Raw genomic sequence first — 56,960 nt, forward strand, 5'->3', positions numbered from 1 at the left:
AGCGCAAGTTTGTTCGACCCTGACTTGTTTTGGGGGCCGGATGGCGCAACATCAGAAGCAGATGGCTCACTTGCAGAGGACGGGCCTTCTGTGAGAGCCAGCTCGAATTCCTCAAAGAAATCATTGGCGAATTTTTTGACGAAACTGTCGATAACCCGACTGCCCAATTGGGCAATCTTACCCCCGATTTTCGCTTCGAACTGATAGTCAACCCGGGTCTTGCCGTCTTCTTCGGTCAGGGTGGCGCTAGCGTCCCCTGTGGCCATACCGGCGACTCCTTTGCCGCTGCCGCTGGCACGGTAGATTTCCGGACGAATGGCTTCAACTATGTCGATATCGGCGGCGAACTTTGCGCGTACGGGACCGACCTTGGCAGCGATTACCGCAGACAATGAACCGTCTTCGTTTTTGACAATCGACTCGCAGCCAGGAATACTGCGCTGCAGAATATCAGTATTCAAGAAGGCGTCAAAGACGGTTTCACGGGGAAGCGCAAGAAGGCGCGAGTCAGAGGATTTCATTTGAGAACTCCTGTCAGATTAAGAGCGTGGTCTAGCGAGCGCATCGAGGATCACTAGAGGAGAGAAGGGCTGCTGGTTCGCCTGGGTGCCGAGGGGGCGCAGCGCATCATTCACCGCGCACCAGACAGCGCCTACCGCACCGATGGTGCCTGCTTCGCCGACGCCCTTAGCTCCAAGCTTTCCAAGTGCTGTCGGGGTTTCGACATGGCCGACGTGGATGTCCGGCATTTCGCTGGCCATCGGCACCAGATAGTCGGCCATGGTCGCATTCAGCATCTGGCCTTCATCGTCGTAATGGCATTGTTCATACAAGGCGGCGCCAAAGCCCTGTACGATGCCGCCGCGCAATTGCTCATCAACCAGCAGCGGGTTGACGGCACGGCCGCAATCATCAACCACCCAGTGTTCCAGCAGTTCAATCATGCCGGTGTCAGGATCCAGCTTGAGCAGGGTGCCCATCACACCGTTGGCAACGCTGTAGGGGGTCTGGTTGCGTGGCGGCACGTTGCTTTTTGTGACGTTGAGCTGCGGCTGAAATTCCGGCGGCAGGCGGTCTTGCCGGAAATGGCCTTCGTTGCCTATATCGGCGAGTGAAAGCGAGAAGTTGCCCGACCGGGCCTGAACCATGCCATCTTTGAGAAGTAGGTCTTCTGCGGGCACATCCCCCATAACGCTGGCAATCTCAAGAATGTTCTGCCGCAGTGCGCTGGCGGCATCCAGGGCCGCTTCGCCGGCCATCGCCAGCCCGCGTGACGCCCAGGAACCACCTCCATAAGGGCTGGTGGAGCTGTCGCCGTGCAGCACGCGCAAGTCGTCAGTGGTCACACCAAGAGTTTCGGCCACAATCTGGCCAATCGCAAATGTCGTGCCCTGGCCCTGCTCCGTGGCGCTGGTCAGAACCTTTATCTTTCCGCTTGGCTCCAGCCGGACGGTGCAGCCTTCCTGCACAGACACCCGGGCATCTGTCGGCCCGTAATACATCGCGCCATAGGCGGTCTGTTCAATAAAGGTTGAAATTCCGATGCCGAGATACGTGCCTTTGTCGCGCAAACGTGCTTGTTTGGCTCTGAGACCCTCGTAGTCCATCATTTCAGTCAGCTTGTCGAGGCAGGCAAGCAGCGACAGCCGCTCAAAGTTCACGCCGCTGGCAGATGTATGGGGATACATCTCGTCAGCAATGTAGTTTTGCTTGCGGAAATCCACCGGGTCGCGGTTCAGCGCAGCGGCGGCATGGTCGATCATTTGCTCACCGACAGCACAGGCCAGCGGCAATCCAACGCCGCGATACATGCCGACCATGGTTTTGTTCTGAAAGGCGATGCGGGTGCGGCCGTAATAGTTCTGAAACTGATAACACGCCCCGGCGCTGACGATAGTCTGCAGCCCTTCCACATTGGAGAAACGGCGGTAGTGGCTGTAAGGCCCGACGGCAGAGAGATCGTCGACCTCAAACGCCAGAATGGTTCCATCGTCCTTCAGCGCCATTCGGGCGTTTACGATATGATCACGCGCGTGGGTGTCGGACACAAAGGATTCCAGCCGGTCCGCGCAGAATTTAACAGCCCGTCCCATCAGGACACTGATCGCGACAGTGGCCACTTCATCCCCGTAAACATGCAGTTTGACGCCAAAGGCACCGCCCACATCGGGACAAATCACCCGGATATTCTGCTCGGGGACCGGCAAGTGAACTGCATAAACGTCCTGCATCTGAAACGGTGACTGATGCGATTGAAAGACATCCAGCTGCTCTGTCTGCGGCTCAAAATTAGCGATAACCGTGCGCGGTTCCAGCGTGACGCCGGTCTGACGGTTAAAACGGAACTGGTTTTCGACCACGTGATCGGCTTGTGCAAAAGCATCCTCGGGGTCGCCCGAGCGGATCACTTGCTCGTCCACCAGATTGGTGCCCAAACTCTCGTGCATAATCTCGGCGCCGTCAGCAAGTGCTGCTTCCGGATCTGTGAGCGGGGTCAGGGGAGTCCAGTCGATCTCGACGAGTTCTGCGGCGTCTTCTGCCTGGGCGCGGGTCTCGGCGACGATTGCAACGACCGGCTCACCCTGCCAGGTGACGCGTTCCACCGCCATTGGGTACTGCGGCGCGGATTTGAGATTGGGGCGGTGTGCGGCATCGCCAACCCAGGGCGTGCAGATTTTTGCAAGATCCGCGCCGGTGAACACGGCCTCAACCCCGGGGCTGGTGGCAGCTTCTCCGGTCTGAATGGCATCTATCGTTGCATGCGCATAGGGCGAACGCAGGTAGGTTACATGCAGCATCCGCGGCAGCTTGATGTCGTCAGTATAGCGGCCTCTGCCGGAGAGAAGGCGCTTGAGATCACTTCGCGGCATGGGCGATCCGATTGGCGTGCCGACGGTCATGAAGAGGCTCCTTGCAGGCGGGCGTTGTTGACTGCTTCAACGGCGTCGATGATGGCGTGGTAGCCGGTGCAGCGGCAGAAATTTCCCGACATGTGCTCGCGGATCTCTTCGCGCGTCTGGGGTTTTCCTGCGGCAACCAATTCGGCCGCGGTTAGCAGCATCCCCGAAGAGCAGAATGCGCATTGAGCAGCGTTCCGCTTGATGAACTCGGCCTGAAGATCGGCGAGGTCCCCACGATCCGATGCGCCCTCGATTGTTTCGACGCTTTGTCCATCCGCCTGCGCGGCGAGGGTCAGACAGCCACGGACAACCTGGCCATTCAAACGCACGGAACAGGCTCCGCATACGCCATGCTCACAACCGACATGCGAACCAGTCAGTTCGCAATCCTCACGCAAAAAATCGGTCAGGTGCTTGCGTGCATTGACGCTGCGCGTGACGGTTTTGCCGTTCAATTCTAATGTAACCGTGGTCATTTTTGTTCCTTTCCACAGCTTACGTTGCGGCCAATTGCGCATTCAGGTCGGCAAGAGCGCGGCGTAGCAGGACGCCGCAGAGATGCAACTTGATTTCGGGGGTGGCTTCCAGATTTCCCGAAGGTTCCAGATCGTCGTTGAGAGCCGCGACACCCGCGTCGATTCGGCTCGGATCCTGAGACAGCAATTCGCTTGCCTTCCGGGCTATGACCGGCGCTTCGCCAACGCCGAAATAGGTTAACGATATGTCAGTCAGGCGCGGCGTGCGGTTCAGCAGTCCCTTTTTGATCCGTGCCGTGGCGGCCAGACCTGCGATTGCAAAATCTCCTTTCCGGCGGGAAATCTCTGCAAAACTGCTAAGATCGGTTTTGGGGTTTTGAACCGGAATGGATACTTTGGTCAGCACTTCATTTTCTTGCCGGGCTGTCTCAAACAGGCCAAGGAAGAATTCCCGCGCCTTGACTGTCCTGCTGCCAGCTTTGCTTTGCAGCGTAAAGGTCGCATCCAGTGCTGTGGTAATGGCGGGAAGTTCAGCCGACGGGTCAGCCAAGGACAGGCTGCCTCCGATTGTGCCGCGGTTGCGTACCGCAGCATGTGCTATGTAGGGCATGGTTTTGCTGAGCAGCGGGATATGTTCGGCAACGAGCGGCGAGTTCAGTACCTCTACATGCCGGGTCAGCGCGTTGATTTCTAACGACTTCCCTTGCCGCTCAATGCCGGACAGCTCGGTCAAGCCATTGATATCTAAAAGTTTGTCCGGACTTGATAACCGCAAACTCAACGACGCAAGAAGGCTTTGTCCGCCGGCCAGAATCCTCGCGTCATCACCATGGGCTTCCAGTAGATCCAGAAGGTGGTCCAGCGATGTAGCCTTCACATATTCAAAGTTCGGAAATTTCATCTTTACCCATTTTCTGCACGAAATCATGCCCGAAGTTGCGCCAATCAGTAGACGGAAAATATATTCACTTGTCAATAATCGATTTTATTGAAAAGATACAACAAACATCTCGGAGCAAAAAATGACCCTTGATTCAGTCCCTATCGTCGACATCATCGAAAAATCTCAGGGCATGCTTGCTCTGCAGTTGTTCATCATTCGCTCCAGGCCGTCCGGGCCGCTGCAGGATGTCTTGGACAATGTTCCGGATCACCTCGAATATCAGGTCGATATCGAAAAACGGGGCATTCTTTTTGCAGCCGGGCCGGTCTGGGAGGCCGGCAGCAGTGAATGGCGGGGCGAAGGCGTTGTCGTCGTCAGAGCGGCGGATATTGCCGAAGCTGAGCAGATTGCTGGCCTCGACCCCATGCATGCCCGTGGCGCGCGCGCCTTTTCCGTTGAGTCCTGGCTGGTCAATGAGGGCGGGTTCTCAGTGAGAGTCAGTTTTTCTGACTCAAGGGCGATTTTTCAATAATAATCGATTTTTGTTGAAATATCGATTAGCGACTGCTATTGGTCTGTTAACGACTCGGTTAGGGAGAATGTGAATGTCTTTTAATGTTGGAGGGGTCCAGCTGGACCGACCCTTTAAGATCAGGCGTCTCGGGCACTTTGGTTTCAATGTCGAAGACTTGGAAACCGCTCGCGAATTCTATTGCGATCTGTTGGGGATGAAGATTTCGGATCCCATCGATTTCGCGCCGAACTATCCGGATGTCGACTTTGAGGGTGCCGGTGAAACCGTCGGATATTTCCTGCGTCATGGGGCAGATCACCACTCATTTGCGATTTTTCCCAAAGGCACCTTGAACAGGATGATGAATGACGAAGTTCCCGAAGATATGACGGTGAACCAAGTCAGCTGGCATGTCGGCACGATGGAGGAAGTCTTTATCGGGAACGACTGGCTGGCCGAGCAGGGTTTCGCAATTCCGCGTATTGGGCGTGACTCGCCCGGATCGAACTGGCACACATACCCGGCGGGCCCTGAAGGGTTTCTGAACGAGCTTTACGCCGGGATGGAGCAGATCGGCTGGGATGGCCGGTCAAAGCCTGCGGACATGTCGCACAAATTCGAAGTGCCGCCAGAGCTGCCTTACAAGTCAGAATACACAGAGGTCATCGAGGATGAAGCCAAGGGGGCTACTTCTGTAGAAGGTTGGCGCCACGAGGAAAAGCTGCCCTTTAAGTTCGATGTCGAGGGATTGCTGCTGCCGCAGCCTTTCAAGATCATCAAGGTCGGCCCGGCGCGCCTGTTCATGGATGACATCGAAACAGCTGTGAAGTTCTACAGTGACACGCTAGGTCTGCATCTGACCGAAACAGTGACCTATCAGGGCCATAACTGCTATTTCTTCCGGGCCAATACAGAGCATCACTCGCTTGCCCTCTATCCGACCGCATTGCGTGAGGTTCTGGGTGTCACTGATAAGAAGTGCATGTCTTTCGGATTTCAGCTGGGCAGCTACAAGCAGTTGCGCAACGCGGTCTCGTTCATGTCCGAGAATGGATATGAGCCCGTCAAGATTCCCGCAGAGCTGATGCCTGGCATGGACTATACTGCCTATTTCCGTGATCCGGATGGGCACTTGATCCAACTATACGCCTATATGGCGCAGGTGAGTGCTGATGGGGGGCTGAGCGCAGGCAAATCCCGCACTGTTCAGACGCCTTGGCCGGAGACAATTGAGGCGCTGCCTGATGAATACCACGGCGAAGTTTTCCTCGGTCCGTTGGCTTAAGGAAAGGCCTGCATCGCAGGCCATCACTTCGAAACTTTACTAAAACTTTACTCCAGGGGACAGATATGTCGTTCAGGATACTGAATTATTGTGCTAATCCTAGTGATGTGGCGAAGCCGGGTCTGCTTATCAATGGCCGCATCTATGACTTGGCGAAGATTGCAGGCGGAGAGAGTGGACTCGATGTGTCCTCGACCTTCGCGCTGTTTCAGGACTGGAGCAAGTCTCAGTCCGCATTAACGAAAATTGCCGCGTCTGTGTCCGAAGCAGATGGGCTTGCGCTGGACGATGTGACACTGCGCGCACCGCTCCTTTACCCCGGTGCTATCTTTTGCACGGCCGCCAACTACAGCGACCACGTCGAAGAAATGAACCACGGTTACAAGTTCAACCGGGAGGGCTTCCGCCCGTATTTCTTCCTCAAGGCGCCGCCCAGCAGGGCTATTGCCCACCCGGATGAGAAAATCCCTGTTCCTTCCCATACCGAAAAACTTGATTGGGAAGCCGAACTCGCATTTGTCATTGGCAAGCGCGCCAAGGATGTCAGTGCCGACGACGCCATGAACTACGTTGCGGGCTTCACAATCATCAACGACCTGTCGGCGCGGGATCACCTGTTCCGGGACGACTGGAAGCAGTTCAAGACTGACTGGTTCGGACAGAAGTGTTTTGACAAGTCAGTGCCCATGGGCCCCTGGATCACTCCCGCCAGTGAAGTTCCTGACCTCAGCGATCTGCGGATTCAGCTGTGGCTCAACGGTGAGCTGCGCCAGGACACAGGTACCCGGTTCATGATCTTCAATGTGGCCGAGCAGATCGAAGCCCTGTCGCGTCAGGTGACACTTGAACCCGGCGATATCGTGGCAACCGGCACCGGCGCAGGCGTCGGCGGCAAGCTCGACGGCCGCGACCAGGAATTCCTGCAGCCCGGCGATCACCTGAAAATCGAAATCGAGGGCCTTGGGGTTCTGGAAAACAGCTTCGTCTGAGGCGTCCTGCCAGCTTGTGCAAAGGAAAAAATTAAGATGACCAAAGCGATCGTAATCAACGAAACCGGCGGGCCTGAGGTGATGACCTGGACCGACGTCACTGTCGGAGATCCCGGCGAAGGCCAGGCGCGGGTGCGCAACACAGCTATCGGCCTGAACTTTATCGACGTCTATTTCCGGCAAGGCATCTTCCCGCTGCCCTCAATGCCCGGCATTCTGGGTGCCGAGGCGGCTGGTGTCGTCGAGGCGGTCGGCGAAGGGGTCGACTATCTCAATGTTGGTGACCGCGTGGTTTATTCCGCAGGCTTTGGCTCCTATTCCGAAGAGCGCCTGATTGCCGCGGACCGGCTGATCCGCATTCCAGACGGGATCGACGACGTTCAGGCGGCCGGCAGCTTTTCCAAAGGCACAACCGCTGAGTTTCTGCTGCTGCGGGCCTGGCCGCATAACGTAGAAAAAGGCGGAAAGATTCTGGTGCAGGCGGCCGCGGGCGGTGTTGGCTCGATCCTATGCCAATGGGCAACCCATCTGGGTGCCGAGGTCATTGGTACAGTAGGTTCCGCTGCCAAGGCTGAAATCGCCAAGGCGAACGGCTGCTCCCATGTGATTAACTATTCGGAAGAAAACTTTGTCGAGCGGGTGAAAGAAATCACCGATGGCGCCGGCGTGCCAGTGGTGTTCGATGCGGTTGGCAAGGACACCTTCGAGGGCTCGCTCGACTGTCTGTCGCCACGCGGTTTCCTGATCAATTTCGGAACCGCTTCCGGCCCGCCTCCGATGGTGGATCCGACTCAGCTGATGCTGAAAGGCTCGCTTTATGTGACCCGTGCCAGCCTGCTGCACTACAATGCCGCGCGGTCTGACCTGCAAGCCAGTGCGGATGCGCTGTTCGATGTGATGCTGTCGGGTGGTGTGAAAGTGGATGTGGCCAATACCTATGCCCTGAAAGATGCGGCGCAGGCTCATAAAGATCTGGCGACCCGCAAGCTGACGGGTTCGACCGTCCTGCTGCCGTGACAATCAGATAATCAATAGACTGGATACAGATATGAACAAAGCAATCGTACTGCATGAGCTGGGTGGTCCCGAAGTTCTGAAATGGGAAAACTACCCGTTGACAGCCCCTGGTGACGACGAAGCCGTGGTTCGGCACACCGCAATCGGGTTGAACTTCATCGACACCTATCATCGCAAAGGTGAGTTTCCGCTTCCGGCTTTCCCAGCCGTAGTTGGAATAGAAGGTGCGGGGATTGTTGAAGAAGTTGGCAAGAACGTTACCGAAGTAAAACCTGGCGACCGCGTTGCCTATACCGCCGGAATTGGTTCCTATGCGGAAAAGCGTATCGTCAAATCTGACCGCCTGGTCCATATCCCGGACGGTATTTCCGACATTGACGCTGCCGGAATTATCTCAAAGGGCATGACCGCAGAAGCCATGCTGCGCCGTTGCTACCGGGTCAAGGAAGGCGACACAGTTCTAATCCACGCGGCCGCTGGCGGTATGGGCCTGATCATGTCTGAATGGTGCAAACATCTGGGTGCCACTGTCATCGGGACCATGAGCACCCCGGAAAAGGCGGAACTCGCCCGGGCGCATGGGTGTGATCATACGATTCTGTATTCTAGCGAAAACTTTGTCGAGCGCGTGCGCGAAATCACGAATGGCGAACTGTGCGACGTTGTATTTGACTCCGTCGGTGCGACGACATTCCTGCCGTCGGTGTCCTGCGTCAAACGCCGCGGCACGCTGGTCAACTTCGGCACGTCTTCCGGTCCGGTGCCGGATTTGGACATGGGCCTCGCCTACAAGGCCGGTTCGATTTACGTCACCCGTGCCAGCGTAATCGACTATACAGTCACGCGTGAAGAAGTCGTCGAAAGTTCCACCGCATTGTGGGACGTTATAATGGCAGGCGGCGTGAAGGTGAATGTGAACCAGACTTACGCTCTGAAAGACGCCGCCCAGGCGCATGCCGATCTTGAAGACCGTAAAACAACAGGTTCAACCGTTCTTATTCCATAAGCGCTGATCAGCCTGAGTAGCCGGGCGGCACGCCGCAGATGTTGGGCAAACCGACATCTGCGGTACTCCCGGGAGGGGACGGCCCGGCTGCTCCGAAAGAACGAAATCAGGGAGGAGATATCATGAAACAATTCAAAACGCGCAGCCTTCTGGCATCCGCAGTGGCCGGGCTATCAATTCTGGCCGGAGGATCAGCCAGTGCTGAGACGATCAGCCTTTCCTTGGCTGCAGGTCAGTCGAACAGATTGATCCCCGTGAAGTTGATGCAGGAATTTTTTGCACCGGAAGTTGACAAGCGGATTGAAGAGGCCGGTCTGGATATTCAGATCGAGTGGACCCATGCTTATGCCGGTGCTCTCTGTGCGCCAGCAAAATGTATCTTTGCCGTCGATGATGGCATTGTTGATATTGCCTATATCCCGACGCTCTTTCACCCGGACAAGCTGCCGCTGGATCAAGTCAGCTTTATGACTCCTTTCCTGACCAACGACATTCAAACCGTTGTTGATACAGTCTCTGAGCTGCACGAAAGCATTCCGGAAATGTCGGCGCAGTGGGACAAATACAATCAGGTCCGGCTGACCGGTCTTGGCATTGACACCTATCAACTGCTGTCAACAACGCCGGTTGAGTCGATTGATGACGCTCAGGGCCGCAAATTCGGGACGGCTGGCGCAGCCCTAAGCTGGATGCGCGGTACGGGTGCTGTTCCGGTTCAGTCCAACATGATGGACTACTACAACAACACAAAGTCCGGGGTCTATGAAGGCTTCATTGTGTTTCCAAGCGCCTATATTCCGTTCAAATACACTGAAGTTGCACCTTACGTGAATGAGCTGGATTTCGGTGCCCAAAGCTCCAGCGCCCTGACCATCAACAAAGACGTGTTTGAGGGCTTACCGGAAGAGCTCCAGGTAATTTTGAAAGAAGTTGCTGACGAATATGGTCGAAAATCCAACGCAGCGACTCAAGAATGGTCGACCAAAAGTCTGACCATTCTGGGCGGCAACGAAGACGTAACCATCGTTTCGATCTCGCCCGAGGAGAAAGCACGTTGGGCTGAGGCGATGCCGAACATTGCAAAGGAATGGGCGGAACAGGCGGAATCTCAGGGCTATCCCGGCAACGAAGTGCTGACAGCGTTCATGGACGCAATCCGTGCCAAAGGTATTGAGCCAGTCCGAAACTGGGACCAAGAATAATACCTTTCTAAAGTAAAACTATGCGCGGAGGAGCGACCAATGACAAAAAGCTTATTTGAGAAATTCACGTTGCTCCTCAACGCTCTGGGTGCGATTGGGATATTGTTGATGGTGCTGTTCATCAATCTGGACGTCTTCTCTCGGACATTCTTCAATGCACCACTTGCGGGAGTAACCGAATTTATTGGCTTGGCAATTGTAGCAATTGTCTGGTTGCAGGCGGCGAATACACTTCGCACGGATCGATTTATCAAGTCTGATGTGTTCAGTTCCATGTTAGAAAAGCGCCTTCCTAGGTTCTCTCTTATTGTGAAGGCAGCGTTTAATTTGGTGGGAGGTGCGATCTGCCTGACTATTTTGAATTTCAGCATCGAACCCGCAATTAAAGCCTTTGAGAGAGGATATTACAAAGGCACATTTGGAGTATTCACGATCCCCGTTTGGCCGGTGAAAATTATCATCATTATCGGTTGCGTGACCTTGGCTGTCCAATTTCTGCTGCTTGCTTGGCATGACATTCGCGCTGCCTTCAATCCTTCAAAATCTACGGTGCAACAATGAGCAACTTCGAGATAGGTGTATACTCAATCGTAGCGGTACTGGTGATTATCCAGACGGGTATGCATATCGCCATTGCTATGATGTTGGTGTCTTTCATTGGGGTCTGGGCAATCAAAGGGAGCGCGGTCGCCGGAAAACTGCTTGCTCTGTCTGCAGCCGAGAAAATCGCGTCTTACGCCTTTGGCGTCATTCCGCTGTTCGTTATGATGGGCCTTCTGGTCGCGGCAGGGGACATCGGGAAAGACACATTCTCTGCTGCCAGCCGCCTGTTGCACAGGCTGAAGGGCGGCCTAGCAATGTCAACGGTGGGGGCTAACGCTGTTTTCGCCGCAGTGACTGGATCGTCTATTGCGTCGGCCTCGGTCTTTACCAAAGTTGCCGTGCCGGAAATGGTGCGCCATAATTATCAGCCGCGTTTTGCAGTAGGTGTCGTTGCCGGTTCTTCGGTGCTGGGTATGCTGATCCCGCCATCCATGTTGATGATCATCTACGGAATCGTAACCGAAACTTCGATTGGCGATCTGTTTATTGCGGGCATCATTCCCGGGCTTCTGCTGGCACTCTCATTCATCCTATTGATCCTGTTCATGGCGATACGCTCGCCGGAAAAAGTCTGGACTGAGGATTATGCCGCCATCAAAGATGATGTGCATGAAGATGAAAGCATGTTCCTGGTTTGGATGAAGCTTCTCCCTATTGGTTTGCTTATGGCGATGGTCGTCGGCGGGATCTATGGCGGTTTCTTCACACCAACGGAAGCCGGCGGGGTCGGTACGTTTGGCGCGCTGATCATTGGGGTTGTGCGGCGCAAGCTCAATTTCCAAAAGTTGTGGGGCGTTGCGATCGAAACCGGCTATGTCACAGCCTCTATCTGTTTTCTTTTGATCGCCGCCCAGCTTTATGCCTCGATGCTGGCAATGTCCGGCGTGCCCAGTCAGACGGCGGCTCTGATCGCTGAAGCAGATTTCAGCTATGTCACCATCATCCTTGGCTACGTCCTGTTGGTGCTCATTCTCGGAACTTTTCTGGAATCTGTTTCGATCATGCTCATCCTGCTGCCGTTTGTTGTTCCGCTGCTGGCTGTTTTTGGCTCCGATCTTATCTGGTTTGGCATCGTCACCGTGCTGGCTTGCGAAGTGGGCTTGCTCACTCCGCCCCTGGGATTGGCCTGCTTTGTCATCAAGGCCAATTTACAGGACAGCCGTATTCAACTCATCGATGTCTTTGCCGGCGCGATCCCGTTCATGCTGGTGATGCTTCTGGTCCTCGCCCTGATCGTTGCTGTTCCAGAGCTTTCCCTGATGCTGCTGTGAAACTGCAGTCCAAATCATAGCTGACACTAAGGAGATAATAATGCCTGACTTCCAGGACATCCTTTACGAAATCGACAATCAGGTCGCAACAATCACAATCAATCGTCCAAAAGTATTGAATGCGTGGACACAGGTCACTATGGACGAGATTGTCGAGGCCATTGGTCTCGCCGGAAAAGACAAAACCGTCGGTGTTATTGTCCTTACCGGTGTCGGCGAAAGAGCATTCTGCGTCGGCGGCGATGTGAACTGGGAAGCCAAAGGCGGTCTTGAGCCGGGCGAGTACCGGTTCGAAATGGCCCATGCGATCATTGATTGCCCGAAGCCTGTGATTGCAAGAGTTAACGGCTATGCGATCGGCGGCGGCAATCATCTGGCCTACTTCTGTGATCTGACGATTGCGGCGGATCACGCGATCTTCGGCCAGAACGGGCCCCGCGTCGGATCTCCGGCGGCTGGCTATATGGTGTCGCATTCTGCAAACATTCTCGGGCACAAGCGGGCGCGGGAACTTTGGCTCCTGTGCCGGAAATACTCTGCGGCAGATATGCTCGACTGGGGTTTGGTCAATGCGGTTGTGCCGATGGCTGATCTCGACGCCGAAGTGCGCAAATGGGCAGACGAAATGCTGTCGCTGAGCCCGACATGCCTGAAGGTTATCAAAGGGTCCATGCGTCAGCATATGGCTGATATTCTGGATCAGGAAATGCTGCCTGTCGTAGAGCAGATCGCACCTGGATACTTTGAAACCGGAGAGCAGAAAGAAGGCTCTTCTGCGTTCCTCGAAAAGCGAAAGCCCGATTTCAGCCCCTGGCGCTGACACCAAGCCGCATTTCAAATTTTCAGGAGGTTGTCATGAACAAACCCCTCTGGTCACCGACCACAGAGCAAATCGAAAACGCCCAGATCACCAAATTCACTGCCCATGCCAACAAGGAATGGGGACGTGATATGGACAGCTATCGTGACCTGCACGACTGGAGCGTCAAACACAGCGAAGAGTTCTGGGCGTCGCTTTGGACTTTTGACGGTGTGGTCGGGGATTTGGGGCCCAAGCCCTGGCTGGTCGATGGCGACAAAATGCCCGGTGCCAAGTTCTTTCCCGGTGCCACACTGAACTATGCGGAATGCTTGCTGAAACGGCGCGATGACGCGCCTGCGGTGATCTTCCGGGGCGAAAACGGCAAAAATGGCGAGATCAGCTTTGCCGAGCTCTATGATCAGGTCTCCCGCGTTGCACAGGCGCTGAAAGATTGCGGTGTCGGCAGCGGCGACAGGGTTTCCGGCTACTTGCCCAATATCCTTGAAACCGTCATCGCGATGATTGCCACCACCAGCCTGGGCGCGATCTGGTCGTCTACATCTTCGGATTTTGGGGTTCAGGGTGTGATCGACCGGTTTGCACAGGTCGAACCGAAGGTTCTGTTTTTTGCGGATGGCTACCATTACAACGGCAAGGCCCATTCGGTGATGGACAAGATGCCTGGCATTCTTGAAGCTTTGCCATCGGTCGAAAAGATCGTGATGGTCCGCTATATGTCAGACGACACCTCTGCCGAAGGTCTGGGGCGCGGTGCCGAGGATTGGGACAGTTTCCTCAGTGCCTACGAACCGCAGCCGATCGAGTTCGAGCGGTTCCCCTTCGATCATCCACTGTTCATCCTGTTCTCTTCCGGCACAACCGGAAAGCCAAAATGCATCATGCATGGGGCAGGGGGCACACTGCTGACCCATATCCGCGAGCATGTCCTGCACGGCGACGGCAAACCGCTGGACCGGGTCTTTGGCTTTACGACCTGCGGCTGGATGATGTGGAATTGGCTGATCTCGGCGCTGGCCAGTGAGATTACCGTGATCCTGTATGACGGATCGCCGTTCTATCCCAAAAAAGATGTCATGTTCGACATGGTCGACGACACCAAGATGACCGTGTGGCAAGTGGGCGCCAAGTTTCTTGATGCCTGCCGCAAGGAAGGTCTGCGGCCTGTGGACACCCATTCGCTGGCCAGCCTTGAAGGTATCAATGCGACCGGCTCTGTGCTGGTGGCGGAATGCTACGACTATATCTATGAGAGCATCAAGCCGACGGTACGCTTGTCTTCGGTGTCGGGCGGAACGGATATCTGCGGTTGCTTTGTCATGGGCAGCCCGACCTTGCCGATCTACCGTGGCGAGATCCCGTGCAAAGCGCTTGGCATGAATGCCGACGTCTTTGACGACAACGGCAAACCGGTTGTGAATGAGCGCGGCGAGCTTGTGTGCACCAATTCCTTCCCGTCGATGCCGGTCGGGTTCTGGGGCGATGATGGCACAAAGTACAAAAGTGCCTATTTTGACCGCTTTGAAAATATCTGGTGCCATGGGGATTTTGCGGAGATCAAACCCCATGATCTGGCAGATGGTATGGTCATACATGGCCGCTCGGACACGATTCTGAATCCCGGCGGCGTGCGTATCGGGACCGCCGAAATCTATCGTGAAACGGATCGGATCGCGGAAATTGTCGAGGCCTGCGTGATCGCGCAAACCTGGGATGATGACGTGCGGATTGTCCTGTTTGTCATTCTAAAAGACGGAACAGCTCTGGACGAAGATCTGACGAAGAAAATCAAGGCGTCGATCCGCAAGAACTCGACGCCCCGGCACGTGCCGGCCAAGATTATCCAAGTGACTGACATCCCTCGCACAACGACTGGAAAAATCGTTGAAGTTGCGGTGCGTGACACGGTGCATGGCACCGGTGTTAAGAACAAGGATTCGCTGGCCAATCCGGAATCGCTGGAGCAGTTTGCAAACCTAGCTGAGCTGGCGGACTGAGAAATGGCGCTTTCTGCAGAACAAACTCTCCAAGCCGCCGCTGCTCTGGCGGCGGCTTGGAACAACCGGCAATCATTGCCGACGCTGCCGGAGTCACTTCGTCCGCGCACGCTTGACGACGCCTACGCAATACAGAACGCGCTGATCCGCAAGATCGGCGCGCCGCTTTCCGGTTGGAAACTTGGGGTCACCAGCGCGGCGGCGATGGAAAGATGCGGGTTGAGTGCGCCCATTCTGGGGTGCCTTTGGGATGAGACCACTCAATCCGAAGACACTGCGTTTTCGTACAGCAGCTTTCTCACACCGATGGTCGAGGTCGAAGTAGGCCTGAGACTGGCACGGGATCTGCCTCCGAAAGAGGACGGGCAGCCCTGGACACAAGACGAGGTTCAGGCGGCTGTTTCTTCGGCTCATCTCTGTATCGAATTGGCAGATTGCCGGTATACAGACCCCGGCAGCCGAAGCTGGCCGGAACTTATTGCCGACAATTCCATGACCGGAGGCTTGGCAGTCGGAACCAAGCCGATCACGCTGGCAGACACGCCCCCGGGCAAAGTCGAAGTGTATCACAATGACATCCTGATCGCCGAGGCGGATCACTCTGAATGGCCGTTTTCCCCTGTCGGTGCACTGACCCATCTGGTCAATTCGGCGGATGTCATTCGCGATTACCCTCGCAAGGGGCAGATTGTTGCGACAGGATCGCTGATCGTGCCCGCCGCTTTGCCGTCAACCGGACGGCTCACCGTACAATGCAGCAACTTAGGTCGCGTTTCGGCAGACGTGCTTTGAAAGCGCTCCGCAGAATACCGCTTATCACGGGAATGGAACACAAATGAAGATAGGCACGCCAAAAGAAACATTTGCGGGCGAGAACCGGGTCGGTATGACGCCGGACTCTGCCAAGCAGCTGCAGAAACTCGGTTACGATTGCGCGATCGAAGCCGGGGCCGGTGCGGCTGCAGGTTTTTCCGACGCAGTCTATGAGGCAGCGGGCGTCGAGATCATCAAGACACCGGCGGCGTTGTGGAAAGCATCCGATATCATCGCCAAGGTGCGCCAGCCGGACGCGACCGAGCTGAAGCGGCTGACCAAGGGCAAGACGCTGATTTCCTTCTTCAACCCGGCTGGGAACGAAGAGGGCATGGAGCTGGCCAAATCCAAGGGCGCCAATGTGATCGCCATGGAAATGGTGCCGCGGATCAGCCGCGCGCAGAAGATGGATGCGCTGTCGTCAATGGCCAATATCGCGGGCTACCGTGCGGTCATTGAAGCGGGCAACAACTTCGGCCGCTTCTTTACCGGCCAGATTACGGCTGCGGGCAAGGTGCCCCCGGCCAAGGTCCTGGTGGTTGGCGCCGGTGTGGCGGGGCTTGCCGCCATCGGCACCTCGACTTCGCTTGGCGCAATCACCCTGGCCTTTGACGTGCGCCCGGAAGTCGCCGAGCAGGTCGAGAGCATGGGCGCCGAATTTGTCTACCTCGATTTCGAGGAAGCCCAGCAGGACGGCGCTGCCACCGGCGGCTATGCCTCGGTCTCCTCGCCGGAATTCCGCGAAGCACAGCTGGCCAAGTTCCGTGAGCTGGCACCGGAGGTGGACATCGTCATTACCACCGCGCTGATCCCCAACCGCGAGGCGCCGGAGCTGTGGACCGAGGATATGGTCGCGGCGATGAAGCCCGGCTCGGTCATTGTCGATCTGGCGGCGGAAAAGGGCGGCAACTGCAAGTTGACGGTGGCAGACGAGAAGATCGTGACGGACAATGGCGTCACCATCATCGGCTACACCGATTTCCCCAGCCGGATGGCGACGCAGGCCTCGACGCTCTATGCCACCAACATCCGCCATATGATGACAGACCTGACACCGGAAAAGGACGGTCAGGTCAATCACGACATGGAGGACGACGTGATCCGCGGCGCCACCGTGGCCTTTGCGGGCGAGATCACCTTCCCGCCGCCACCGCCCAAGGTGCAGGCAATTGCGGCCAAGCCCAAGGAAGTTGTGCCGGAGCTGACGCCGGAAGAAAAACGCGCGCAGGAGGTTGCGGCCTTCAAGGCTCAGACCAAAAGCCAGGTGACGCTGCTGGCAGGCGGCGGTGCGCTCTTGCTGCTGGTCGGCCTCTTTGCGCCGGTCAGCTTCATGCAGCATTTCATCGTCTTTGCGCTGGCCTGCTTTGTCGGTTTCCAGGTGATCTGGGGCGTTGCGCATTCCTTGCACACGCCGCTGATGGCGGTGACCAACGCGATCTCCTCGATCATTATCCTCGGCGCCCTGATGCAGATCGGATCCGGCAGCTGGCTGGTGATCCTGCTGGCGGCGCTTTCGGTCTTCATGGCCGGGATCAACATCTTCGGCGGCTTCCTCGTCACCCGGCGCATGCTTGCCATGTTCCAGAAATCTTAAGGAGAGGCCGGACTTATGGAATACGGTTTCACCACCGCCGCCTATGTTGTTGCGGCTGTTCTCTTCATCCTGTCCTTGGGCGGCCTCTCCAACCAGGAAAGCGCCAAACGCGCGGTCTGGTACGGCATTGCCGGCATGGGGCTGGCGGTTTTTGCCACAATTATCGGCCCCGGCTCCGGCCTGTGGCTGTTGTCGCTCTTGCTGATTGCCGGCGGCGGCCTCATCGGCACCTATGTCGCCAAGAAGGTCCAGATGACCGAGATGCCGCAGCTGGTTGCGGCGATGCACTCGCTGGTCGGCCTGGCCGCGGTGTTTGTCGGCTTTATCGCCCATTTCGAGATCTGCAATGTGGCAGCAGCCACCAGCACCGATGACTTGGGAACTTTTGCCAAGCTGATTGCCAAGAAAACCCCGGCCGAGATCGCCTTTTTGCGGGTTGAGCTGTTCCTGGGCATCTTCATCGGCGCGATCACCTTCACCGGCTCGGTTGTTGCCTTTGGCAAGCTGGCGGGCAAGCTCACCTCGGCGGCCACCAAACTGCCGGGCGGCCATATGCTGAATGCCGGCGCTGCAGGCCTCTCCTTCCTCAGCCTGATCTGGTACTTCAATTCGGGCGGTTTCCTGCCGCTGTTCCTGATGACCCTGGCGGCGCTGTTCATCGGCTATCACCTGATCATGGGCATCGGCGGCGCCGACATGCCGGTGGTGGTCTCGATGCTGAACAGCTACTCGGGCTGGGCGGCGGCGGCGATCGGCTTCTCGCTGGGCAATGACCTCTTGATCGTGGTCGGCGCGCTGGTGGGCTCTTCGGGTGCGATCCTCAGCTACATCATGTGCAAGGCGATGAACCGCTCGTTTGTCAGTGTGATCCTGGGCGGCTTCGGCGGCACCGCGGGCCCGGCGATGGAGATCGACGGCGAGCAGATCGCCATCGACGCCGACGGCGTGGCGGCAGCGCTGGACGAGGCCGACTCTGTGGTGATCATCCCGGGCTACGGCATGGCCGTGGCGCAGGCGCAGCAGAATGTGGCCGAACTGACCCGCCGTCTGCGCGCCAAGGGCAAGACCGTCCGTTTTGCGATCCACCCGGTCGCAGGCCGCCTTCCGGGCCACATGAACGTGCTGCTGGCCGAGGCCAAAGTTCCTTACGACATCGTTCTGGAAATGGACGAGATCAACGAGGACTTCCCGGAAACGGATGTGGCCATCGTCATCGGCTCCAACGACATCGTGAACCCGGCGGCGCAGGAGGATCCCAATTCGCCGATCGCCGGCATGCCGGTGCTGGAGTGCTGGAAGGCGAAACAGGTCTTTGTCTCCAAACGCGGCCAGGGCACTGGGTACTCCGGCATCGAGAACCCGCTGTTCTTCAAGGACAACACCCGCATGTTCTATGGCGACGCAAAAGCAAGCCTGGATAATTTGCTGACCATGATTGGATGAAATGATGCAGACCCAGCCTCCGAAGACAGCACCCGCAATACGGACCATTGCCATGCCTGCGGACACAAATTCAGCCGGCGATATATTCGGCGGCTGGCTGATGTCTCAGATGGATCTCGCCGCGGGCAGCAAGGCTGCGTTTACTGCAAAAGGCCGCTGCGCAACTGTCGCAGTCGACGCAATGCAGTTTTTGCAGCCTGTAAAGGTTGGAGACGAAGTCTCATTGTTCACGGAACTGCTTAAGATTGGAACGTCTTCGATGATAATCCGGGTTGAAGCATGGCGCCGCCGGACACACACCGAGACATCGGCCAAGGTCACAAGCGCGGACTTTACGTTTGTAGCCCTTGATACTGATGGCAAGCCGCGGAAAATTGGCAATGAAGCTGCACCGGACCGAAATGAATGAGCTCCAAAAAGGTAACTTGAGCTCTCCAAGCAATACCGGTTTCGACGTAAGGCTGTGGAGACGGCGGTCTGATCGTAGTTTCGATCCGAAGCATAGCGGCAAATGGATCGGAGGGCGCTCATCCCACTATGTCTCTGCGGGTCCATGAAAGATTTTCGGCGACATGTTTAACTTGTTGTATAAACGCACGCTGCTTCAACGTCGCTCCCCGACGACTAGGATAAATCGCTGATAGCCCGACATTGGATGCATCCCACTCTGGCAGAACATCTACTAACTGACGGGATGCACATTCGGAGTGAACCGCATAGGTCGGAAGCATCGCGATACCCCCACCTGCGACTGCCAAGTTTCGAAGTGTCAGAAAATCATTTGCTATGACGCTGACTGGTGCTGTGACTTCAACCCGCTCTTCGTTCCGGGTTAGCTTCCATCGTGAAGTTCCAAATCCGCTCTGCATGATAAGGCGACGATGGTGGCCTAGATCTTTGGGAACTCTCGGCGAACCTAATTGCCGCAAGTAGCTAGGGCTTGCAAAGAGACCAAACGGAAATGTTCCGATGGTTTGGGACATCAGCGCTGAATCCTGATTCTCACCAATTCGGAAAGCTAAATCAATTCCATTCTCTATGAGGTTGGATCGCTCGTTTGATAGTTCTAAGTGTACTTGCACTTTGGGGTACTCTTGGACATAGGCTGCAATTGCCGGTGCTATGATTTCCTGTCCTACTAGAACCGAAGCCGAGACATGCAATTCACCAGTCGGTTCGGCAAAACTAGCTTCAACGACAGCATCAGCGGCATTCGCTTCTTCAACCATCAACCGGCAATAATCAGCGTAGCGGACTCCGATGGGCGTAAGCCGGCTGCTGCGTGTGTTGCGTTCGATCAACTTCACCCCCAGCCTGTCCTCTAAACGTGCCAACCTTCTGCTTACATTGGATTTTGGCAGCATCAGCTTTTTGGCTGCCTGCGTTATACTGCTCGTGTCTGCAATCGCAGCAAATGTTGCAAGATCATTCAAATCCCGGTGTTCCATTTTTAGAACTCTCTTTTGCATTTTCCGTGTATTGATCCATCCACAGGATGGTCGCATATTGCTCCTCAAGCAAGGCGAAAAACTTGAAAAGGACACGATATGACGCAGCATGATCTGGAAGTTCTTCATCGCGACGAACTGACTGAAGGCGGCTTCGCGGGTTTGAAAGAACATCGCTTGGTAACAGGGAAAAAGCTGTGGGGCGACAAAGCAAACCCCGAGGCTTGGGACGGCATCGGCAACTTCGTCTATCTGGCAGATGCGCGTTTCAGCCCCAAAGGTGAAACAACGATGCACCCCCACAAAGAGATAGATGTTATCTCGGTCATGGTGGAAGGCCGCATCGCACATCAGGGCTCTTTGGAGCATGGCGGATCCCTCGACACAAATGAGGCGCAGGTACAGCGGGCCGGCGGCGAAGGGTTCCGGCACAATGAGGTGAACCCGGACGATACAAAGAATCAGATGCTTCAGCTTTGGGTTATGCCCGAGGTGAAGGGTGAGCCTGCCGGCTATAAGAAATTCAGCCCGAAATGGGGTGAAACTGCCCGCATTTACGGCGGCGTGGCCGGTGAGACCCAGTCTTTCGAGGCAAACACCACGATTGACCTCGCCATGCTCACCGCTGGCCAAAGCGTTGACCTGAAGGCCCCCTATCTCGCGTATGTCGCAAAGGGAGACGGCCAGTTTGACGAATCCAATCTAACAGGCGGCGATTTGTTCCGCGGTGCTAACGGAACGTTCAAAGCCACCACAGATGTGCAGCTCGTACTCATTGGCACACTTGCATAGCAAGCTGCCACTACAGATGACGTTCCTTGCAAGTCCAACACTTAGGATTCTCCGCTATGACTGATATCAAAACGCCGATAAGGCTAGGCAATCTCGATCTGAAAAACCGTCTTGCCATGGCTCCAATGACCCGCAGCCGGGCTCAGCCGGATGGAAAACCCGGTCCGTTGGCCGCAACTTACTATGCGCAACGCGCCGGTATGGGTCTGATAATCTCAGAAGGCACTCAACCGTCCGACGAAGGCCAGGGCTATATCTTTACCCCCGGCATCTATACTGACGCCCATGTGCAGGAATGGCAGAAAGTCACGCAGGCTGTGCATGACAAAGGTTCGCACATCTTTATCCAGCTGATGCATGTCGGTCGTACATCGCACCCTGACAATACGCCAGGCAACGCGCAGGCCGTGGCTCCCTCGGCAATCGTGCCGGGCGACCAGATGTTTACACTCGATGGCATGAAGCCGGTTCCTGAGCCGCGTGCACTGACTGCAGAGGACATCACCCGTACCGTGGACGATTTCCGCAAAGCAGCCCGATGTGCGATTGACGCAGGAGCGGATGGCGTCGAGATCCATGGTGCCAACGGCTATCTGCTTCAGCAGTTCTTTGCGCCCAATGCCAACGTGCGTACGGATGCCTATGGCGGCGGTATTGAGAACCGTGCCCGCTTTGCCATCGAAGTGGCCCGTGCGGTTTCTGAAGAGATCGGCGCCGAGCGCACCGGTATCCGCCTGTCACCCGGAACAACCCTCGGCGGGCTGGAAGAAGGCCCGGAAGGCCCGGACCTGTACCGCTATCTGATGCGCGAGCTAAACGACTTGGGGCTGGCCTATGTCCACCTGATGCACATCGGAAACGAGGATCTGCTGGCTGATATCCGCAAGGCTTGGGGGCAGGCGCTAATCGTAAACCGCCCCGGCCGTGCACTGGAAAAAGTCGGTTCGGATATCGCATCAGGCGTGGCGGATCTGGAATCCTATGGCCAGTATGTCTTGACCACACCAGATTTTGTCGAACGCCTGAGCTCTGGTGAACCAATGAATTCGCCTGATAAATCCAGCTATTATGGCGGCGGTTCCGAAGGTTACACTGACTACCCCACGCTGAAAGAGCGCGCACCTGCATAGTTTGATCGGCTAAATCTTTTAGCCGGTCGGGGTGGGCGGCGCTGAACAGGGCGGCCGGCACCCCCGAACACCAACAACAATACGGTGATGAAGCGACGTCTCTCACCGCAACGAATGTACAATCATGTACTTATCGGCACGCTTGCGTAGCCACCACAACCTTGAAGGAAGGAAAAACCATGTCCAACAAGTTTTCTGAATTTCTGACACCCGATAACGCTGTTTTGGCAATGATCGACCACCAGACCGGCCTGCTGGCCAGCGTCCGTGACATTCAGCCCGAAACTCTGCGCAAGAACATCAACGGCCTGACCAACATGGCCAAAACCGCAGGCATCCCTTCGGTTGTGACCGCGTCTCTGGCCGAAGGCCCCAATGGTCCGATTCTGTCGGATATCACCAACGTGCTTGGCGGCGAAGTCATCAACCGTGCGGGCGAAATCAACGCATGGAAATCGCCGGAATTCAAAGCCGCGATTGAAGCGACCGGCCGCAAGAAAATCATCATGGCGGGTATCGTCACTGACGTATGTCTGCTGTTCCCTGCGCTGTCCGCAGTGGCAGAAGGCTATGACGTTTATGCTGTTGTTGACGCCTCGGGTACCTGGGACGACGCAACCCGCGACGCATCCATGCTGCGCATGAGCCAGGCTGGCGTGAAAGTTACCACTTGGGGTTCAGTCCTGGCAGAAGTTATGGACGACTGGCGTAACCCGCTGGGCTACCCGCTCGGCGGCGTTCTGGGCGGTCACACTGCCTATGGCCTGGTATACGAAAGCTATCTTGCTCAGCAGGCCCAAAAAGAAACTGCAGAATAAGAGACATACCCCGGTGGCAAGGCCACCGGGGTACCACGCCTGGGTAGAGATTTCTTGGGTTTTCGTTTTAGGCGCTTCGTCCAAAATAGTCTGACGGAGTCCAATCTATGACATGGCTTAGCAGCCAAACAAGGTGGAGACGTTTGATGGCACATAAAAGATACAGCCCAGAAAATGCAGCGTTGTTACTGATCGACCATCAGATTGGCACGGCAGGATGGATGCACTCCGGATCCGTGAAGGAAATGAAGCGCAATACTCTGGCTCTTGCAAAAGCGGCCGCAGCTCTTGGTATGCCTGTAATTCTGACAAGCAGTCTGGAGAACGAGGCTCAAGGCCCCTTATTCCCCGAACTGGAAACTATACTCCCCGAAGCTTACGCCAACAGAATCAGACGATTAGGCACCGTAGATTCCATGGCAGATCCGAATTTCCACAATGCAGTCAAAGCAACTGGCCGCAAGAATCTGATTATGGCCGGGTTGTTGACGGAAGTCTGTGTTCTTTATCCTGCGTTAAGCGCTGTTGAAGAAGGATACGACGTGCAGGTTATTGCAGATGCGTCTGGCTCTGGAACGAAAGCAGGTGATGATTTCGCATTGGCGAGAGTACGCCAAGCTGGCGGTTATGTAGCAGGAACTATTCAAATACTGGCTGAATTGGTCGAAGATTGGACAACAGGCGCAGGTCCGATTGTTCAGGCCGTTTCGGCTGATCTCTACGCCGCAGCAGCAGCTGCTGACACAGAAAACCAAGGGTAAGCCAATTAGGGCGCAAAACACCAGGAAGATGAATTTTGCGCCCTTTGGCTAATCTTTCCATCCGAACAGCGGTGCTGTGTAAGTTGGCGATCTAATACGCAGTGAAATGTTATTTTTTTCAAGCGCTTGATGATGTGTAAACTACGATTGCAGCCACACAAGAACTTAAGGGATACACGAAAATGGCAGGCCGACTGATTGAGGGAAAATGGACTCGCGAAGGTGATATCCTCGCCTCTGAAGATGGGCATTACCGCCGTCAGGAAACTGATTTCCGGAATTGGATCTCGCCAGAGCCCGGTGCAAAGTTTGCACCTGAAGTTGGCAGATACCACCTTTACGTTTGCTACGCGTGCCCCTGGGCCCACCGGACATTGATCATGCGCAGCCTGAAGGGGCTGGAGGATGCAATTTCGGTCTCTGCAGTGGCTCCGATCGTCAATCAGGACGGGTGGGAATTCACCGATGCCGAAGGCGGCTTCCCGGATCACCTGTTGGGCAAGAATTTCCTCCACGAGATCTACACATTGGCGCAACCCGATTACACGGGGCGGGTCAGTGTACCGGTGCTGTGGGACAAAAAGCTGAACACTATCGTCAGCAATGAATCCGCCGAGATCGCAAGAATGCTGAATTCCGCCTTTGTCGGCGTTGCGGGCAATGATCTTGATTTTGCGCCTGAGGCCCTGCTGGCTGAAATCGACGAGGTGAACGACCTCGTTTACAGCAAGATCAATAACGGCGTCTACCGATGCGGATTTGCCGGGACACAGACCGCTTATGAAGAGGCTGTATCAGACCTGTTCTCGGCGCTGGACACTGTCGAAGCACGGTTGGAGAAAGACGGCTATTTGGTTGGCGGGCAGCTGACCGAGGCCGATTGGCGCTTGTTCACAACGCTCATCCGGTTTGACCAAGTCTATGTTGCCCTGTTCAAATGCAATACCCGCCGGATTGCCGACTATCCCAATCTTTCCGCTTTCCGCAAGAAACTCTATGAATATGCGAATGTTGCTGAAACAGTAAAATTCGACCAAATCAAAACTCACTACTGGGCGAGCCTGCGCGGTGTAAATCCAAGCGGTATTGTTCCAGCCGGACCTGAGGTCATATTATGAACACACCGGTGACTATAGCCGTAACCGACCACGTCCCGCACGATGTGAGCACTGTCTACGAAGCCCGCGCGCGGGAACTTCATGAGATGCTGAATGACTGCCCCGGCTTTTTGTCAACAGACACAGTAAGACACAAGCGAGAGCATCAGATTGAATACACCATAATTCTGCGTTTTTCAGACCAAGAGTCAGCGCAGAATTGGGAGATCCGCCCCGACATCGCCGCAAAGCTGAAGGAAATTACGGATTTGACAGGGGGCGCGGCGCAGATCGTGGAATCTGCGGGCCTGGGTCTCTGGGTCGACCACGTTCCAGGTGCCGCGCCGTCTCTCCCGCCCTTCTGGAAACGCGTGATACTAAGCGTGCTCGGTGTTTACCCAACGCTTCTGATCTTGATACCTCTGTCACGCCCGCTGGTGTCAGGAATGCCCCAACCTCTCCAAACTCTCGCAGTTGTGGTGGTGTTGGCTGCGCTCCTGACATGGCCAATCATGCCATTTCTCGGAAAAATTTTCCGGCCTTGGCTGGCCAAAAAGTAACTTTTGGAGACTGCAGTTATGCTCCTGGACTATGATCTTCCGAAACATCACGTCAACACGCGAAAAGCGCTTCCGAAGTCCATAAAAGAGACTTTGCTGGAAAGCACGCGGTCTGAATGGAAAAAACACCCCCGTTTTGGCGGCAAGGCTAATTTTTTCATGAACATCCATCGCGATCTTCTGAATGGCTCGGCGAAGATGTCACTGGCAATCGAAGAGCTTTTGGATGTGCCCCAAAGTGAAGTCAAAGGCGCCGTCAAAAGCATGAACCTACTGCCGTTCAGTAGGAACTTGATCGGGTTTGCACACCACCACCACGAAATCGAAGATCACGGCTATTTTCCACAGTTTGCTTTGCTGTATCCTGAACTGGACCGCGGCCTGTCCCTTTTGGACGGTGATCACAAAGTGTTGGATGCTGCGCTGGATGAGACCCAGATTGCACTGGACAACCTCAAAGGCGGGCAGGTCAACCGTGATCACCTGGCAAAGCTCCACGCCGGCGGCAAGGCTCTTGAGAAAATCCTCAATCGTCATATCTGGGATGAGGAAGAAGTAATCATTCCGATATTTTTGCGCCATGGCTGATAGTTGGTGACTGGCGCCGAGGCCGCGTCATGCTAACAAGATCTGCTGGCAGACCCGCCAACACCACTGAGAGTATCGACCCGGCATTGATGATGTGACCGCCCCCCGACGGCATCACTGTGCCAAGGTGGGTCTGCAACGATCCACAAAGGAGAGCGGTCATGTCAGAGATTAACACGGTCGGGCTCGATCTGGCGAAGAATGTGTTTCACGTCCACGGGGCAGATGCAGCGGGGCAGCCTGTTCTGCGCAAGAAGCTGCGGAGGGGTCAGGTGCTGGCCTTCTTCAGCGGGTTGCAGCCTTGTGTTGTCGCGATGGAAGCCTGTGGCGGCGCTCATTTCCGGGGCCGTGAGATCAGCAAGTTGGGTAATCCCCCCGATCTTAAGGGGATGCGGAAGTAGAATTTTCTCGGCAGGATGAACGAGGAGATTCCGATGAAGAAGATACGTTTCACTGAGGCCCAGATCATGGGTATTCTGCGGCAGATGGAGAACAGCGTGCCCGTATCCGAGCTGTGCCGCGAGCACGGTATGAGCAGTGCCACGGTCTACAAGTGGCGGGCCAAGTGGTCTTCCCCCACTGAAGTGGTCCTCCGTTATGTTTAGTAAAACGGAGGAAACGCATGGCCAACAAGCGACCAAAGCCAGAAGAGATTGTCACGAAGTTGCGGCAGGTTGAGATACTGACCGCGCAAGGAATGCCGCGTCTGGATGCGATCCGGCAGATTGGCGTGACTGAACAGACCTATTACCGCTGGAAGAAGAAGTACGGTGGAATGGGCACTGACCAATTGAGGGAACTGAAGCGGCTTCAGAAAGAGAACGAGCGGCTTCGCAAAGCTGTTTCTGATCTGACGCTGGACAAGCTGATCTTGGCGGAAGCCGCGAAGGGAAACTTCTGAGCCCCGCTCGTCGCCGTGCTTGCATTGATCGCGTTTGTGGTGAGTTGAATGTCTCGGAACGCCGCGCGTGCCGCGTTCTGAGACAACACCGATCCACGCAGCGTAGGGTGCCAGTTCGTCGCCTGGATGAAGAACGATTGGTTGCCGACATGATCGTGCTTGCCCGCCAGTATGGCCGCTACGGCTATCGGCGGATCGCAGCGCTGCTGAGAGATGCAGGCTGGCATGTGAATGACAAGCGGGTCGAAAGGCTGTGGCGGCGAGAGGGGCTGAAAGTGCCCATGAAACAACCAAAGAAGGGGCGGCTCTGGCTGAATGACGGATCGTGCGTTCGGCTACGGCCAGAATACCGTGATCATGTTTGGTCTTACGACTTCGTGCATTGCCGGACTGATGACGGAAGGGCGTTCCGCACGCTCAACATCATCGACGAATACAGCCGAGAATGTTTGGCAATCCGCGTGGATCGCAAGCTGAACTCCGGCAACGTCATCGATGCGCTGAGCGACCTGTTCATCCTGCGCGGCGTGCCTTCGTTTATTCGGTCTGACAATGGCCCGGAGTTCGTTGCGCAGGCCGTGCAGGACTGGATCAAAGCGGTCGGTGCAAGGACGGCTTACATTGAACCCGGCTCACCCTGGGAGAACGGATACTGTGAAAGCTTCAACGCCCGGTTCAGGGATGAGTTCTTGAATGGCGAAATCTTCTACAGCCTGCGAGAAGCTCAAATCCTGATCGAAGAATGGAGGAAACACTACAACACGAAACGCCCACATAGTGCTCTGGGCTACCGCCCTCCGGCCCCGGAAACCATCGTCCAGATGGACCAAAGACCGGTCATGCACTAACAATCAAATTGGACCACTCAAGTGGGGCTGATCAAGGCGGTGTCCAGACATTGGATTCAGTTCTTGTGAACCCAGCCGCTCTTGCGCGCGGGCTGGCGCAAACATTGCCCGGTGAAACTGTGACGGTATTCGAAAACACACCGGTTCTGAGAGCAGATTTTGGACAACAGGTCACTCTCAACACCGTCAGCGGACGCGTAATTGCGGACAATATCATACTGGCGACCAATGTCTTCACCAGCAGTTTTGGTTTCCTGAAGTCGCGGTTGTTGCCATTCTTTCTGACGGCTTCGCTGACCCGTCCGCTTTCCGACGACGAATTCAGCTTGATTGGGCGGGCCAAAGACTGGGGGCTCATTTCCGGCCATCGCATGGGCGCGACGGTTCGGTTGACGGATGACCGAAGGATATTCATTCGCAACACAGCGGATTGCCGTTTTACACCGCACCAGAAAGCCGGCGAACTCGACCATTTCCGCAGGATACATGAAGACGGAATAGCGCGCAGATTTCCGATGCTGCCAGGTCTCAAGATTGAGCACACCTGGGGTGGTTTTGTCTGTATGACACGAAACCGAACGACAGCGTTCGGTCAATTGTCCCGAAACGTTTTCACGTCAACGGCTTACAATGGAAGCGGTGTCAGCAAGGCATCCCTGTTCGGCAAATTGCTTGCAGATAAGATCGCAGGAGCTGGGTCAAGTGAACTGACTGCGGCAGAGGAGATGGCACCACCCAAATGGATGCCACCCAGACCGATCCTGGACTTGGGAGTTCAAGCGGCCGTGTTATCAACCAGGCGGCATTTGGGAAAAGATGGCTAGCAACTGTATTCCTCAAATGGGTTGAGATGCACATTTCTGTTGGACTTTGTAGAGTGTATTGACAATTGTCACAAGCTTGCGGACGACGGTAGTAATGATGACTTTGTGCAGTTTTCCTGCCTTCCGCAGCCGGTCTGAGAAGGGTTTGAGGACCGGATTGCGATGCGCCACGACGAGTGCAGCTTGGAATATCACGAGCCGCAGCATTCACGAGAGTGTCCGATCTTCTTCTGTGGTTGCCGCCCGTCATGCAAGTGATCAGCCCCACCTGAGTGGTCCGGTTTGATTGTTAGTGATGGCGTGGATGCCCCCGCCTAACGGCATCGCAGTGTGCCAAGGTGATGTTCTGCAGAGTGAAGAGCGAAGACCATCAGGCGCGTGCGATGCTCTTCCGGACACGGCAAATGCTGGTTGGCCAGCGCACGCAGGTTATCAATGCATTGCGCGGGCACCTGGCCGAATTCGGTGTGATCGCGCCAATGGGGCGTGTGCATCTCAAGGCTCTGGCTGAAGCGCTGGCCTGCGATGACGTCGGCATGCCAGAAATGGTACGTGAATTGGGGCATCAATATCTCGAACAGGTGGCCACTCTGGACACCCATATTGCCAGGCTCGAGGAAAAAACGCGGGCAGCTTCGAAGTCATCGAAGACATTGAGGCGTCTGCAGACCGCACCAGGTGTTGGGCCGGTAACGGCGCTGGCGATTGAGGCCTTCGCTCCTGACATGTCAGGCTTTAGATGCGGGCGTGACTTCTCCGCGTGGGTTGGCCTCGTGCCGCGGCATCATTCCTCTGGCGGCAAATCACGGCTGGGGCGAACATCAAAGATGGGTCAGCGCGACATTCGGAAGCTATTGATTATTGGGGCAATGGCGGTGGTTCGCGCGGCCTTGCGGCACGGCGCGGCAAAGGATTCTTGGCTTGCTGGAATGCTGGAGCGCAAACCTCGAATGCTGGTTGCTATTGCTCTGGCCAACAAGATGGCCCGGTCAATTTGGGCAATGTTTACGAAAGATGAAGATTACCGGAATCCGGCCGTGGCAGCATAAACAGCGTAAACAGCTAACCTGTGCTGAAGCTGACCGAAGGGGCGGAGGTTGGTCGATCTCGCGCGGGCCGATGGGAAGTGGAGTATTCCGCAAAACCCGAGCCATACATTGAAGACGACCAGCACCGAAAACCATGATGAGGCACAACACGCGTGACCTCGGAGAGAACCATGACCCTGGACGGACGGCTCGCTTTCCCGATTGACAATGCCGCAATCAGAGAACTGGTGCCGATTATCTCACAACATACACAGAACACTTTGCGTGGCTTGCAACATATCCCGCGTTGGATGCGAAGAAATGCTCCATGAACCCGGGGATGTGGGACGCCATAACGATCACATCGGCCCCCATGCCGCTGGCAGCATTGATGAGCACCTCCCCAAGGTCAGCTGCCACGTCAACGTCGACCAGTGATTTGGAGCCAACCGAAATTCCAATCCGGTCCGCAATCTCGTTTGAAAATGCCGCTAGCTTCTCTTCGAATTCCTTGGGGTTGTGCGCGGCTTCCGACGGACCTGACCCGGTGACGCCAACCAGAGTGAGCTTCGCGCTGTGTACCTTTGCCAGATTCGCCGCTTCAGACACCGCAGCCTTGAGAGCATCTTTGTGTGCAAGGTCTACAGGCACCAGTATAGACTCTACCATTTTGGCCTCCATTTTTGGATATGGCATCATGACCGTTCCTGAGGGAAACGGCATTGATCTGCCGCAACGGCCCATAAGCGGCGCTCAGTAAGAAGTGCTGGTATGGGACTCAGCCCCGACGCATTCTTCAGCGAGCACAGGCTGGCCGTTTGAGTCAGTTACTGCAGTTGCTGCTCAACCTGGGAATCGCTAACACATGCGCTGGCCGGTAGAGCATGGGTCTTGCCTGCGGGCGCGGTCAGGTCCGCGAGGAAAAGCCCGATCATCTCCTTTGAAGGTCAGGGGGCCAGTTTTCCGAAGCCCGCACTGCTGTGTAAAACGCACCCTGTCATTTGAATGTACTTTCAAAGCTCTTTTAACGTCGTCTTAGACTTCAATAGAGTCATCACCAAAAAGACTGGTTCTGGCGCTATGATCCTGATCAACCCGCAGGGGGTTCCGGCGTGGCACACTGGTGCAGCAATAGTTCGGGGAAGCTGCGGCATGAAGTACAGGGACTATTACAAGATCCTCGGCATCGGGCCATCGGCGGATGCAGATGAAATCAAGCGGGCCTACCGCAAGCTTGCCCGGAAGTACCACCCGGACATCAATGCCACGGAAGAGGCCGAGGCGAAATTCAAGGATGTGAACGAAGCTTATGAGGTGTTGAAAGATCCGGAACGTCGCGCTGCCTATGACCAGCTGGGCAAGCCGGAGACCGGAGTACAGGACGGGTTCCGTCCGCCGCCGGACTGGGAAGGCGGTTTCGGGTTCAGCGGCGGCAGTCCTGAGGATGCCGAAGCTTTCAGCGACTTCTTTGAAACCCTGTTCCGGCGCCAAAGGCAGCCCTTTGGCGCGGAGGCGGGCATCCGGGGCGCTGACCAGCACGCGCGCCTGCAGTTGGAAATCGCGGATGCCTACCGCGGTGCCACCCGTGTCCTGACCTTCAGAGTGCCGCATGTGGCAGCGGATGGCTCCACGCAGCTGCAGGAGCGTAGCATCACTGTGCAGGTTCCTATGGGGATCACTGAGGGGCAGCACATCCGGCTGGCGGGTCAGGGACTGACGCGCCCTGAAGGCGGCGCGGCGGGTGATCTGTTTCTGGAAGTCAGCTTTGCGCCCCATCCTGTCTACCGGTCGGATGGCCGTGATCTGTATCTCGATCTGCCAGTGACCCCCTGGGAAGCGGCCTTGGGCGGCAAGGTGATGATGCCGACACCGGATGGCAAGGTTGCCCTGACCATTCCCGCCAATGCCCGCAGCGGCCAGAAGCTGCGGCTCAAGGGCAAAGGGCTGCCGGGAACCCCCGCCGGAGATATCTTCGCAACGCTCAGGATCGTGAACCCTAAGGTGACGACGGAGGAGGCGCGCCGGGTCTTTGAGCAGATGGCCCGGGAGGTGCCGTTCAACCCGCGTGCCGGGATCGGAGGATAGACGCATGAAACCTGCAAAGGCAAAAAGTACAGTTGTCGTTAGCCTGACCCTGGATGAGCTGTGCCGGTTCTGCCAGGCTGACAGAAACTGGGTCATCGAGCTGGTCGAACATGGGGTTCTGGAACCCGACGGGGGAGCTATCCAGAACTGGCAGTTTCACAGCGTGAGCATCGCCCGTGCCAAGAAGGCACGGCGCCTGAACCGGGATTTGGGAGTTAATGCCGCCGGGATTGCGCTGGTGCTGGACTTGCTGGCGGAACGGGACGAGATGCGGCGGCGGCTGGCGTCGTTCGAAGACGTCTAGCGGATGTGCTGGAACGCGGAAGCCTCTGCGGCAATGGCGGTTGCCGGAGCCGCGGCAACGATACTCTGCCGGCGGCAGGGCCGGCCACTGGCGGTGTGGGGAGTGCTTGGCTATTTCACGGTCATGGAGGCCCTGCAGTTGGCCGGATACCTGACCGCCGATGACTGCAGTGCAACGGTGAACAAGGGCGTCACGCTGCTGTCTTATCTGCACATCGCCTTTCAGCCCGTCCTGATCAACGCCTTTGCGCTGGAGCTGGTGCCGGCCGCCGTTAGGGCGCGCTGCAGGCCGTGGGTGCTGGGCCTTAGCTTCGGGGCGGCGGGGGTGATGCTCCTGCAGCTTCTGCCCGTGCCGGCATTGGGACGCTGTGCGGCCGGAGCGCCGTTGTGCGCCGAGGTACTGTGTACCGTATCGGGGACTTGGCACATTGCCTGGAATGTGCCCTACAACGGCCTGCTGGTGCCGCTGGACACTGCGCTTGGGGTGCAGTCCGGCTTTCCGGCCTATATGGCGGCGGTGTTCTTGCTGCCGCTGGCCTATGGGGCGTGGCGGTTTGTGCTGATGCATCTCTTCGCCGGGCCGGTGCTGGCCTGGACGCTGACCAGCAACCCGAACGAGATGCCTGCTGTCTGGTGCCTTTTTTCAATCGTGGTTCTGTGTATCGGCCTTAGCCCTTGGATGCGCAAAGCCTTCACCGCCAGAAGCTGGTGGGGGCTGCGGGTTTAGCGGCGGCGGGCAATCCTGCCGGGGTGATCAGGATCAACCCGTTGGGATCCGTTGCGGGGTAATCTGAAACACAGGAGTCGCAAGATGCGTGCCATGGTGTTCCATAAAGCAGGTGAGCCGCTCCGGCTGGAGGATGTTTCCCGGCCGAAGCCGGGGCCTAAGGAGGTGCTGATCCGGGTCGAGGCCTGCGGCGTGTGCCGCACCGATCTTCACATCGCTGATGACGACCTGACCGAAGCTGCTGTGCCGCTGATCCCCGGGCATGAAATTGTCGGGCGCATTGAGGCATCAGGCAGCCGGGCCGAGGGGTTCGGCACTGGCCAGCGGGTTGGCGTGCCCTGGCTGGGAAGCACCTGCCGCCAGTGCCGTTATTGCCGCGAGGGGCGGGAGAACCTGTGCGATGCGCCGGTCTTTACCGGCTATACCCGCAACGGCGGGTTTGCCGAGTTCTGCGTTGCCGATGCGCGCTATGTGTTCCGGCTGGATGAGGAGGCCAGCCCGGTACAGCTGGCACCGCTTCTGTGCGCCGGGCTGATCGGCTACCGCAGCTACCGGATGGCCGGCGAGGGCGGCAATATCGGCCTGTATGGTTTCGGGGCGGCGGCGCATATCCTGACCCAGCTGGCAGTCTGGCAGGGTCGCAAGGTTTTTGCGCTGACGCGGCCCGGTGACACGGACGCGCAGGAGTTTGCCCGCAGCCTCGGCGCTGCTTGGGCAGGCGGCTCTGATGAGCGGCCGCCGGAAGAGCTGGATGCCGCTATCCTGTTTGCATCGGTTGGCAGCCTGGTGCCTGCGGCCCTGAAGGCCGTGCGCAAGGGAGGCAGGGTGGTTTGCGGTGGTATTCACATGAGTGATATTCCGGGTTTTCCCTATGCGGACCTGTGGGGCGAGCGGCATATCCTGTCGGTGGCCAATCTGACCCGGCAGGATGGTGACGAGTTTCTGTCCCTGGCGGTGGAGGCCGGTCTTTCCACCCGGACCCGCAGCTATGCGCTGGAAGAGGCCAATCAGGCGCTTGCGGATATGCGGCAGGGGCATTTGCAGGGCGCCGCGGTGCTGGTGCCCTGATAGTGCGAGGTGAAAATGGCAAAAACGCAAAAGCTTAATGAGTTGAAGGCGGCGCAACTGCAGCCTGTTCTGCCGTCCGGAGGCTTGGATTTCGCGCTGACGGACGAACTGGACGGCGATCCCGGCTGGCTGGGGCAGGAGCGGGCGGCGGATACGATCCGGATGGGTGCCCTGACCGGCTATGAGGATTTCAATGTCTTTGTCCTGGGCCAGCCCGGCAGCGGCCGCCGTGCGCTTGCCCAGTCCATTTTGGCCGGGATCGCCAAGGACCGGCCGGTGGCCTGCGACTGGGTCTATGTCAACAACTTCGAAGTGTCGCACAAACCGTTGGCGATCCGGCTGCCTGCCGGGTCCGCCTGCCGCCTGCGCAAGATGATGGAAACGCTGGTGGACGACCTGGCCAATCAGATCCCAGCGCTGTTTGAGTCGGAGGATTACCAGACCCGGCGCCGCACCATCGAGGAGGATTTCTCTGCCGCGCATGAAAGCGAGATAGCGGAGGTTTTTGACGATGCCCGCACGGCGGGCGTTGCGATCATGCGCACGCCGGTCGGCTTCAGTTTTGCGGGTCTGCGCGGTGACAAGGTGCTGACCCAGGAGCAGTTCGACGCGCTAGGCGAGGAAGAGCGTGCAGAGCTGGAAGCGGTGATCGACCGCATACAGCAGCGGATGTCAGAGGTGCTGCAAGCGGTGCCGAAGCGTGAAAAGGAGCACCGGCGGCAGGTGGAGCAGCTGCATTACGAGCTGGCCTCCCGCGGGGTGGACGAGGCGATCCGCGAGGTGCAGGAGGGGTTTGCCGGCGAGGCGGCGGTGATGCGCTACCTGGAGGCGGTGCGCCGCGATCTGATCGAGAATGCCGAGCTGTTCCTGATCGGGGAGGGCGAAGAGGAGGCCGGTCCGTTCCCGGTGCCCACAAGCAAGCATTTCGAGCTGTCGCAGTTCCAGCGCTACAGGGTCAACGTGATGGTTGCGAACGGCAGCAGCAGCGCAGGCGCGCCGGTGGTCAAGGAGGAGCTGCCGACGATGGCCAATCTAATCGGGCGGATCGAATATGCGTCGGAGATGGGAACGCTGATCACCAATTTCACGATGATCAAGCCGGGCGCCCTGCACCGGGCCAATGGCGGTTATCTGGTGCTGGACGTGCGCCAGGTGCTGAGCGAGCCGCTGGCTTGGGACGCGCTGAAGCGCTGCCTGCGGACGGGGGAGATCCCGATCTATTCGCCGGGCGAGCGGCTGAGCCTGATCTCCACGGTGTCGCTGGAGCCGGATCCGGTGCCCTTGAGCGTGCGGGTGGTGCTGATCGGCGAGCGGCTGCATTACTACGAGCGGCTGCATTACTATTTGCTGTCGGCGCTGGACCCGGATTTCCTGCAGCTGTTCAAGCTGGAGGCGGATTTCGACGATGATCTGCGGCTGCAGGAGGGGGCTCCGGCGGGCGGCTATGCGAAGATGATCGCCGGGCTGGCGCGGCGTGCAGGCGCCCGGGCGATGGATCGGGCAGCGGTGGAGCGGATGCTGCTGGAGAGCCTGCGGATGGCGGGTGATGCGGAGCGGCTGACCCTGAACTTCAGCCGCTTGTCCGACTTGCTGCGCGAGGCGGAGTTCTGGGCGGACAGCGGCAGCAGCGCCCATATCGGCGCGGCGCATATCGAGACCGCGGTGGCGGAGAAGGAACGCCGGGCCGGGCGGGTGCGCGAGCTGGGGCTGGAAACGATCCAGCAGGGCACCGTGCTGATCGATACCGACGGCGCGCGCATTGGCCAGATCAACGCCCTGACGGTGCTGCAGATCGGCGATTACAGCTTTGGCAGACCGTCGCGGCTGACGGCGCGCACCCGGTCCGGCACCGGCAAGCTGGTCGATATCGAACGCGAGGCCGAGCTGGGCGGGCCGATCCATTCCAAGGGAATACTGATCCTGCAGGGGTACCTCGCGGCCACCTATGCCACCAGCGCTCCGCTGTCCTTGTGGGCCAGCCTGGTGTTCGAGCAGAGCTATGGCGAGGTGGAGGGCGACAGCGCCTCGGCGGCGGAGCTGATTGCGCTGGTGTCGTCGCTGGCGGAGGTGCCCTTGGACCAGTCCTTTGCGATCACCGGGTCGGTGAACCAGTTCGGCGATATCCAGGCGATCGGCGGGGTGAACCAGAAGATCGAGGGTTTCTTTGATGTGTGTGCGGACCGCGGGCTGACAGGCCGCCAAGGGGTGCTGATACCGGCGGCCAATGTGCGCCACCTTAACCTGCGCCAGCGTGTTGTGGATGCGGTGGCACAGGAGCGGTTTCACATCTGCCCGATGAGTTCTGTCAGCGATGGAATTGCAGTGCTGACCGGGCTGGAAGCCGGGGTGCGCGGCCCGGACGGGGCCTTTGCGGAGGGCAGCCTGAATCGGCTGGTGGAGGACCGGCTGCAAAGCTTTGCCGAGATCCGCAAGTCTTTTGCAAAGGAGGCCAGCGGCAATGCAACGTGATGCGGGCAGGGCAGGGAAGGCGGGGCGCGCCAGGGTTATTCTGGGCGCCAGCTGCTATACGGACGCGGAGGCGGCACTGGTGCTGGCGATGGAGCTGGCACGGCAGCTGGGGGCGGAGCTGCAGGGGGTATTTGTCCGCGAAACCGCGGTTCTGGCGGCGGGTTATGCGCATTCGCGGGCGGTGTCCTATTCGGGGCAGCGGGAAACCGGGCTGACCGGGGCGGCCCTGGCCAAGGCGTTTCAGGCGGATGCGCGGCGGTTCCGGGGGCTGCTGTCCGCCCGCGCTGCTGCGGCGGCGCTGGAAAGCTCGTTCCGGGAGGCGGAGGGCCATGTGCAGGAGGAACTGCGCAGGGTCTCGCAGGCGGGGGACATCCTGATCTTCGGATTCAAGCCGATCCTGCGGGCGGCGGGCCGCATTGCGGTGATCCTGGCGGCAGGGCAGGGTGTGCCGGACTATACGCAGCGGCTGGCGCGCAAGGCGGGCAAGCCGCTGGTGGCGCTGGTTGCCTGCCCCGCCGGAGCGGAGCCGGTGCCCGCTCCGGCAGGGCAGGAGGACAGCGGCTTGGAGACCCGGTTCTGTGCGCAGCCGGAGGCGCTGCTGCGGCAGCTGGAGCACATGAACCCGGCGGCGGTCATCGTTGCGGCGCCGCTTGCGGATCTGCCGCCCGCCACCCGCATCCAGGACGCAGCCCGCTGCCCGCTGATCCTTCAGACCGGCGGCTGAGGCGGCGCGCAGGCGGGCAGGGGCGTTGCCTCGGGAGCACGCTCAAAACGCCTGGAGGATTGACCCGCATCATTTCATCCTGCCGCGGCGGGACTAGACTGAAGGCGTCATATCAAGCGGGGAGGCCGAGGCATGCAAACAAATACGGTGCCCGAAATGGACATGTCCTGCAACACAACCGGCTGCTGCCCCAAGTTTAACCCGGCAGGGTGGGATGGCCGCAATCTGCATTTCGAGAAGAAGCTCTTTGTCCGGGTCAAGACCCGCAGCCTGCTGCATATTCCGTTGAACATGGGGACAGTCTTTGCGCGGACGCAGAGGCAAATCAAAGACGCCGGTGCGCAGGACCCCAAAGGGTTTCTGGTTCTGAGCCGGGAATTGTCCCACGCGGAAGCGGAGCATTTCCTTGCGGTGACCCGCCGGGTGCCCGGTGAAGAAATGAAGGAGATTTCCGGCGACTTCATCACCCGGGTGTTCGAAGGCTCTTACCGTAGGGCCAAGGACTGGATGCATGACATGGAGGTTGCTGCCGAAGCCAGCGGCAAGACCGCGGGGCGCATTTTTATGTTCTATACGACCTGTCCGAAATGTGCCCGGGCGTACGGCAAGAACTATGTCATCGGAGTTGCCGAAGTCAGTTAACGATTCACTCTGCAGGAGGTGGCTATGCAAGACCCGGAACTGGAAATCCTCATTGACCGGCTGGAAAATGAGGCGGATCTCACCCTGGCGGAATTCGGCGGTGTGCTGCATGCGCTGGCCTATTTGCTGCCAGGAGCTGCGCCGGATGATGAACAAGCGGCGCAGCACATTGGCACCGCGGATGGGGCCATGCATGTGGCCGACGCGGCTTTCCCGGACTGGGATGTGCATATCCGGGGCCGGGCCTATGGCAAGCATGGCCGCTGGCATTGCACCCTGCGAGAGAACGACAATCTCGACAATGACGCGGCGATCGGCCTGGGAAAGTCGCCGGTTTTGGGGCAGGCGATCCTGGCGGCGGTTTTGCGGCTGGCGATGATCCTGAAAAAGGACTGAACAGATGCGGCTTGGAGAGGCCGCGGGGAAGGAAGGCTGATGTCCTGGATTTTGACAATCACACTGAACCCCGCTGTCGATCTGGCGACGTCGATCGACCGGGTGGTGGCAGGCCCCAAGCTCTATTGCAAGGCGCCGCGGGTGGATCCCGGCGGCGGCGGGGTGAACGCGGCCCGGGCGATCCGCAAGCTGGGCGGCGAGGTCTCGGCGCTGGTGGCAGTTGGCGGCGCCATGGGCGAGCAATTGCTGCAGCTGCTGGTGGTGGAAGACGTGCTGGCGGTGGCGGTTCATGTGCCCGGCGAAACCCGGCAAAGTTTTGCCGTGACGGATAAAACCACCGGCGAGCAGTTCCGCTTCAGCGTTCCGGGCGAGACTATGACGGCGGACGATGGTGCCCGGCTGCTGAGCGCGATTGCGCAGGCGGCGCCGCGGGACGGCTATGTGGTGCTGAGCGGCGGTGTGACGCCGGGGCTGGCCGATGATTTCCCGCATCAGGTGCTGGCGGCGATTGCACCGCGGACGGACAAGCTGGTGGTCGATACCTCCAAGGCGGCGCTGGCGCATTTGCTGGCGGCGCCCGGCCAGCCAGTGCATGTGCTGCGGCTGGACCAGCGGGAGGCGGAGCAGGCGGCGGGGCACGCGCTGGCCACGGTCGCGGACAGCTTGGGGTTTGCCCAGAACCTGATTGCCCGCGGCGTGGGGGATATCGTGGTGGGCGGCCGCGGTGCAGAGGGGTCGGTTCTGGCCACAAGGGAGCAGCGGTTTTTCTGCCGTGCGCCTTATGTTGAAGTGCAGAGCAAGATTGGCGCTGGGGATGCCTTTACCGGCGCGCTGACGCTGGCGCTGTCCCGCGGCGAGGCGCTGGATCAGGCACTGCGCTGGGGTGTTGCTGCGGCCTGCGCCACGGTGGGCAGCGAGGGCACCGCGCTGTTTGAAAGCGGTCAGGTTGAGGCGCTGCTGCCGCATTGCGAAGTTGAGGGGCTCTAGCCTGCTTCGACCTTGGCGGCGTTGCGCAGGACCTGCACGAAGCTGTCGGGAGTGACCGAGATGCTGTCGATGCCGAACTCCACCAGGCGGCGGGCATAGTCCGGGTTATTGCTGGGCGCCTGGCCGCAGAAGCCGACCTTGGAGCCGACCTTGTGCGCCTCGCGGATGACTGTTTCGATCATCCACAGCACCGCCGGGTCATCCTCGCGGAACAGCTCCGCCAATGCATCGGAGTCGCGGTCGATGCCCAGGGTCAGCTGGGTGAGGTCGTTGGAGCCGATGGAAAAGCCGTCGAAGCGTTCAGCAAATTCCGCCGCGCGCAGGACGTTGGAGGGAATTTCGCACATGACGTAGACCTCTAGCCCGTCCTGGCCGCGTTTCAGGCCGTGCTCTGCCATCACCGACAGAACCTTGTGGGCCTCCCCGGGGGTTCGGCAGAAGGGGATCATCACGATCACGTTCTTGAACCCCATCTGGCCGCGCAGCCGGGCAATCGCCTGGCATTCCAGCGCAAAGCCGTCGCGGTATTCCTCAGAGTAGTAGCGGGAGGCGCCTCGGAAGCCGATCATCGGGTTTTCCTCGGCTGGCTCAAAGTCTTGCCCGCCGAGGAGGTCGGCGTATTCGTTGGTCTTGAAATCGCTCATCCGGATGATCACCGGCTTGGGGTGGCAGAAGGCGGCGATCCGAGACAGGCCGCGGGCGAGGCGTTCGGTGAAGTACTCGGTTCTGGGGGCATAGCCTGCGGTCAGCGCCTCGATGACGGCGCGGGTTTCCGGGTCGGTCACCTGATCGAAGCGGGCCAGCGCCATTGGGTGCACGCGGACCGTGTTGCTGATCACGAACTCCATCCGCGCCAGCCCGACGCCGTCCACCGGCAGCCGCCACCAGCGCAGCGCGGCGCCGGGGTTGGCGAGGTTGAGCATGATCTGGGTCTTGGGGCGGGGCAGGTCTGCGAGCGTCTCCTCGGTGACGGCGATTTGCGACAAGCCTTCTGTCACGACGCCCTGTTCGCCGCCGGCGCAGGAGACGGTGACATCCTGCTGATCGTGCAGAAGCTCGGTGGCGTTGCCGCAGCCGACGATGGCGGGCAGACCCAGCTCGCGGCTGATGATGGCTGCGTGCGAGGTGCGGCCGCCGTGATCGGTCACAATGGCGGCGGCCCGTTTCATGATGGGCACCCAGTCCGGGTCGGTGGTGCCGGTGACCAGCACCGAGCCGTCTTTGAACCGGGTGATGTCAGCGGCGCTTTCGATGATCGACACGCGGCCTGCGACAGCGCCGCTGCCGACGCTGAGCCCGGTCAGCAGAACCGGCCCCGGATCCGTTACCGAATACGAGCGCAGGGTGCCGATGGCCGCACGCGACTGCACGGTTTCGGGGCGGGCCTGCACGATATAGATTCTGCCGCCGTCGCCGTCGCGTGCCCATTCCATGTCCATTGGGCAGCCATAGTGGTCCTCGATCACCTTGGCCTGGCGGGCCAGCAGCAGGATGTCCGCATCGCTGAGCACGAATTGTGCCCGTTCGGCTTTGGAGGCGGGCACGTTACGGGGGCTGCCGTCGCGGTCCTGGATCATCTTGACGGCCTTGGCCCCCAGCCGCTTTTCCAGAATCGGGATCAGGCCGGGAGTATCCAGAAACGGCTTGAAGACCTGGTATTCGTCCGGGTCCACGGCGCCTTGGACCACGTTTTCGCCCAAGCCCCAGGCGGCGTTGATCAGGACGGCATCGGGAAATCCGGATTCGGTGTCGATCGAGAACATCACGCCGGCACCGCCGGTGTCAGCGCGCACCATCTGCTGGACCCCGACCGACAGCGCCACCTTCATGTGATCGAAACCGTGGATCCGGCGATAAGAGATCGCCCGGTCGGTGAACAGCGAGGCATAGCATTTACGGCAGGCCTCCAGCAGCGCCTGCTCGCCGCTGACGTTCAGATAGGTCTCCTGCTGGCCCGCGAAACTGGCCTCCGGCAGGTCCTCGGCGGTGGCGCTGGAGCGCACCGCCACGGCCACATCCGGCTGTCCTGCCGTCTTGCTGAGGCTGCGGTAATGGGCAAGAATCGCCTGTGCGGTCTTTGCAGGCCAATCGCCTGACAGGATCATGGAGCGGATCGCCTTGCCCGCCTGTTGCAGCCTGGTGCGGCCTTCGGCCAGGGCTTGCAGCTCCTGGTGAATCCGTGCTTCGAGCTTATTGGCGGCGAGGTAGTCGCGGTAGGCGCCTGCGGTGGTGGCAAATCCCGGCGGCACGTGGATGCCCTTGGCGCCAAGCGCCTGGATCATCTCTCCCAGAGAGGCGTTTTTTCCACCGACCAGGCCCGCATCCATGGCGACGATCCAGTCGAAACTTTGCGCCTCCTCCATATAAGCGGTGGAAACCAGCACGGTAAGGCCGGGGCTTTGCTCCCGGATGGCGCCGATCAGCGCCCAGAACTGGCGGCGCGATAGCGGGTCAACGCCGGTGGTCGGCTCGTCCAGCACCAGCAGTTTGGGGTCGTGGATCAGGGCACAGCAGAGGCCCAGCTTCTGCTTCATGCCGCCCGACAGCTTGCCCATCAGCCGGTCCGCAAAAGGCGACAGCCCCGTGGCTGCGAGGAGCGATGCAATCCGCGCCTCGCGCTCTGCCGCGCCCTGGCCGAACAGACGCGAGAAGAATTCGAGGTTTTCACGCACGGACAGTTCGGGATAAAGGTTGCGGCCCAGCCCCTGCGGCATGAAGGCAATGGCGGGGCAGATGCGGTGGCGGTGCGCGGCATTGCCGATGGGGCTGCCGAGGACATCTATGGTGCCTGCCTGCAGCTTCTTTACACCGGTGATCAGGCCCAGAAGAGTCGACTTGCCGACCCCGTCCGGGCCGATGAAGCCCACCAGCCGGCCCGGCGGCAGGTCCAGCGACAGCGCGTCCAGCGCAATGTGCTTGAGGTAGCGGTGAGTGACGCCCGCGACGCGTATGCCGGCCTTGCCTGCGGCGGCACTCATTCGAACAGCTCAGGCGGGATGCGCCGCTCCAGCGGTTCGGGCCACTCACGGGCCGGGTCGAGCCGGATCACGGCGATGCCGCGCAGGCCGGTTTTCACATGTTCGATCCGCGCGGCCACCAGATCCTGCGGGATGCGGACGCGGACGCGGAACACCAGCTGTTCGCGCTCGCTGAGCGTTTCCACCTGCTTGGGCGTGAACTGGGCCTCTGGCGAGACAAAAGTGACGGTGGCGGGAATGGCGTAATCGGGCAGGGCGTCCAGCACGATGCGGGCCTCGGCCCCGATCGGCAGAAGCCCGGCCTCGCGGGCGGGCAGGAACACCTCCATATAGATGTTTTCCAGGCTCAGGAGCGTCATGATCGGGCCGCCGGCGCCGACCACCTCACCCGGTTCCGCGAGCCGGTACAAGACGCGGCCCGGCACCGGCGCGGTGAGGGTGCTGTCCTCGATCTGCGCGGCGATCCGCCGGACCTCTGCCTCAGCCGCCGCAATCCCGGCGTCCGCTGTGGCCACCCGCGCCTTGGCCGCGCCCAGCACCGCCTCGGCGACCTGATGGGCGGTGTCGCGTTCTTCAAACAGGGTTTCGGAAATGTTGTGCCCGGCCAGGAGGGCGGTGGCGCGGTCCAGCTCATGCTCCGCGCGGCGGTGCTCGCTCTGGCGCTGGACAACCAGCGCTTCCGCCTCGGTCTTGGTTTGGCGCGCCAGCGCAGCTTCGGCCCTGGCCCGGTCATGCGCCGCCGACAGCTCATCGGTGTCCATTTTCACCAGGATGCCGCCGGATGCCACCAGGCTGCCCTCGGCGGCCAGCACCTTGGCCACACGGCCCGCCCGTGCGGGGGCGATCTCAACCTGTTCAGCCTCGATCCGGCCGTTGCCCTGGACAAAGCCATCGGGCAGGCCCGCGCCGTTGTCCGCGACAAACAGATAGGCAGCGGCGGCCGCCAGCAGAACGGCCGCAGCGGCCAGCAGCGCACCGGCAGTTTTGGTCATGGCAGCACCCTCCGTCCCGTTGCAGCACCTGCGGAGCCTAGACGGGTTCCAGTAAGGCTGCCTTGCTCTGTGTCAATCCTGCGCCACGCGATTGCCGCTATCATAACATCATCTGCGGCGGGCACCGGGTTCGGGCAGCGCGGCGCAGAGGGTCCGGAGCAAAGGAGAAAAGCAATGCTGATGCGGCTGGCAGCAACACTTGCACTTGCGGCAGGCCCGGCCTGGGCGCAGAGCCATGGCGTGGAGGAGGGGCGGGACCTGTTCCTGTTTTTCTGTGCCGAATGCCATGGCAAGGGCGCGGCGAGCCAGGGGCCGATGGCGGAAATGATGGCCTTGCAGCCGCCAGACCTCAGACAGTTGGCCGCACGCAACGGCGGCGCATTCCCCATTGAGGCCGTAGCCAAGCAGATTGACGGCCGCCAGCCAGTTGCCGCCCATGGTGATATGCCGGTGTTCGGCCCCTCGCTGGACGAGGACCAGTATGTTGCCTTGGCGCTGCCCAGCGGCCAGCCGATGATGGTGCCCCGGCCGCTGAGCAATTTGATCAATTACCTGCAGTCGGTGCAAAACCATCCGACAGATACCGATTGACAGCCCCGCTGCTGCCCTTTGTTAATGCCGAATTCTCAATCTGCGGCACCAGGAGGCCTCATCGGCAGATCAACAGTTACCCGTTCATAGGAGGTGAAAATGTTTCAAAAGATAGTCGTTGGGCTGGATGGTTCCGAAGCCGCGGAAAACGCACTGCGAATGGCGTGTGATTTGGCTCAAAAATACGGTTCAGACGTTCACCTTGTGCATACGCCGCAACCTCAGACGGTTGCTTTCGCACTGGGGGCTGTCGCGGGTTATCACGCGGCCACGACAATGCCATCGGCAGAGGAAGTGCAGACCTCCGGAGAGAAGATCCTCAGCGCGGGACGCGCTGTTGCGGAATCCTGCAATCAAGTCATTGCTGAAACGCATCTGGAAGCCGGTGAACCGGCCGACAATATTATCAACTGTGCAAATGCTTGCGGTGCTGATCTGATTGTTACAGGCCGCCGCGGATTGGGGTCACTTGGCGCTTTTGTCCAAGGAAGCACAACCCAGCGCGTCAATCACAAGGCGGAATGCGCCTGTTTGTCGGCAGTCTAGGGTTAAAGGAAAGCCCCATCGGTTCAGTCTGCAGCAGCGGCAGCCCGGCTTGCCCTGCAATGGCCCCTTCGCTCCGGCTAAATTACATAATTTCGCTTACGCGTTTTTCAGTGCGCCTATGGCCCCTTTAAAATGTGGGCAAAAACGGGCCTAGTAAATCCAACTTATCAAAAATCCAATTTTGCTAATTAAATCCGTGCCTTGAGGTGATTTTCAGCTTGCTGCGTCATGTGTGGAACAAATCTGAGGCCTCCGGGCCGAAACCGGCGTTCCAAGGCACCCGGTAAGCCATTAAACTGACTGGCTTTCCCGCCTGCGGAACGCACCGCGGCGGCGGTTTTCCTTCCTGAGTTATGCTGCTTCCCCGCTTTTCCTGGCCGCTTCCCGGGAAACTGCGCGGAATTTTTCCTGAAGCAGAGAAGGAAGACAGCCATGCGTAAATCCGCTCTGAACACCGCCAATGCCCGTCCCGCTTCCCAACGGTCAGAGACCGTTCATTGGGACACTGAGGTTCCCAGACTTGGCCTCCGGCAGCGCGGCGCTACAAGCTCCTGGATCGTGCAGTGGCGTGCCGATGGCAGGACCCGGAAGCAGACACTCGGGCGGGCCGATGCGATCCCCCTGCCCCAGGCCCGGGAGCTGGCCCGCGCTCTGCTCGATGGCACGGAAACAGGTAGCGCTCCGGACGCCGCCCCGACGGTGGCCGCCTTCAGCCGCCGCTATCTCAAGGATCTCGCCCCGCGCTGGAAACCGGCCACGCATCGCGCCCACGCGCACGACGTCGAGCACCTCATCCTCCCCTATCTGGGCAGCAAGCGGCTTAATCAGGTTACAAGGCCAGATTTGATTTCCTGAAAAGACAGACTGCCCGGCAGTGCCGCCAGCGGCAACCGCGCACTCGCCGTACTATCCGGCATGATGCGCCACGCGGAACTGCTTGGCTTGCAGCCGCCCGGCAGCAACCCTTGCAAGGGGCTGAGGCGCCGGAAGACAAGCTTCACGGCCACTTACCTCTCCGAGGCACAGTGGGCGCGGCTGGGAACTGCCTTGCGGCGGCTGGAGGAAACCCACCCGCTTGAGGCGGGCTGCTTCCGCTTTCTCGCCCTCACCGGCTGCCGCAAGGGGGAAGCGCTTGCCCTGCGGTGGGACATGATCGACGGGCCGCGCTGTGCCCTGCCGGATTCCAAGTCCGGACCGCGCGCGATCTGGCTCGGGCGTGCCGCAAAACGGGTTCTGGCCTCCTTTCCGAGTAGCAACCTATACGTGTTCGGTGAGGGTCAAGACCCAATGCCGGATCACCGGATCGACAGGGCCTGGCGCAAGGTGCGGGAAAGCGCGAAGCTAGGGCAAGTCCGCTTGCACGATCTGCGCCACAGCTTTGCGTCGGTGGGGATCAATGCCGGGCTGGATCTGCGCGTGATCGGCGGATTGCTGGGCCATTCCGATCTCGCAACCACCGAAGGCTATGCACATTTGGAGGACCGTACCATCAAGGCTGCAAGCCAGCGCGTTGGCACCCATCTGGAAAAGATCGTCATGGCTCCGGCCTCGGGGCGCGGGGCGGGCCGTTCGCTTTACCAGCGCTTCTGCAGATCGTCCCTCTCCATCGACGCCTTCTGCTCTAAAAACGGGATCGATCCTGCCACCTTCCGGAAAGGGCTGGTCACCTGGCGGTCGGCGAACCGGAGCCGGAGGGCAGGCGCATGAAGACCGTCACCCTTCTCACCCCGCTGATCCTGTCGTCCCTTAAGCCGCGCAAGAAGGAATACGTGCTGCACGACGCGCAATGCGAAGGCCTGGCCCTGCGTGTCCAGCCGGGCGGCGCCAAGTCCTGGGTCTGCTGGAAACGGGACGCCGGCAAAACCCGGCGCGTCACCCTGGGCCGCTTTGAGGACATGGATCCCAATGCGGCACGTGAAGCCTTCCACGGGCACATGGGCAACAGCCAGCGCACCACTGCCCCGCTCCAGCGCAACACACTCAAGTTTGCGGCGCTCTGCACCGCCTTCCTGAACGCCAAACGCGGGGTCTATGCCGTCTCCACGCTTTCCTCTTTGGGGTACTATCTGGACACACAGCTTCTGCCCGCCTTTGGCCCACGGAAGATTGCACGGATTACAACACCGGAGATAGCGGACTGGTTCTATGCCTATTCCCGCTCCCGGCCGGGCGGGGCCAACCAGGCGCTTGGTCACTTTACGACAATTCTGAATTGGGGTCTGGAAGCAGGCCATCTTCCGGCAGGCTTGCCCAATCCGGCTGCGCCTCTGCGTTGCAACCGGCGCATGGCGCGCGGGCGCATGCTGAGCAGTGACCAGCTCCGGCGGCTGGCGGCCGTGCTGGACTCCGCAACGGCCAGACAGCGGGACGCTGCGGACGCAATCTGGCTGATGCTGCTGACAGGCTGCCGCTCCGGCGAGTGAACTTCGTTCCTGTTCCCGGACACCGGGGTAAATTACCCCTGTCCAGGAAAGGAGCATGGAATGGGACAATCGAGACGAACGTTCACAGATGAATTCAAAGCCGCAGCTGTTGGTCGGCTTTATAAGCCTGGTGCCACACAAACCGGCGTGGCCAGGGAACTGGGTGTGACGAGTTCCCAGCTGAAGACCTGGCGCTTGGAGATCGAAGCGGCAGGATCGATGGCGGCACTGCGCAGGCAACAGGCGGATGCGGCGGAACTGGATCGTCTGCGGAAGGAAAACAAACGCTTGAAGCTGGAAAATGAGATCCTCGAGAAAGCTTCCGCTTTTTTTGCCTCAAGGGCAGCGAAGACATGAACGCGAAACGTGCTTTCGTCGCTGCCCACAAGACTGTTTACCCGATCACTCAGCTCTGTCGCCTTGTTGGTGTTGCGCGCAGCTGGTTTTATGGCTTTGTCCAGTCACAACCTGCCCGAGATCAGCGGCAAAAGCTGCGTACCGACCGGGACGCCGAGTTGCTTCCAAAGATTAAAGAGGCGTTTTCTCAAAGCAAAAAACGGTATGGTTCAAAGCGGGTCCACCAGGATCTGAAAGCCGATGGCGAGGACGTTTCGGAGCGGCGCGTGGCCAGAATAATGCGGGAAAACAATGTCACGCCGCACCTGTGCAAGCACCGAAAGCCGCGCACCACAGACAGCAATCACAGCCTCAAACCGTCGCCAAATCTGCTGGAACAACGGTTCGATTGTACAACCCCGAACCGGGTTTGGCTCGCTGACATTACTTACGTCGATACGGATGAAGGATGGCTCTATGTCGCCGCCCTCAAAGACATGGCCACGCGCGAGATTGTCGGTTGGGCAATGGACGATCATCTGCGATCCGAACTGTGCTGTGATGCCCTGAACATGGCTCTGGGGCGCCGTGGACCGGTTCCAGGGCTCATTCATCATTCAGATCGCGGCGTGCAATACGCAGGCGGAGAATACCGCAAACTGCTCGGGGCGGCACACATCACGCAATCCATGAGCCGAACCGGCGAATGCCTGGAGTTCAAGCTGGTCCGCGCCAGCGGATCAAATGGTCTGGGGGACCATTTGAAGGCGCAGAACGCTCCAATGGAAAGTTTCTTCGCATCACTGAAAAAGGAACTGGTTCATCGGGAGCGCTTCAAAACGCGCGTCCAGGCAAAGGCGGCGATCTTCGAATACATTGAGGTCTTCTACAATCGCCAGCGACGTCATTCCGCCATCGGCTACCAAACCCCCGCGCAAGCATACGAAACCATGACTTGGAAAAGCGCAGCGTAGGGTCAATAATCAAACTGTCCGGAAATCGGGACGAACTCCAGAGATCCTGCGGTTGAGGTGGGATGAGGTCCGGAAAGACAAGCTTGCCCTCCGGCGCACCAAGACGGGACCGCGCGAGGTCAATCTGAGCGATGCTGCTATCCAGTACCTCGACCGGTTGCGTAAACAGCGCCGGTCCAGTTACGTGTTCCCGGCTCAGCGGACCAAGAAGCCGCATCGCACATCCATCGATCACGCCTGGCAAACCTTCAAACATCTGGCCGGTTTGCCCGACGGAATCCGGCTGCACGATCTCCGCCACACCTACGCCTCCCATGCGATCATGTCAGGGGAAACCTTGCACATGACTGGCAAGCTGCTCGGCCACAGGTCGCCGGATAGCACCGAACGATACGCCCATCTCGATGCAAGTTACCTGGCCAAGGCTGCAGACAAATTGGCCAGGAAAGTCGACGGGCTATTAGGCGGTTAGAAGTGCGAAACATGTAGCTCAGGCGCGTTGGTAAACGAGCGCCAAGGCTACATGCTTCGGACGTGCAACAGATAGGCCCTCCGCCAAACGGACTCGTGCCGCGCCGGACACCAAGGCCCGTAAAGCTGCAAGAAGTGTGCTTTACGAAGCCATGTTGGTTGCTCCAAGCCAATTGGTAAAGTCGGCCCATTGCTGTCGATCGTCCGACTGGTCATCGCTGCGGCGCAGCTTCACCGAATAGGCCTTTCGTGGCATCGTGCAACATCATCCGATAGGCCAAAGACTGCGGTGCGGACCGAGCTACATCCTTGTGCGGCGCAACAAATGGTGGCCGTAACCAATTGTCTACTGTAGTGATCTCGAGGCAGGCAACCACAAGGCTGCGTCCCAAGTCGTACTTCCGAAGGCACGCACAGAGGAAATGGTGTGAGTTCGTTTGATGATCTACCCAAACGCGATCGCAACCACGCCTTGGAAGATGAAGCGGAAGCGGCTTTTCAGGCGCTGATCGCGCGGTGCAGCGACTTTGTCTACCAAGGGGGAGACCGCAAGGACTACGGAACCGATTGCCAAATCGAGGTTGTCATCGATGGTCATACCACAAATGTCCGCGTGCATGTCCAGCTGAAGGGTACTGAGCGTGCCTTCAATGCCGATAGTTCGCTCAGCATCTGTGTTGACCGCACTAATCTCAATTATCTGATTGCGCAGCCGTACAGCTTCTATGTAGCGTATCATGCGCCGACGAAGTCGCTTCGCGTCAGCTTCGTCGAAACGGTACTGCGCCACTATGAGCATAGCGGCAAGAACTGGGCCGAACAGCATACCCTGACGATCACATTCACTGATGAGCTTACTGTGGAAGGGCTCGCACGGCTGGCGAAGCTTGCACGCTCAGGCTCGCGAATCTCGCGAGACCGTAGGATCGCGCAAACGACTGCACCCTTCGAGGCAATACCTAACCTGCTTCGTGCCGCCAAGCCCGAGCTCCATGTACCAGAAGACCCAGTTCTTGCACGGCAGTTGGCAGAACAACTCTATGACCGCGGTGCGGACTCAGTCCTGAGCGCTTCGTTTGATCAGTTCCGTGCCGTGCTTGGCGCGGATCATGACGCCATGGGCTTCTGCTACATGGCAGAGATCAATCTCGGAATGGGATTTCAGGCCCCCGAAAAGGAGCGGATCGAGGCCGCCGTTGTGCACTTCAGGTCGATGCTCGAGACGGGCTGCTATCAGGTTGGCAGCCTATACTATACCATCGGCAACGGATTCTCGGCGCTAGGCCGCGACGATGAGGCCAAGACCCTTTATATGGCTGCGCTCAATGATCGCGATTTCTTCGAGATGCCTGAAATGGCCGCCCAGTGCTTTAAGAATCTCGGCACAAGCTTCGAGCGGCTTGGGAAGGAAGACATTGCGGCGGAGCACTATCGCGAAGCTCTGCGATTGAGCCCAAACCTGCCTGAAGCTCACAACGCCCTCGCGCACTATCATCATCGCAATGGTCGATACGAAGAGGCGCTCGAATGTTTCGACCGAGTCGTCTTCACGGAACGGCAAATCGGCCGAGCCTCGGCCGTTTCTGGCTGGCGCGCGAACGTCTTGTTCAGTCTCGGCGATGGCCGGGCGGCCTTTCGAGAGATCAACAGATTGCTGAGCGAGGCAGATACCGCGCCTTGGATATGGCCTTGGTGCGCGCGTCAGATTGCCGCTTTCGGACGCGTGTCTATTCAGAATGCACGCCTGGCGCAGTCCTTCTGGGATCGATGTATAGCGGAGCACCCAGAATTTGGTCGCGCGCGAGCAGAACGGCTTCTGACAAGTTTCTACCTGCGCCAGCAAGGCGATGATATCGGGTCTTATGCCGAGTTTCGATCGGTGTTCGAACAGCATATTGCGCAGGTGGATGCCGAGGATGCCGCTTTGTCCTGGGACCGTCTCGGTCATTGGGCCCAGGACGAAGAAAACTGGGAATAGGCTGAGCGCTGCTACCGCAAAGCCTATGAACTGCAGGGCGGCCACTATGGCTATTGCCTTGGCACGGCACTCAATTTCCTCGGTCGCTACGAAGAAAGTCGTCCGATCCTCATCGAGCAGGCGGAGCGCCTCCAACCAGATGCCATGAGCTGGTTCCAACTGGGCGAAGCGAACAGTAATAGCGACCGATCGGCCGACGCGATTGCGGCCTACGAGAAGGCGATCGCGCTCGATCCTCATTACGACCTCGCCATGTTCAACCTTGGCGGCGTTCATTGGAACAACGGCGATCTCATTGAAGCTGCGCGGGTTTGGCGGCAGGCTATCGAAAAATTTCCTGATCATACCCTCGCTGAGGAAGTCCGAAAAATATTACCCCTGCTCATGCCATGACAGCTAGCAGCCTCTTTCCGGACAGTAGTCTTGGCCGCGGCCTCGACCAGGACGGCCCTAGCGGTCATCCATCAAACTGTCACCTACGGCAGTGCGGCTTCCCCAAACCGGTCGTTGGTGTACATTGCAGCATTTCAGAAGCAGAAGCAGGACGAAACTGCCTTTGCCACAATGCAGCCTGGGCTATGGGCCGTATGCGGTAAAACATTTTGCAAGAGTGCGACACTTTTGATTGACGTCGGCAAAGGAGAAATTCAACTTACCATACATTAACCTACCATCTAGGATTGAATATGGTCTGAGCATCTGGTCAAAGAGTGAAAATCCTCAAATTGGTGCAGGATGATCAAAATGGTCGAAAAAAGATCAAAGTTAGTTCGCATGTTCGTTCGAAACATTGGCTGCATTGGGCCCGATGGCGTTAGTGTCGCGCTCGACGATGTTGTTTGCGTTGTTGGGCGCAACAATTCCGGGAAATCAACCCTCCTCCGGGCATACGAGCTTGCTCAGGGTAGCGAGAAGTTCGATTGGGTCCGCGACCGTTGCGCGCAAGCTCCGGAAGATCAACCTTCCGAGGTGATCCTCGAAATCCATATTCCCGAAGGCATCGGCAATATTGGCGAAGAATGGAAGGAAGAACGAGGAGACCTGCGCATCCTAACCAGCCGCTGGCAATGGCGGCCGGAACAAGTCGAGGACGGCAAGGTCTCCCCGCTTCGGCAGACTCGCAAACCCAGTCAAGCCGAAGAGGAAAATGGGGGCTACGCCGAAGACGGCAAAGCTGGCGGCGCCGACAACGTCTTCAGGTCTCGCCTGCCGCAGCCGGTTCGAATTGGTTCGCGCGGAGACCCTGCTGAGGCCGAGAAGGCACTTATGAAGCTGGTTCTCGAACCAGTTGGCACTGCCCTATCGAATGCCGCTGCAGATGCCGACTCCGCTCTTTCTCATGCAATGACACAGCTCGCCGAAGGCGTCACAGGGATCGTGCAAGAACAGGAGTCTCAATTTTGCGAAGCGGTTTCGCAAATCGAACAAGGCTTTACAGGTGTGTTTCCTGATTTATCGGTTACGCTGGACGTTAAGGCTGCGCCACCGAAATTTGACGCGGCCAAACTTATCGCTGACGGCTCGGGCCTACGCGTCACTGACAATGGGGCAGAAGTTCAATTGTCTCAACAAGGTGCAGGCGCGCAGAGAGCGCTATTCTGGACCATGCTGCAGGTTCGCAATCGCCTCGTCAGCGACAAAAAACTCCGCGAAGATACGATCAAGTCGCTGAAGAAAGATCTGACGAAAGCAAAGAAAGACCCACAGAAAACGCAGGAGATCCAAGCTCAGATCGAATCAATCACGGCTGGTGGCGCTTTGCCCAACGACACCGAGGATCCAGCCTTGCCCGGATATATCTTGCTGATCGATGAGCCGGAAAACGCCCTTCATCCGCTCGCGGCTCGCGCGGCACAGCGGCAGCTATATGAACTTGCCGGTCAGTCAGAGTGGCAAGTTATGATGACCACACATTCTCCGCTCTTCGTCAATCCGGCTATGGACCATACCACGATTTTGCGGCTCGAACGCGAAGGTACAGGTGACATTGTTGGGCCCAAAACCTTTCGCACCGACGAGGCTGGGTTCACTGGCGGTGAAAAGGAAACCTTGAAAGCAATCCAGGAGATGGATCCGACGTTCTGCGAGGTTTTCTTCGGCACGTATCCGATCGTAGTCGAGGGCGACACCGAACATGCTGCCTTCATCGCAGCTGTGGTCGAAGCGGGGCACGAGCTTATCGATCAGGTCACAATCATTAAAGCGCGCGGAAAGCCGCAAATACGCGCCGTCATGAAGATGCTCATCCACTTCCGCAAAGATTTCGGGGTGCTGCATGACTGCGACTGGCCACACGGCACGACCGTAAACGAGCAAGGGAAGCTCAAGAAATCTCCCTCTTGGGCGCACAACACGGAAATCCGCAAGCTTGTTCACGAGGCAAGATCGCTCGAAATCCGTGTAGCGCACGAGGTGAGTATACCAGATTTTGAACGGCGCATTGGCTTGCCGCTCGGAACCAGCGGCAAGCCATTCGAGGCCTATCTTGCAATCAAGCAGAACGAAGGACTCAAAAAGGAGGTGCAGGCACTATTGCAGTGTCTTAGGGAACCCGCGTGTTATGAGACAGGACAAGTTCAGAAATGCGACGCCGACGCTTTTGTCACTAGCCTCTTAGAGCAGCTCCGCGAAAGGTCTGCCGCGCAAAATTGGGAGGACGCCTTCCGTCTCGGAGATTGAACCAAGGCTTCGAAGAGTGCAGCATATTCGTTGGGTACCTTACTGATCAGCCTCAACCTGAGTGGTTTTTTAGCCAGATCATGCCATCAAAGGCTCCGAGCTTCGCCTTTTCTTGAGTGCTGTAGAGGCGGCGGGCCTGTGTTGCTGCCCCACTGTCAAGGTGGGTGATCGTTCCGCTCCACCCACCAGATTTCAGGAAGACCACAATGTGGAACCCATCCGTTTTGAGATAGTGATTCCCACTTTGCGAGACCTTCCACTTTCGGGTCAACCAGCGCCCTCGCCGTTGCGCCAGGTTCTTGCTGTCAGTTTCCCGTTTTGACGCGGCCGCGTAGTCTTCCTCCATCTTGCCGGCACAAACACAACCGCACTCGAGAATGTGGGGATAGTCAGGGTGCTGCATCTGGTGAACATACCGGATGTCCTGGCTTTCGCACATTTCACATTGGGTGGCGGGTTCACCGAGATCCTCAAATCCGATGCAGGTCCAGCCTTTTTGGGGAACACCTTGTAGCGACCACTTTCCAAACGATGACATTTCAAACCCCTTGGCCATTAGACACAGGCCGTTTAATCAGATAACCGCGCGCCAATTTCTGTTTGATCAGATCGGAAAGGGCAGATTCAGCCTCGGATTCTGTCGCGTACCAATCATGGCGATGCCGCCCCCAAGTCCCAAAGCGACCCCACTGCCGATGGACGCCGTGTTGGCCGAAGAGGTCTTTGGTCAGCTCCAAGGAATAGAACCGGTTCATATTGAGGGAGGGATCAATACGGCGCATATCAATTTGCATCGATCTCCTCCTCGCTCATCGGAACATAGTCGATAGAGACCCGTTCAAGACGAGGTTCCTTTTGCTCAAGACCCCATCGGCGTTCCGTGTAGAACTCAAGTGCTTTCCGGGTTCTGGCCTCAAGCACATCTGAGGTGAACCCAAACTCAATGCGGACCACGCGTTGCTGCGCCTCAGTCAATCTTGAATGCGGTTTGAGTTTCAGGATGGCCCAGGTGAACCAATCGTCATCTCGGGGCACCGTCTCGGCTGGCTTGGTTTTTGCGAAAGACTGATCAGGGTCTATGCGAGCAGGATGGAAGTCACGGAAACCCTCACGTTCAAAACACCAGGCTCGTACGTGAAGCCTAACGCCATCGGAAGCGAACCGAACAGGTGCAATCCAGCGAGTCATCGGTTCTGGATCTCGCATCGATTGATAAACGATCCTCGTCGCCTCTTTGGCCCTGAAGGAACGGTAGAGCGGCCGTAAGACACGCAGGTCCTGAGTGCGTTGCAAATCTGGCAATCTATCGAATGCGGGAGATGGTGCGTCGGCCAAGAGTTGCTCCAGCTCTATCGAGGACGCCTTGCCACTGAGCCGTTCAAAGCTGTCATGGGCAAGGTATTGGCGCGACGACGCATCATAGTGCAGTGCGTCTTTTGGCGCTTCGGCGAGGTAAGTCCGAAAATCGAGAGCGGCCTGCGCATTCGAAATACCAAAACGCTTGATCAAGGAGGCACGAGTCGCTGCACCGTCCCAGAAAAACAGTCTGTCAAGGTATTCCAAGCGCGCCCGCTGGGCATGTTTGAGGTCTTCGAAGGGCATGGGGGAAGGATATCTTGACTCCCCGTCATTGTCCATATAGTTTTTACATGTGCAATAATTGACGGTGTGACATGAGAATACTTCATACTGCAGATCTGCACCTGGGGCGTCAGTTCATGGGGTTGAGCCTCGAGGAGGATCATGAAGTCGTCCTAGGCCAGATTCTCGAGACGCTCTTGGTCGAACGGGTCGATGTTCTTGTGATCGCTGGGGACGTTTTTGACCGTGCCTCACCGCCCAACTCATCTATCCGGCAGTTCAATCGCTTCCTTAAGCGTGTGACAGAAGAGACCGAAGCCGAGGTCGTGATGATCTCGGGAAACCACGATTCCGGTGACCGGATCGAGGCAATGTCTGTCTTCTCCACAGCGTCGAGGGTGCTGGTGCGCGGAATCGCCGACGCGGTCGAAACTCCGCTTGTGCTGAGTGACGAGCATGGCGAGATCGCCTTTTCCGCGCTGCCCTTTTCTTATGAATATGCCGCGCGGGAAGTGTTCGAGGATGAGGGTATCAGCACGCCAGCAGATGTTATCGCGGCCCAGATCTCCGCAGCGAGGGGTCAGGTGCCCGAAGGAGCGCGTTGGGTCGTAGTGGCACATGCCTTCGTTGCGGGCGGCGCGGTCGGTGAGACCGAGCGCGCTCTGACACGGGTCGGCGGCATCGAAACTGTGCCCTCTGATGTCTTCGACGGGGCGGATTATGTGGCACTGGGGCATTTGCACAAGCCGCAGGAAGTAGGCGTGAGCCATATTCGGTATTCCGGCGCACCGCTTGCGTTCGGTTTCGACGAGGCGGGAAGCGAAAAATCCATGACTGTCGTCGATCTCAAAGCTGAAGGAGTCGAGATCCGTACCGTAGCTTTCCGTCCGATCCGGCAAGTGCGCTCGCTGACCGGGGCATTCTCGGATCTTCTGGCAGGAACACCGTCTGAAGACTTCATCCAGGCCAATCTGACGGATGAAAACCCTCTGATAGATCCGATGAAGCGGTTGCGCGCGACCTACCCCAATGCCTGCCATCTGGCCTACGAACGACAGGGTCGCGCCCCAGAGACCAAAATGCTTAGCGGTGGGCGAGCAGCGGTCACGCCGATAGATATGGTCGGCGACTTCATGAAGGTTGTGCGCGGCCGGGAGCCAAATACCGCCGAAGTAGCGATCGTCGCGGACAAACTGCACGCAGCAGCCTCCGGGGAGGAGCAGGTATGAGACCCATTCGCCTATCGCTTCAGGCCTTCGGGCCGTTCGCGACAACCGAGGTGGTGGATTTCCGCTCCGCGCTGGAGACAGGGCTGTTCGGAATCTACGGCCAGACAGGGGCTGGGAAGTCGACGTTGTTTTCGGCGATGTCTTTCGCGCTTTTCGGGGCACCAACCAAGACCGATCAGGAACCACGCTCGCTGCGTTCAGATTACTCTGCGCCGGATCTACCCACTGAAGTCGAATTTGTCTTTGAATTGGGTGCCAAGACCTACCTGATCCGTCGTCGTCCGGCGCAAGAGCGTCCGAAGGCGCGCGGCGAAGGGATGACAGAAGACGGGGCGGAAGCGTCGCTATTCGACGTCACCGGAATCCCGGTGGACACACTTGGCCCGAGTCAGTCTGGCCGCGTCATTGCTGAAAAGAAGGTCTCGGTCGTGGGTCAACAGGTCGAGGCGCTGCTGGGCTACGGGGCAGATCAGTTTCGACAGATCGTGCTCTTGCCGCAAGGCAAGTTCGAAACGTTCCTTGCCGCAAAAACTGATGCGCGGGTCGAGATATTGCGCGATCTCTTCGACGTGAAGATCTATCGCGATCTCGCCGCCCGGCTGAAGGAAGAAGCCTCAGAGGCAGAACGAGCGTTGTGCGACCAGCGTGCACTCTATGTAGCCCGGCTTGAGGAACGCGGCTTCGAGAGCGCCGAGGCACTGGAACTAGGAATTTCTGCGGCGGAAGCCAAGGTAGCAGAGAAGCAGGGAATTCAGCAGATCGCAGAGGCGGCGAACGAAGCCGCGCGCAAGGCTCTGACCGAAGGCGAACAGATCGAAAGGGCTTTTGCTGCCGTCGACACGGCGCGGCAGGCGCTTGACGGCCTCGAAGCGAAAATGGATGAGGTCGATGCTCTGGCCAGGCGGGTTGAGGCTGTCAGCAATGCCTTGCAAGCCCGTGATCTTGAGACGGCTTGGCACAATGCGGAGCACGACGGGCGACTCGCGGTGGATGCCGTTTCCAACGCGGAAGCGGAGCACAATAGCGCCAATGGGGCGAAGGAAGAAGCAGCGCAAAAACTGGTCGAGGTGCAGTCTGACGAGGAGCGACGAAAGCAGGTTCAGGCCGACCTGACAAAGTTGGAGGCGATCGAGAGCCAGGTCAGGCAAGCAGCGGAGCTACAGAAAGCGCTTG

The 56,960-nt window shown here is 58.4% G+C and carries 57 protein-coding genes and 3 pseudogenes (2 of these 60 cut by a window edge); 48 read left to right on the plus strand and 12 right to left on the minus strand.

Features of this window, described 5'->3' with window-relative positions:
- The 4 genes in view from K3555_RS22650 to K3555_RS22665 are tightly spaced (at most 19 nt apart) and all read right to left on the minus strand, a layout consistent with a single transcriptional unit that may run on beyond the window.
- On the minus strand, positions 1–521 hold the 5' portion of the coding sequence (locus K3555_RS22650; RefSeq protein WP_260009038.1) for a CoxG family protein. It extends 58 nt beyond the left edge of the window; the window shows 521 of its 579 coding nt (coding positions 1–521); the start codon lies at positions 519–521; its stop codon lies beyond the left edge, outside the window.
- Positions 522–539: 18 nt separating this feature from the next.
- Positions 540–2,900, minus strand: a complete 2,361-nt coding sequence (locus K3555_RS22655) for a xanthine dehydrogenase family protein molybdopterin-binding subunit (protein WP_260009040.1) — start codon at positions 2,898–2,900, stop codon at positions 540–542.
- Positions 2,897–3,376, minus strand: a complete 480-nt coding sequence (locus K3555_RS22660; RefSeq protein ID WP_260009041.1) for a (2Fe-2S)-binding protein — start codon at positions 3,374–3,376, stop codon at positions 2,897–2,899. Before K3555_RS22660 ends, K3555_RS22655 begins: the two co-directional genes overlap by 4 nt.
- Positions 3,377–3,395: 19 nt before the next feature.
- Positions 3,396–4,277 (minus strand): xanthine dehydrogenase family protein subunit M, encoded by an 882-nt coding sequence (locus K3555_RS22665; RefSeq protein ID WP_260009043.1) that lies wholly within the window; start codon positions 4,275–4,277, stop codon positions 3,396–3,398.
- Between the two features lie 121 nt (positions 4,278–4,398).
- Here K3555_RS22665 and K3555_RS22670 point away from each other — a divergent pair, with 121 nt between their 5' ends.
- The 14 genes from K3555_RS22670 (at position 4,399) to K3555_RS22735 (ending at position 19,222) form a co-directional block, all read left to right on the plus strand.
- Entirely contained in the window at positions 4,399–4,791 is a 393-nt protein-coding gene (locus K3555_RS22670) for a YciI family protein (RefSeq protein WP_260009045.1), read from the plus strand.
- A 73-nt stretch (positions 4,792–4,864) separates the two neighbouring features.
- Complete coding sequence (locus K3555_RS22675; RefSeq protein WP_260009047.1) at positions 4,865–6,058, plus strand: VOC family protein; 1,194 nt, start codon at positions 4,865–4,867, stop codon at positions 6,056–6,058.
- A gap of 65 nt (positions 6,059–6,123) precedes the next feature.
- Complete coding sequence (locus K3555_RS22680) at positions 6,124–7,047, plus strand: fumarylacetoacetate hydrolase family protein (RefSeq protein ID WP_260009048.1); 924 nt, start codon at positions 6,124–6,126, stop codon at positions 7,045–7,047.
- Between the two features lie 36 nt (positions 7,048–7,083).
- On the plus strand, positions 7,084–8,064 hold the full coding sequence (locus K3555_RS22685; protein WP_260009050.1) for a quinone oxidoreductase: 981 nt from the start codon (positions 7,084–7,086) through the stop codon (positions 8,062–8,064).
- Between the two features lie 31 nt (positions 8,065–8,095).
- Positions 8,096–9,070 carry a quinone oxidoreductase gene (locus K3555_RS22690; protein WP_260009052.1) on the plus strand — a complete coding sequence of 325 codons (975 nt, stop codon included), beginning with the start codon at positions 8,096–8,098 and terminating at the stop codon, positions 9,068–9,070.
- A 122-nt stretch (positions 9,071–9,192) separates the two neighbouring features.
- Positions 9,193–10,272 (plus strand): C4-dicarboxylate TRAP transporter substrate-binding protein, encoded by a 1,080-nt coding sequence (locus K3555_RS22695; protein WP_260009053.1) that lies wholly within the window; start codon positions 9,193–9,195, stop codon positions 10,270–10,272.
- Between the two features lie 39 nt (positions 10,273–10,311).
- Positions 10,312–10,833 (plus strand): TRAP transporter small permease subunit, encoded by a 522-nt coding sequence (locus tag K3555_RS22700; RefSeq protein WP_260009055.1) that lies wholly within the window; start codon positions 10,312–10,314, stop codon positions 10,831–10,833.
- Positions 10,830–12,146, plus strand: a complete 1,317-nt coding sequence (locus tag K3555_RS22705) for a TRAP transporter large permease (protein ID WP_260009057.1) — start codon at positions 10,830–10,832, stop codon at positions 12,144–12,146. Before K3555_RS22700 ends, K3555_RS22705 begins: the two co-directional genes overlap by 4 nt.
- A gap of 40 nt (positions 12,147–12,186) precedes the next feature.
- Positions 12,187–12,966, plus strand: a complete 780-nt coding sequence (locus tag K3555_RS22710; RefSeq protein WP_260009059.1) for an enoyl-CoA hydratase-related protein — start codon at positions 12,187–12,189, stop codon at positions 12,964–12,966.
- Positions 12,967–13,001: 35 nt separating this feature from the next.
- Positions 13,002–14,963, plus strand: a complete 1,962-nt coding sequence (locus K3555_RS22715; RefSeq protein WP_260009061.1) for an acetoacetate--CoA ligase — start codon at positions 13,002–13,004, stop codon at positions 14,961–14,963.
- 3 nt (positions 14,964–14,966) lie between these two features.
- Positions 14,967–15,755 (plus strand): 2-keto-4-pentenoate hydratase, encoded by a 789-nt coding sequence (locus K3555_RS22720; protein ID WP_260009062.1) that lies wholly within the window; start codon positions 14,967–14,969, stop codon positions 15,753–15,755.
- 43 nt (positions 15,756–15,798) lie between these two features.
- Positions 15,799–17,370: a Re/Si-specific NAD(P)(+) transhydrogenase subunit alpha gene (locus K3555_RS22725; RefSeq protein WP_260009063.1), complete on the plus strand. Its 1,572-nt coding sequence runs from the start codon at positions 15,799–15,801 to the stop codon at positions 17,368–17,370.
- A gap of 15 nt (positions 17,371–17,385) precedes the next feature.
- Positions 17,386–18,813, plus strand: coding sequence for an NAD(P)(+) transhydrogenase (Re/Si-specific) subunit beta (locus K3555_RS22730; protein WP_260009066.1), 1,428 nt, complete (start codon positions 17,386–17,388; stop codon positions 18,811–18,813).
- Between the two features lies 1 nt (position 18,814).
- On the plus strand, positions 18,815–19,222 hold the full coding sequence (locus K3555_RS22735) for an acyl-CoA thioesterase (RefSeq protein ID WP_260009067.1): 408 nt from the start codon (positions 18,815–18,817) through the stop codon (positions 19,220–19,222).
- Positions 19,223–19,340: 118 nt separating this feature from the next.
- Here the strand turns inward: K3555_RS22735 and K3555_RS22740 are convergent, their stop codons facing one another.
- Positions 19,341–20,261, minus strand: coding sequence for a LysR family transcriptional regulator (locus K3555_RS22740; RefSeq protein WP_260008861.1), 921 nt, complete (start codon positions 20,259–20,261; stop codon positions 19,341–19,343).
- Positions 20,262–20,360: 99 nt separating this feature from the next.
- On the opposite strand from K3555_RS22740, the gene K3555_RS22745 reads away from it, so the two are divergent.
- From K3555_RS22745 to K3555_RS22800, 12 genes and pseudogenes are all read left to right on the plus strand, one after another.
- The gene (locus K3555_RS22745; protein ID WP_260008862.1) at positions 20,361–21,053 is read left to right on the plus strand and encodes a pirin family protein; all 693 of its coding nucleotides are present in this window, start codon (positions 20,361–20,363) and stop codon (positions 21,051–21,053) included.
- A 56-nt stretch (positions 21,054–21,109) separates the two neighbouring features.
- Positions 21,110–22,183, plus strand: coding sequence for an alkene reductase (locus K3555_RS22750; protein ID WP_260008863.1), 1,074 nt, complete (start codon positions 21,110–21,112; stop codon positions 22,181–22,183).
- A 179-nt stretch (positions 22,184–22,362) separates the two neighbouring features.
- Entirely contained in the window at positions 22,363–23,001 is a 639-nt protein-coding gene (locus tag K3555_RS22755; RefSeq protein ID WP_260008865.1) for an isochorismatase family protein, read from the plus strand.
- 146 nt (positions 23,002–23,147) lie between these two features.
- Positions 23,148–23,762: an isochorismatase family protein gene (locus K3555_RS22760; protein WP_260008867.1), complete on the plus strand. Its 615-nt coding sequence runs from the start codon at positions 23,148–23,150 to the stop codon at positions 23,760–23,762.
- A gap of 380 nt (positions 23,763–24,142) precedes the next feature.
- Entirely contained in the window at positions 24,143–24,880 is a 738-nt protein-coding gene (locus K3555_RS22765; RefSeq protein WP_311200054.1) for a glutathione S-transferase C-terminal domain-containing protein, read from the plus strand.
- Positions 24,877–25,419 carry a hypothetical protein gene (locus K3555_RS22770; protein ID WP_260008869.1) on the plus strand — a complete coding sequence of 181 codons (543 nt, stop codon included), beginning with the start codon at positions 24,877–24,879 and terminating at the stop codon, positions 25,417–25,419. Before K3555_RS22765 ends, K3555_RS22770 begins: the two co-directional genes overlap by 4 nt.
- 18 nt (positions 25,420–25,437) lie before the next feature.
- The gene (locus K3555_RS22775) at positions 25,438–26,007 is read left to right on the plus strand and encodes a hemerythrin domain-containing protein (protein ID WP_260008870.1); all 570 of its coding nucleotides are present in this window, start codon (positions 25,438–25,440) and stop codon (positions 26,005–26,007) included.
- A 161-nt stretch (positions 26,008–26,168) separates the two neighbouring features.
- Positions 26,169–26,378: pseudogene (locus K3555_RS22780) on the plus strand (IS110 family transposase); the annotation flags it as partial.
- 63 nt (positions 26,379–26,441) lie between these two features.
- Positions 26,442–26,576 (plus strand): annotated as a pseudogene (locus K3555_RS22785) (transposase); the annotation flags it as partial.
- A gap of 53 nt (positions 26,577–26,629) precedes the next feature.
- Positions 26,630–27,756 (plus strand): IS3 family transposase gene (locus K3555_RS22790; RefSeq protein ID WP_260008871.1). Its coding sequence is split into 2 segments (ribosomal slippage): positions 26,630–26,894 and positions 26,894–27,756, totalling 1,128 coding nucleotides; the frame shifts between segments, so codons are not numbered across the junction.
- 50 nt (positions 27,757–27,806) lie between these two features.
- Positions 27,807–28,580, plus strand: coding sequence for an FAD-binding oxidoreductase (locus K3555_RS22795; protein WP_260008872.1), 774 nt, complete (start codon positions 27,807–27,809; stop codon positions 28,578–28,580).
- A gap of 353 nt (positions 28,581–28,933) precedes the next feature.
- A complete protein-coding gene (locus K3555_RS22800) occupies positions 28,934–29,629 on the plus strand; it encodes an IS110 family transposase (protein ID WP_260008874.1) in 696 nt (231 codons plus the stop codon).
- A 234-nt stretch (positions 29,630–29,863) separates the two neighbouring features.
- On the opposite strand, the gene K3555_RS22805 is transcribed toward K3555_RS22800, so the two are convergent.
- The gene (locus K3555_RS22805) at positions 29,864–30,307 is read right to left on the minus strand and encodes a universal stress protein (protein ID WP_260008875.1); all 444 of its coding nucleotides are present in this window, start codon (positions 30,305–30,307) and stop codon (positions 29,864–29,866) included.
- Between the two features lie 453 nt (positions 30,308–30,760).
- Between K3555_RS22805 and K3555_RS22810 the strand changes: the two genes are divergently transcribed.
- The 9 genes from K3555_RS22810 (at position 30,761) to K3555_RS22850 (ending at position 39,009) form a co-directional block, all read left to right on the plus strand.
- Positions 30,761–31,693: a DnaJ C-terminal domain-containing protein gene (locus tag K3555_RS22810; protein ID WP_260008876.1), complete on the plus strand. Its 933-nt coding sequence runs from the start codon at positions 30,761–30,763 to the stop codon at positions 31,691–31,693.
- Between the two features lie 4 nt (positions 31,694–31,697).
- Positions 31,698–31,997 carry a chaperone modulator CbpM gene (locus K3555_RS22815; protein ID WP_260008877.1) on the plus strand — a complete coding sequence of 100 codons (300 nt, stop codon included), beginning with the start codon at positions 31,698–31,700 and terminating at the stop codon, positions 31,995–31,997.
- A gap of 3 nt (positions 31,998–32,000) precedes the next feature.
- Positions 32,001–32,723 carry a DUF5765 domain-containing protein gene (locus tag K3555_RS22820; protein WP_260008879.1) on the plus strand — a complete coding sequence of 241 codons (723 nt, stop codon included), beginning with the start codon at positions 32,001–32,003 and terminating at the stop codon, positions 32,721–32,723.
- 84 nt (positions 32,724–32,807) lie between these two features.
- Positions 32,808–33,791, plus strand: coding sequence for a zinc-dependent alcohol dehydrogenase family protein (locus K3555_RS22825; protein ID WP_260008880.1), 984 nt, complete (start codon positions 32,808–32,810; stop codon positions 33,789–33,791).
- 15 nt (positions 33,792–33,806) lie between these two features.
- Positions 33,807–36,260, plus strand: coding sequence for a Lon protease family protein (locus tag K3555_RS22830; RefSeq protein ID WP_260008881.1), 2,454 nt, complete (start codon positions 33,807–33,809; stop codon positions 36,258–36,260).
- Positions 36,250–36,984 (plus strand): hypothetical protein, encoded by a 735-nt coding sequence (locus K3555_RS22835; RefSeq protein WP_260008882.1) that lies wholly within the window; start codon positions 36,250–36,252, stop codon positions 36,982–36,984. Before K3555_RS22830 ends, K3555_RS22835 begins: the two co-directional genes overlap by 11 nt.
- Positions 36,985–37,116: 132 nt before the next feature.
- Positions 37,117–37,626, plus strand: coding sequence for a hydrolase (locus tag K3555_RS22840; RefSeq protein WP_260008883.1), 510 nt, complete (start codon positions 37,117–37,119; stop codon positions 37,624–37,626).
- A 24-nt stretch (positions 37,627–37,650) separates the two neighbouring features.
- Positions 37,651–38,022 (plus strand): hypothetical protein, encoded by a 372-nt coding sequence (locus K3555_RS22845; RefSeq protein WP_260008884.1) that lies wholly within the window; start codon positions 37,651–37,653, stop codon positions 38,020–38,022.
- A 39-nt stretch (positions 38,023–38,061) separates the two neighbouring features.
- Positions 38,062–39,009, plus strand: coding sequence for a 1-phosphofructokinase family hexose kinase (locus K3555_RS22850; RefSeq protein ID WP_260008885.1), 948 nt, complete (start codon positions 38,062–38,064; stop codon positions 39,007–39,009).
- Here K3555_RS22850 and ppsA read toward each other — a convergent pair.
- The 3 genes and pseudogenes from ppsA to K3555_RS22860 all read right to left on the minus strand — a co-directional run bounded on the left by ppsA (position 39,006) and on the right by K3555_RS22860 (position 42,979).
- Positions 39,006–41,372: a phosphoenolpyruvate synthase gene (gene ppsA, locus K3555_RS22855; protein WP_311200059.1), complete on the minus strand. Its 2,367-nt coding sequence runs from the start codon at positions 41,370–41,372 to the stop codon at positions 39,006–39,008. The two genes, K3555_RS22850 and ppsA, sit on opposite strands and share 4 nt — an antisense overlap.
- Before the next feature lie 156 nt (positions 41,373–41,528).
- Positions 41,529–41,987: pseudogene (locus K3555_RS24875) on the minus strand (ATP-binding cassette domain-containing protein); the annotation flags it as partial.
- Entirely contained in the window at positions 41,984–42,979 is a 996-nt protein-coding gene (locus K3555_RS22860; protein ID WP_260008887.1) for an HlyD family secretion protein, read from the minus strand. The gene K3555_RS22860 and the pseudogene K3555_RS24875, both read right to left, overlap by 4 nt.
- Before the next feature lie 174 nt (positions 42,980–43,153).
- Between K3555_RS22860 and K3555_RS22865 the strand changes: the two genes are divergently transcribed.
- From K3555_RS22865 to K3555_RS22915, 11 genes are all read left to right on the plus strand, one after another.
- A complete protein-coding gene (locus tag K3555_RS22865; RefSeq protein WP_260008889.1) occupies positions 43,154–43,570 on the plus strand; it encodes a cytochrome c in 417 nt (138 codons plus the stop codon).
- A 99-nt stretch (positions 43,571–43,669) separates the two neighbouring features.
- Positions 43,670–44,116, plus strand: a complete 447-nt coding sequence (locus K3555_RS22870; RefSeq protein WP_260008891.1) for a universal stress protein — start codon at positions 43,670–43,672, stop codon at positions 44,114–44,116.
- Between the two features lie 432 nt (positions 44,117–44,548).
- Positions 44,549–44,971, plus strand: a complete 423-nt coding sequence (locus K3555_RS22875; RefSeq protein ID WP_260008893.1) for an integrase arm-type DNA-binding domain-containing protein — start codon at positions 44,549–44,551, stop codon at positions 44,969–44,971.
- A gap of 60 nt (positions 44,972–45,031) precedes the next feature.
- Complete coding sequence (locus K3555_RS22880; RefSeq protein WP_260008894.1) at positions 45,032–45,823, plus strand: site-specific integrase; 792 nt, start codon at positions 45,032–45,034, stop codon at positions 45,821–45,823.
- On the plus strand, positions 45,820–46,539 hold the full coding sequence (locus K3555_RS22885; RefSeq protein ID WP_260008895.1) for an integrase family protein: 720 nt from the start codon (positions 45,820–45,822) through the stop codon (positions 46,537–46,539). The genes K3555_RS22880 and K3555_RS22885 overlap by 4 nt, the downstream gene beginning before the upstream one ends.
- 60 nt (positions 46,540–46,599) lie before the next feature.
- The gene (locus K3555_RS22890; RefSeq protein ID WP_024096632.1) at positions 46,600–46,896 is read left to right on the plus strand and encodes a transposase; all 297 of its coding nucleotides are present in this window, start codon (positions 46,600–46,602) and stop codon (positions 46,894–46,896) included.
- Positions 46,893–47,849, plus strand: coding sequence for an IS3 family transposase (locus K3555_RS22895; RefSeq protein WP_260008896.1), 957 nt, complete (start codon positions 46,893–46,895; stop codon positions 47,847–47,849). Before K3555_RS22890 ends, K3555_RS22895 begins: the two co-directional genes overlap by 4 nt.
- Positions 47,850–47,901: 52 nt before the next feature.
- The gene (locus K3555_RS22900; RefSeq protein ID WP_260008897.1) at positions 47,902–48,321 is read left to right on the plus strand and encodes a tyrosine-type recombinase/integrase; all 420 of its coding nucleotides are present in this window, start codon (positions 47,902–47,904) and stop codon (positions 48,319–48,321) included.
- A gap of 426 nt (positions 48,322–48,747) precedes the next feature.
- A complete protein-coding gene (locus K3555_RS22905) occupies positions 48,748–50,298 on the plus strand; it encodes a DUF4365 domain-containing protein (RefSeq protein ID WP_260008899.1) in 1,551 nt (516 codons plus the stop codon).
- Positions 50,299–50,409: 111 nt separating this feature from the next.
- Positions 50,410–50,691, plus strand: a complete 282-nt coding sequence (locus tag K3555_RS22910) for a tetratricopeptide repeat protein (RefSeq protein ID WP_260009068.1) — start codon at positions 50,410–50,412, stop codon at positions 50,689–50,691.
- A gap of 351 nt (positions 50,692–51,042) precedes the next feature.
- Positions 51,043–52,977 (plus strand): ATP-dependent endonuclease, encoded by a 1,935-nt coding sequence (locus tag K3555_RS22915; RefSeq protein WP_260008900.1) that lies wholly within the window; start codon positions 51,043–51,045, stop codon positions 52,975–52,977.
- Between the two features lie 52 nt (positions 52,978–53,029).
- Here the strand turns inward: K3555_RS22915 and K3555_RS22920 are convergent, their stop codons facing one another.
- The 3 genes from K3555_RS22920 to K3555_RS22930 are packed head-to-tail and all read right to left on the minus strand — an operon-like array spanning position 53,030 to position 54,579.
- Positions 53,030–53,515, minus strand: coding sequence for a hypothetical protein (locus tag K3555_RS22920; RefSeq protein WP_260008901.1), 486 nt, complete (start codon positions 53,513–53,515; stop codon positions 53,030–53,032).
- 1 nt (position 53,516) lies between these two features.
- Positions 53,517–53,771 carry a WGR domain-containing protein gene (locus K3555_RS22925; protein WP_260008902.1) on the minus strand — a complete coding sequence of 85 codons (255 nt, stop codon included), beginning with the start codon at positions 53,769–53,771 and terminating at the stop codon, positions 53,517–53,519.
- The gene (locus K3555_RS22930) at positions 53,761–54,579 is read right to left on the minus strand and encodes a WYL domain-containing protein (RefSeq protein WP_260008904.1); all 819 of its coding nucleotides are present in this window, start codon (positions 54,577–54,579) and stop codon (positions 53,761–53,763) included. Before K3555_RS22930 ends, K3555_RS22925 begins: the two co-directional genes overlap by 11 nt.
- Before the next feature lie 71 nt (positions 54,580–54,650).
- On the opposite strand from K3555_RS22930, the gene K3555_RS22935 reads away from it, so the two are divergent.
- Together K3555_RS22935 and K3555_RS22940 are read left to right on the plus strand one after the other, a co-directional pair.
- Entirely contained in the window at positions 54,651–55,787 is a 1,137-nt protein-coding gene (locus K3555_RS22935; protein ID WP_260008905.1) for an exonuclease SbcCD subunit D, read from the plus strand.
- Positions 55,784–56,960: the beginning of an SMC family ATPase gene (locus tag K3555_RS22940; protein WP_260008907.1), read on the plus strand. It continues 1,904 nt past the right edge of the window; only the first 1,177 of its 3,081 coding nucleotides appear in the window; its start codon is at positions 55,784–55,786; its stop codon lies off the right edge, out of view. Before K3555_RS22935 ends, K3555_RS22940 begins: the two co-directional genes overlap by 4 nt.

This window comes from Leisingera sp. M527, assembly GCF_025141525.1.
In the GTDB taxonomy this organism is placed as follows: domain Bacteria; phylum Pseudomonadota; class Alphaproteobacteria; order Rhodobacterales; family Rhodobacteraceae; genus Leisingera.

Coding starts and splice junctions, on each gene's coding strand:
- K3555_RS22870 (WP_260008891.1), top strand. CDS start 43,670: ATGTTTCAAAAGATAGTCGTTGGGCTGGATGGTTCCGAAGCCGCGGAA.
- K3555_RS22920 (WP_260008901.1), bottom strand. CDS start 53,515: ATGTCATCGTTTGGAAAGTGGTCGCTACAAGGTGTTCCCCAAAAAGGC.
- K3555_RS22770 (WP_260008869.1), top strand. CDS start 24,877: ATGAACACACCGGTGACTATAGCCGTAACCGACCACGTCCCGCACGAT.
- K3555_RS22775 (WP_260008870.1), top strand. CDS start 25,438: ATGCTCCTGGACTATGATCTTCCGAAACATCACGTCAACACGCGAAAA.
- K3555_RS22810 (WP_260008876.1), top strand. CDS start 30,761: ATGAAGTACAGGGACTATTACAAGATCCTCGGCATCGGGCCATCGGCG.
- K3555_RS22845 (WP_260008884.1), top strand. CDS start 37,651: ATGCAAGACCCGGAACTGGAAATCCTCATTGACCGGCTGGAAAATGAG.
- K3555_RS22860 (WP_260008887.1), bottom strand. CDS start 42,979: ATGACCAAAACTGCCGGTGCGCTGCTGGCCGCTGCGGCCGTTCTGCTG.
- K3555_RS22895 (WP_260008896.1), top strand. CDS start 46,893: ATGAACGCGAAACGTGCTTTCGTCGCTGCCCACAAGACTGTTTACCCG.
- K3555_RS22935 (WP_260008905.1), top strand. CDS start 54,651: ATGAGAATACTTCATACTGCAGATCTGCACCTGGGGCGTCAGTTCATG.
- K3555_RS22725 (WP_260009063.1), top strand. CDS start 15,799: ATGAAGATAGGCACGCCAAAAGAAACATTTGCGGGCGAGAACCGGGTC.
- K3555_RS22850 (WP_260008885.1), top strand. CDS start 38,062: ATGTCCTGGATTTTGACAATCACACTGAACCCCGCTGTCGATCTGGCG.
- K3555_RS22660 (WP_260009041.1), bottom strand. CDS start 3,376: ATGACCACGGTTACATTAGAATTGAACGGCAAAACCGTCACGCGCAGC.
- K3555_RS22740 (WP_260008861.1), bottom strand. CDS start 20,261: ATGGAACACCGGGATTTGAATGATCTTGCAACATTTGCTGCGATTGCA.
- K3555_RS22890 (WP_024096632.1), top strand. CDS start 46,600: ATGGGACAATCGAGACGAACGTTCACAGATGAATTCAAAGCCGCAGCT.
- K3555_RS22680 (WP_260009048.1), top strand. CDS start 6,124: ATGTCGTTCAGGATACTGAATTATTGTGCTAATCCTAGTGATGTGGCG.
- K3555_RS22715 (WP_260009061.1), top strand. CDS start 13,002: ATGAACAAACCCCTCTGGTCACCGACCACAGAGCAAATCGAAAACGCC.
- K3555_RS22930 (WP_260008904.1), bottom strand. CDS start 54,579: ATGCCCTTCGAAGACCTCAAACATGCCCAGCGGGCGCGCTTGGAATAC.
- K3555_RS22815 (WP_260008877.1), top strand. CDS start 31,698: ATGAAACCTGCAAAGGCAAAAAGTACAGTTGTCGTTAGCCTGACCCTG.
- K3555_RS22705 (WP_260009057.1), top strand. CDS start 10,830: ATGAGCAACTTCGAGATAGGTGTATACTCAATCGTAGCGGTACTGGTG.
- K3555_RS22765 (WP_311200054.1), top strand. CDS start 24,143: ATGCGCAGCCTGAAGGGGCTGGAGGATGCAATTTCGGTCTCTGCAGTG.
- K3555_RS22830 (WP_260008881.1), top strand. CDS start 33,807: ATGGCAAAAACGCAAAAGCTTAATGAGTTGAAGGCGGCGCAACTGCAG.
- K3555_RS22880 (WP_260008894.1), top strand. CDS start 45,032: ATGATGCGCCACGCGGAACTGCTTGGCTTGCAGCCGCCCGGCAGCAAC.
- K3555_RS22755 (WP_260008865.1), top strand. CDS start 22,363: ATGTCCAACAAGTTTTCTGAATTTCTGACACCCGATAACGCTGTTTTG.
- K3555_RS22675 (WP_260009047.1), top strand. CDS start 4,865: ATGTCTTTTAATGTTGGAGGGGTCCAGCTGGACCGACCCTTTAAGATC.
- K3555_RS22760 (WP_260008867.1), top strand. CDS start 23,148: ATGGCACATAAAAGATACAGCCCAGAAAATGCAGCGTTGTTACTGATC.
- K3555_RS22735 (WP_260009067.1), top strand. CDS start 18,815: ATGATGCAGACCCAGCCTCCGAAGACAGCACCCGCAATACGGACCATT.
- K3555_RS22655 (WP_260009040.1), bottom strand. CDS start 2,900: ATGACCGTCGGCACGCCAATCGGATCGCCCATGCCGCGAAGTGATCTC.
- K3555_RS22670 (WP_260009045.1), top strand. CDS start 4,399: ATGACCCTTGATTCAGTCCCTATCGTCGACATCATCGAAAAATCTCAG.
- K3555_RS22720 (WP_260009062.1), top strand. CDS start 14,967: ATGGCGCTTTCTGCAGAACAAACTCTCCAAGCCGCCGCTGCTCTGGCG.
- K3555_RS22805 (WP_260008875.1), bottom strand. CDS start 30,307: ATGATGCCATATCCAAAAATGGAGGCCAAAATGGTAGAGTCTATACTG.
- K3555_RS22840 (WP_260008883.1), top strand. CDS start 37,117: ATGCAAACAAATACGGTGCCCGAAATGGACATGTCCTGCAACACAACC.
- K3555_RS22835 (WP_260008882.1), top strand. CDS start 36,250: ATGCAACGTGATGCGGGCAGGGCAGGGAAGGCGGGGCGCGCCAGGGTT.
- K3555_RS22915 (WP_260008900.1), top strand. CDS start 51,043: ATGGTCGAAAAAAGATCAAAGTTAGTTCGCATGTTCGTTCGAAACATT.
- K3555_RS22665 (WP_260009043.1), bottom strand. CDS start 4,277: ATGAAATTTCCGAACTTTGAATATGTGAAGGCTACATCGCTGGACCAC.
- K3555_RS22875 (WP_260008893.1), top strand. CDS start 44,549: ATGCGTAAATCCGCTCTGAACACCGCCAATGCCCGTCCCGCTTCCCAA.
- K3555_RS22825 (WP_260008880.1), top strand. CDS start 32,808: ATGCGTGCCATGGTGTTCCATAAAGCAGGTGAGCCGCTCCGGCTGGAG.
- K3555_RS22885 (WP_260008895.1), top strand. CDS start 45,820: ATGAAGACCGTCACCCTTCTCACCCCGCTGATCCTGTCGTCCCTTAAG.
- K3555_RS22685 (WP_260009050.1), top strand. CDS start 7,084: ATGACCAAAGCGATCGTAATCAACGAAACCGGCGGGCCTGAGGTGATG.
- K3555_RS22745 (WP_260008862.1), top strand. CDS start 20,361: ATGACGCAGCATGATCTGGAAGTTCTTCATCGCGACGAACTGACTGAA.
- K3555_RS22820 (WP_260008879.1), top strand. CDS start 32,001: ATGTGCTGGAACGCGGAAGCCTCTGCGGCAATGGCGGTTGCCGGAGCC.
- K3555_RS22925 (WP_260008902.1), bottom strand. CDS start 53,771: ATGCAAATTGATATGCGCCGTATTGATCCCTCCCTCAATATGAACCGG.
- K3555_RS22700 (WP_260009055.1), top strand. CDS start 10,312: ATGACAAAAAGCTTATTTGAGAAATTCACGTTGCTCCTCAACGCTCTG.
- K3555_RS22865 (WP_260008889.1), top strand. CDS start 43,154: ATGCTGATGCGGCTGGCAGCAACACTTGCACTTGCGGCAGGCCCGGCC.
- K3555_RS22750 (WP_260008863.1), top strand. CDS start 21,110: ATGACTGATATCAAAACGCCGATAAGGCTAGGCAATCTCGATCTGAAA.
- K3555_RS22695 (WP_260009053.1), top strand. CDS start 9,193: ATGAAACAATTCAAAACGCGCAGCCTTCTGGCATCCGCAGTGGCCGGG.
- K3555_RS22690 (WP_260009052.1), top strand. CDS start 8,096: ATGAACAAAGCAATCGTACTGCATGAGCTGGGTGGTCCCGAAGTTCTG.
- K3555_RS22730 (WP_260009066.1), top strand. CDS start 17,386: ATGGAATACGGTTTCACCACCGCCGCCTATGTTGTTGCGGCTGTTCTC.
- K3555_RS22710 (WP_260009059.1), top strand. CDS start 12,187: ATGCCTGACTTCCAGGACATCCTTTACGAAATCGACAATCAGGTCGCA.
- ppsA (WP_311200059.1), bottom strand. CDS start 41,372: ATGGAGGAGGCGCAAAGTTTCGACTGGATCGTCGCCATGGATGCGGGC.